At 63.7% G+C, this 57,010-nt stretch carries 51 protein-coding genes, 2 tRNA genes and 2 pseudogenes (1 of these 55 cut by a window edge); 35 read left to right on the top strand and 20 right to left on the bottom strand.

Translation table 11 applies throughout. The features are described 5' to 3' along the window. Positions 1 to 416, bottom strand: a pseudogene (locus AC6LJW_RS18670) (phospholipase A); the annotation flags it as partial. A gap of 192 nt (positions 417 to 608) precedes the next feature. Continuing rightward, on the bottom strand, positions 609 to 2,111 hold the full coding sequence (gene amaB, locus AC6LJW_RS18675; protein ID WP_498087957.1) for an L-piperidine-6-carboxylate dehydrogenase: 1,503 nt from the start codon (positions 2,109 to 2,111) through the stop codon (positions 609 to 611). 145 nt (positions 2,112 to 2,256) lie between these two features. On the opposite strand from amaB, the gene AC6LJW_RS18680 reads away from it, so the two are divergent. From AC6LJW_RS18680 to AC6LJW_RS18710, 7 genes are all read left to right on the top strand, one after another. Beyond that, positions 2,257 to 3,006: an amino acid ABC transporter ATP-binding protein gene (locus AC6LJW_RS18680; RefSeq protein WP_056563861.1), complete on the top strand. Its 750-nt coding sequence runs from the start codon at positions 2,257 to 2,259 to the stop codon at positions 3,004 to 3,006. Between the two features lie 86 nt (positions 3,007 to 3,092). Next, positions 3,093 to 3,884: an ABC transporter substrate-binding protein gene (locus tag AC6LJW_RS18685; protein WP_056563859.1), complete on the top strand. Its 792-nt coding sequence runs from the start codon at positions 3,093 to 3,095 to the stop codon at positions 3,882 to 3,884. An 18-nt stretch (positions 3,885 to 3,902) separates the two neighbouring features. After that, positions 3,903 to 4,595, top strand: coding sequence for an amino acid ABC transporter permease (locus AC6LJW_RS18690; RefSeq protein ID WP_056563856.1), 693 nt, complete (start codon positions 3,903 to 3,905; stop codon positions 4,593 to 4,595). Positions 4,596 to 4,597: 2 nt separating this feature from the next. Further along, the gene (locus AC6LJW_RS18695) at positions 4,598 to 5,287 is read left to right on the top strand and encodes an amino acid ABC transporter permease (RefSeq protein WP_056563852.1); all 690 of its coding nucleotides are present in this window, start codon (positions 4,598 to 4,600) and stop codon (positions 5,285 to 5,287) included. Positions 5,288 to 5,296: 9 nt separating this feature from the next. After that, positions 5,297 to 6,589 carry an NAD(P)/FAD-dependent oxidoreductase gene (locus AC6LJW_RS18700; RefSeq protein WP_498087958.1) on the top strand — a complete coding sequence of 431 codons (1,293 nt, stop codon included), beginning with the start codon at positions 5,297 to 5,299 and terminating at the stop codon, positions 6,587 to 6,589. A gap of 27 nt (positions 6,590 to 6,616) precedes the next feature. Next, positions 6,617 to 7,201, top strand: coding sequence for a helix-turn-helix domain-containing protein (locus AC6LJW_RS18705; protein ID WP_105239901.1), 585 nt, complete (start codon positions 6,617 to 6,619; stop codon positions 7,199 to 7,201). Between the two features lie 84 nt (positions 7,202 to 7,285). Further along, positions 7,286 to 7,362, top strand: a tRNA-Arg gene (locus AC6LJW_RS18710). Positions 7,363 to 7,567: 205 nt separating this feature from the next. Here the strand turns inward: AC6LJW_RS18710 and AC6LJW_RS18715 are convergent. Then, positions 7,568 to 7,729: a hypothetical protein gene (locus AC6LJW_RS18715; protein ID WP_200949386.1), complete on the bottom strand. Its 162-nt coding sequence runs from the start codon at positions 7,727 to 7,729 to the stop codon at positions 7,568 to 7,570. A gap of 148 nt (positions 7,730 to 7,877) precedes the next feature. On the opposite strand from AC6LJW_RS18715, the gene AC6LJW_RS18720 reads away from it, so the two are divergent. From AC6LJW_RS18720 to AC6LJW_RS18750, 7 genes are all read left to right on the top strand, one after another. Next, entirely contained in the window at positions 7,878 to 8,153 is a 276-nt protein-coding gene (locus AC6LJW_RS18720; RefSeq protein WP_082578876.1) for a hypothetical protein, read from the top strand. Between the two features lie 1,769 nt (positions 8,154 to 9,922). Continuing rightward, positions 9,923 to 10,213 carry a hypothetical protein gene (locus AC6LJW_RS18725; RefSeq protein ID WP_056563843.1) on the top strand — a complete coding sequence of 97 codons (291 nt, stop codon included), beginning with the start codon at positions 9,923 to 9,925 and terminating at the stop codon, positions 10,211 to 10,213. A gap of 257 nt (positions 10,214 to 10,470) precedes the next feature. Continuing rightward, the gene (locus AC6LJW_RS18730; RefSeq protein ID WP_498087959.1) at positions 10,471 to 12,981 is read left to right on the top strand and encodes a type VI secretion system Vgr family protein; all 2,511 of its coding nucleotides are present in this window, start codon (positions 10,471 to 10,473) and stop codon (positions 12,979 to 12,981) included. 145 nt (positions 12,982 to 13,126) lie between these two features. Then, positions 13,127 to 13,471, top strand: a complete 345-nt coding sequence (locus tag AC6LJW_RS18735) for a T6SS amidase immunity protein Tai4 family protein (protein ID WP_498087960.1) — start codon at positions 13,127 to 13,129, stop codon at positions 13,469 to 13,471. Between the two features lie 73 nt (positions 13,472 to 13,544). Beyond that, on the top strand, positions 13,545 to 15,872 hold the full coding sequence (locus AC6LJW_RS18740) for a T6SS effector phospholipase Tle3 domain-containing protein (protein WP_498087961.1): 2,328 nt from the start codon (positions 13,545 to 13,547) through the stop codon (positions 15,870 to 15,872). Beyond that, the gene (locus AC6LJW_RS18745) at positions 15,869 to 17,518 is read left to right on the top strand and encodes a type VI lipase adapter Tla3 domain-containing protein (protein ID WP_498087962.1); all 1,650 of its coding nucleotides are present in this window, start codon (positions 15,869 to 15,871) and stop codon (positions 17,516 to 17,518) included. The genes AC6LJW_RS18740 and AC6LJW_RS18745 overlap by 4 nt, the downstream gene beginning before the upstream one ends. A 23-nt stretch (positions 17,519 to 17,541) precedes the next feature. Then, complete coding sequence (locus tag AC6LJW_RS18750) at positions 17,542 to 17,805, top strand: PAAR domain-containing protein (protein WP_498087963.1); 264 nt, start codon at positions 17,542 to 17,544, stop codon at positions 17,803 to 17,805. 84 nt (positions 17,806 to 17,889) lie between these two features. Here AC6LJW_RS18750 and hutI read toward each other — a convergent pair whose 3' ends face one another. The 6 genes from hutI to AC6LJW_RS18780 form a co-directional block, all read right to left on the bottom strand. Beyond that, the gene (gene hutI / locus AC6LJW_RS18755) at positions 17,890 to 19,104 is read right to left on the bottom strand and encodes an imidazolonepropionase (protein ID WP_498087964.1); all 1,215 of its coding nucleotides are present in this window, start codon (positions 19,102 to 19,104) and stop codon (positions 17,890 to 17,892) included. 60 nt (positions 19,105 to 19,164) lie between these two features. Beyond that, positions 19,165 to 20,595, bottom strand: coding sequence for an amino acid permease (locus AC6LJW_RS18760; RefSeq protein ID WP_498087965.1), 1,431 nt, complete (start codon positions 20,593 to 20,595; stop codon positions 19,165 to 19,167). Positions 20,596 to 20,713: 118 nt separating this feature from the next. Then, positions 20,714 to 22,243, bottom strand: a complete 1,530-nt coding sequence (hutH, locus tag AC6LJW_RS18765) for a histidine ammonia-lyase (RefSeq protein ID WP_498087966.1) — start codon at positions 22,241 to 22,243, stop codon at positions 20,714 to 20,716. Between the two features lie 96 nt (positions 22,244 to 22,339). Next, positions 22,340 to 24,019, bottom strand: coding sequence for a urocanate hydratase (gene hutU / locus AC6LJW_RS18770; RefSeq protein ID WP_156395134.1), 1,680 nt, complete (start codon positions 24,017 to 24,019; stop codon positions 22,340 to 22,342). 254 nt (positions 24,020 to 24,273) lie between these two features. Next, positions 24,274 to 25,017: a histidine utilization transcriptional repressor HutC gene (gene hutC / locus AC6LJW_RS18775; protein ID WP_255357176.1), complete on the bottom strand. Its 744-nt coding sequence runs from the start codon at positions 25,015 to 25,017 to the stop codon at positions 24,274 to 24,276. 88 nt (positions 25,018 to 25,105) lie between these two features. Next, the gene (locus tag AC6LJW_RS18780; protein WP_498087967.1) at positions 25,106 to 26,071 is read right to left on the bottom strand and encodes an XdhC family protein; all 966 of its coding nucleotides are present in this window, start codon (positions 26,069 to 26,071) and stop codon (positions 25,106 to 25,108) included. 369 nt (positions 26,072 to 26,440) lie between these two features. Between AC6LJW_RS18780 and AC6LJW_RS18785 the strand changes: the two genes are divergently transcribed. From AC6LJW_RS18785 to AC6LJW_RS18820, 8 genes are all read left to right on the top strand, one after another. Next, a complete protein-coding gene (locus tag AC6LJW_RS18785; protein WP_498087968.1) occupies positions 26,441 to 28,816 on the top strand; it encodes a molybdopterin-containing oxidoreductase family protein in 2,376 nt (791 codons plus the stop codon). A gap of 2 nt (positions 28,817 to 28,818) precedes the next feature. Continuing rightward, positions 28,819 to 29,367 carry a 4Fe-4S dicluster domain-containing protein gene (locus tag AC6LJW_RS18790; protein WP_156395133.1) on the top strand — a complete coding sequence of 183 codons (549 nt, stop codon included), beginning with the start codon at positions 28,819 to 28,821 and terminating at the stop codon, positions 29,365 to 29,367. 2 nt (positions 29,368 to 29,369) lie between these two features. Continuing rightward, entirely contained in the window at positions 29,370 to 30,194 is an 825-nt protein-coding gene (locus AC6LJW_RS18795; RefSeq protein WP_498087969.1) for a dimethyl sulfoxide reductase anchor subunit family protein, read from the top strand. A 24-nt stretch (positions 30,195 to 30,218) separates the two neighbouring features. After that, positions 30,219 to 30,485, top strand: coding sequence for a hypothetical protein (locus AC6LJW_RS18800; RefSeq protein ID WP_056563819.1), 267 nt, complete (start codon positions 30,219 to 30,221; stop codon positions 30,483 to 30,485). A gap of 125 nt (positions 30,486 to 30,610) precedes the next feature. Next, entirely contained in the window at positions 30,611 to 31,483 is an 873-nt protein-coding gene (locus AC6LJW_RS18805; RefSeq protein ID WP_498087970.1) for a hypothetical protein, read from the top strand. 63 nt (positions 31,484 to 31,546) lie between these two features. Beyond that, positions 31,547 to 31,816 carry a hypothetical protein gene (locus AC6LJW_RS18810; RefSeq protein ID WP_056563814.1) on the top strand — a complete coding sequence of 90 codons (270 nt, stop codon included), beginning with the start codon at positions 31,547 to 31,549 and terminating at the stop codon, positions 31,814 to 31,816. Positions 31,817 to 31,850: 34 nt separating this feature from the next. Further along, complete coding sequence (locus AC6LJW_RS18815; protein WP_498087971.1) at positions 31,851 to 32,579, top strand: glutamine amidotransferase; 729 nt, start codon at positions 31,851 to 31,853, stop codon at positions 32,577 to 32,579. A gap of 259 nt (positions 32,580 to 32,838) precedes the next feature. Continuing rightward, a complete protein-coding gene (locus tag AC6LJW_RS18820; RefSeq protein WP_056563812.1) occupies positions 32,839 to 33,945 on the top strand; it encodes a porin in 1,107 nt (368 codons plus the stop codon). A gap of 312 nt (positions 33,946 to 34,257) precedes the next feature. Here the strand turns inward: AC6LJW_RS18820 and AC6LJW_RS18825 are convergent, their stop codons facing one another. Then, positions 34,258 to 34,566, bottom strand: a complete 309-nt coding sequence (locus AC6LJW_RS18825) for a hypothetical protein (RefSeq protein WP_498087972.1) — start codon at positions 34,564 to 34,566, stop codon at positions 34,258 to 34,260. A 17-nt stretch (positions 34,567 to 34,583) separates the two neighbouring features. On the opposite strand from AC6LJW_RS18825, the gene AC6LJW_RS18830 reads away from it, so the two are divergent. Then, on the top strand, positions 34,584 to 35,183 hold the full coding sequence (locus tag AC6LJW_RS18830) for a DcrB/PsbP domain-containing protein (protein ID WP_162253537.1): 600 nt from the start codon (positions 34,584 to 34,586) through the stop codon (positions 35,181 to 35,183). A gap of 82 nt (positions 35,184 to 35,265) precedes the next feature. Here AC6LJW_RS18830 and AC6LJW_RS18835 read toward each other — a convergent pair whose 3' ends face one another. The 4 genes from AC6LJW_RS18835 to AC6LJW_RS18850 form a co-directional block, all read right to left on the bottom strand. Beyond that, a complete protein-coding gene (locus AC6LJW_RS18835; protein WP_498087973.1) occupies positions 35,266 to 35,814 on the bottom strand; it encodes a DUF3455 domain-containing protein in 549 nt (182 codons plus the stop codon). A gap of 125 nt (positions 35,815 to 35,939) precedes the next feature. Then, on the bottom strand, positions 35,940 to 37,343 hold the full coding sequence (locus AC6LJW_RS18840) for a trypsin-like peptidase domain-containing protein (protein WP_498087974.1): 1,404 nt from the start codon (positions 37,341 to 37,343) through the stop codon (positions 35,940 to 35,942). Between the two features lie 161 nt (positions 37,344 to 37,504). After that, positions 37,505 to 39,100, bottom strand: coding sequence for a gamma-glutamyltransferase (ggt, locus tag AC6LJW_RS18845; RefSeq protein WP_498087975.1), 1,596 nt, complete (start codon positions 39,098 to 39,100; stop codon positions 37,505 to 37,507). A gap of 24 nt (positions 39,101 to 39,124) precedes the next feature. Next, a complete protein-coding gene (locus tag AC6LJW_RS18850; protein ID WP_056563799.1) occupies positions 39,125 to 40,099 on the bottom strand; it encodes a Bug family tripartite tricarboxylate transporter substrate binding protein in 975 nt (324 codons plus the stop codon). Positions 40,100 to 40,313: 214 nt separating this feature from the next. Here AC6LJW_RS18850 and AC6LJW_RS18855 point away from each other — a divergent pair, with 214 nt between their 5' ends. Together AC6LJW_RS18855 and AC6LJW_RS18860 are read left to right on the top strand one after the other, a co-directional pair. Then, positions 40,314 to 40,970: a GntR family transcriptional regulator gene (locus tag AC6LJW_RS18855; protein WP_056563797.1), complete on the top strand. Its 657-nt coding sequence runs from the start codon at positions 40,314 to 40,316 to the stop codon at positions 40,968 to 40,970. Positions 40,971 to 41,404: 434 nt separating this feature from the next. Beyond that, complete coding sequence (locus AC6LJW_RS18860) at positions 41,405 to 42,676, top strand: MFS transporter (RefSeq protein ID WP_056563794.1); 1,272 nt, start codon at positions 41,405 to 41,407, stop codon at positions 42,674 to 42,676. Positions 42,677 to 42,732: 56 nt separating this feature from the next. Here the strand turns inward: AC6LJW_RS18860 and AC6LJW_RS18865 are convergent, their stop codons facing one another. Further along, positions 42,733 to 43,605, bottom strand: a complete 873-nt coding sequence (locus AC6LJW_RS18865; RefSeq protein ID WP_056563791.1) for an NAD(P)-dependent oxidoreductase — start codon at positions 43,603 to 43,605, stop codon at positions 42,733 to 42,735. A 218-nt stretch (positions 43,606 to 43,823) separates the two neighbouring features. Here AC6LJW_RS18865 and AC6LJW_RS18870 point away from each other — a divergent pair, with 218 nt between their 5' ends. Beyond that, a complete protein-coding gene (locus AC6LJW_RS18870) occupies positions 43,824 to 44,252 on the top strand; it encodes a PaaI family thioesterase (protein WP_056563788.1) in 429 nt (142 codons plus the stop codon). 83 nt (positions 44,253 to 44,335) lie between these two features. On the opposite strand, the gene AC6LJW_RS18875 is transcribed toward AC6LJW_RS18870, so the two are convergent. After that, entirely contained in the window at positions 44,336 to 45,793 is a 1,458-nt protein-coding gene (locus AC6LJW_RS18875; protein WP_498087988.1) for a phospholipase D-like domain-containing protein, read from the bottom strand. A gap of 231 nt (positions 45,794 to 46,024) precedes the next feature. On the opposite strand from AC6LJW_RS18875, the gene AC6LJW_RS18880 reads away from it, so the two are divergent. Further along, positions 46,025 to 46,100: transfer RNA gene (locus AC6LJW_RS18880), tRNA-His, on the top strand. Between the two features lie 215 nt (positions 46,101 to 46,315). Here AC6LJW_RS18880 and AC6LJW_RS18885 read toward each other — a convergent pair. After that, positions 46,316 to 46,552, bottom strand: a pseudogene (locus AC6LJW_RS18885) (integrase core domain-containing protein); the annotation flags it as partial. A 527-nt stretch (positions 46,553 to 47,079) separates the two neighbouring features. Here AC6LJW_RS18885 and AC6LJW_RS18890 point away from each other — a divergent pair. The 7 genes from AC6LJW_RS18890 (at position 47,080) to AC6LJW_RS18920 (ending at position 54,392) form a co-directional block, all read left to right on the top strand. After that, positions 47,080 to 47,868 carry a response regulator transcription factor gene (locus AC6LJW_RS18890; protein ID WP_498087977.1) on the top strand — a complete coding sequence of 263 codons (789 nt, stop codon included), beginning with the start codon at positions 47,080 to 47,082 and terminating at the stop codon, positions 47,866 to 47,868. A gap of 265 nt (positions 47,869 to 48,133) precedes the next feature. Continuing rightward, the gene (locus AC6LJW_RS18895; RefSeq protein WP_498087978.1) at positions 48,134 to 49,228 is read left to right on the top strand and encodes an Ig domain-containing protein; all 1,095 of its coding nucleotides are present in this window, start codon (positions 48,134 to 48,136) and stop codon (positions 49,226 to 49,228) included. A gap of 281 nt (positions 49,229 to 49,509) precedes the next feature. Then, positions 49,510 to 51,033, top strand: a complete 1,524-nt coding sequence (locus tag AC6LJW_RS18900) for an ATPase domain-containing protein (RefSeq protein WP_498087979.1) — start codon at positions 49,510 to 49,512, stop codon at positions 51,031 to 51,033. Between the two features lie 16 nt (positions 51,034 to 51,049). After that, complete coding sequence (locus AC6LJW_RS18905) at positions 51,050 to 52,708, top strand: response regulator (protein ID WP_498087981.1); 1,659 nt, start codon at positions 51,050 to 51,052, stop codon at positions 52,706 to 52,708. 66 nt (positions 52,709 to 52,774) lie between these two features. Then, entirely contained in the window at positions 52,775 to 53,161 is a 387-nt protein-coding gene (locus AC6LJW_RS18910) for a phage holin family protein (RefSeq protein WP_056563770.1), read from the top strand. Continuing rightward, positions 53,142 to 53,690, top strand: coding sequence for an ATP synthase subunit epsilon domain-containing protein (locus AC6LJW_RS18915; RefSeq protein WP_498087982.1), 549 nt, complete (start codon positions 53,142 to 53,144; stop codon positions 53,688 to 53,690). The genes AC6LJW_RS18910 and AC6LJW_RS18915 overlap by 20 nt, the downstream gene beginning before the upstream one ends. 114 nt (positions 53,691 to 53,804) lie before the next feature. Then, positions 53,805 to 54,392, top strand: coding sequence for a TetR/AcrR family transcriptional regulator (locus tag AC6LJW_RS18920; protein ID WP_498087989.1), 588 nt, complete (start codon positions 53,805 to 53,807; stop codon positions 54,390 to 54,392). 102 nt (positions 54,393 to 54,494) lie between these two features. Here the strand turns inward: AC6LJW_RS18920 and AC6LJW_RS18925 are convergent, their stop codons facing one another. Further along, positions 54,495 to 54,965: a low affinity iron permease family protein gene (locus AC6LJW_RS18925; RefSeq protein ID WP_082578871.1), complete on the bottom strand. Its 471-nt coding sequence runs from the start codon at positions 54,963 to 54,965 to the stop codon at positions 54,495 to 54,497. 120 nt (positions 54,966 to 55,085) lie between these two features. On the opposite strand from AC6LJW_RS18925, the gene AC6LJW_RS18930 reads away from it, so the two are divergent. Continuing rightward, the gene (locus tag AC6LJW_RS18930; RefSeq protein WP_056563761.1) at positions 55,086 to 56,171 is read left to right on the top strand and encodes a calcium:cation antiporter; all 1,086 of its coding nucleotides are present in this window, start codon (positions 55,086 to 55,088) and stop codon (positions 56,169 to 56,171) included. Positions 56,172 to 56,223: 52 nt separating this feature from the next. Here the strand turns inward: AC6LJW_RS18930 and hdeA are convergent, their stop codons facing one another. Continuing rightward, positions 56,224 to 56,523 carry an acid-activated periplasmic chaperone HdeA gene (gene hdeA, locus AC6LJW_RS18935; protein WP_056563757.1) on the bottom strand — a complete coding sequence of 100 codons (300 nt, stop codon included), beginning with the start codon at positions 56,521 to 56,523 and terminating at the stop codon, positions 56,224 to 56,226. Between the two features lie 193 nt (positions 56,524 to 56,716). Then, positions 56,717 to 57,010, bottom strand: partial view of a ZIP family metal transporter gene (locus AC6LJW_RS18940; RefSeq protein WP_498087990.1) — the 3' portion only. It continues 564 nt past the right edge of the window; the window shows 294 of its 858 coding nt (coding positions 565–858); its start codon lies off the right edge, out of view; it ends in the stop codon at positions 56,717 to 56,719.

Here is a 57,010-nt window from a genome sequence, read left to right on the forward strand (position 1 = left end):
CCGCTGTCGCGGCCGGTGGCATCGAGCGCCATCATGGACGGTTGGCCTTCAATGGAAACAGCTTGCAGGCCGCGCGCGGTGGCAGGCACTTCGGCGGACCAGGACATGCGCGCGAAGTTGTTGACGGGCACGCTGTAGTTGTCGCGGCCGCTTTTCAGTTTGGCGAGGCTGCGGACGATCTGGCCGTCGGGGCTGCGCCATTGAAGGACGAGTTCAGGCGGGGCCTGCCAGTCGACGCGCGATCCGCCTTCGTTGAAGAACACGGCCTCGATGGTGACGGTCTCGCCGGGCGCGGCAGACGGGCGGTCCAGCCGGTAAGACACGCCTGCCGCGGCGGAGCCGGCCGCGCCGAGGGCCAGGATGGCCGCAAGGAGGCGGGGGGCGGAAGAGCGGTGAAAAGGACGGCTGGAGGTCATTGAGGACGTGTCTGGTTTTTGTGATCAGGCAATGTAGCACCGTCCCCGGCAACAGTTTGTAAGTCAGGCTAATCGTATGTATGGGCTGTAAGAAATGCAAAAACCCCGCGCGTTGTCGACAATGCGCGGGGCTTTTTTTGGAGGGTATGCGGGCGCGGGGATGGAGCTCGTGCTGGGCCCGCGCCGTGGCTGTCACTCCCCGAACTTGATCCCCTGCGCCAGCGGCAGATTCCGCGAGTAGTTGATGGTGTTGGTCGCGCGCCGCATGTAGTTGCGCCACGCATCCGAACCCGACTCGCGGCCGCCGCCAGTTTCCTTCTCACCACCAAAAGCCCCGCCGATCTCGGCGCCGGAGGTGCCGATGTTGACGTTGGCAATGCCGCAGTCGGAGCCGGCGGCGGACAGGAAGGTTTCGGCTTCGCGCAGGTCGTTGGTGAAGATGGCGGACGACAGGCCCTGCGGGACGCCGTTCTGCATGGCGAGCGCGTCGCCGAAGTCCTTGTAGCGCATCACGTACAGGATGGGCGCGAAGGTTTCGTGGCAGACGACGTCGGTCTGGCTGGGCATCTCGGCGATGGCGGGGCGCACGTACCAGGCGTCGGGATATTGGTCGGCAAGGACGCGTTCGCCGCCCGCAACCTTGCCGCCTTGCTCGCGCGCGGCCGTCAGGGCGGCTTGCATGGCATCGAAGGAGGCGCGGTCGATCAGGGGGCCGACGAGGTTGCCGCTATCGAGCGGGTTGCCGATGGGGGCACTGGCATAGGCCTTGTGCAGGCGCTGGACCAGTTCGTCGGCGACGCTTTCGTGGACGATCAGGCGGCGGGTGGTGGTGCAGCGCTGGCCGGCGGTGCCGATGGCGCCGAAGACGATGCCACGGGCGGCCATGTCGAGGTCGGCGGTCGGGCCGACGATGATGGCGTTGTTGCCGCCCAGTTCAAGCAGGACGCGGCCGAAGCGTTGCGCGACGCGCGGGCCGACCTGGCGGCCCATGCGGGTGGAGCCGGTGGCGGACACCAGCGCCACCGTGTGCGAGTCGACCAGGGCCTCGCCGACCTCGCGGCCGCCGATAAGGACCTCGGACAGGCCGGCGGGCGCGTCGCCGAAGCGTTGGACGGCCTGCGCGAAGAGCGCCTGGCAGGCGAGGGCGGTGAGGGGAGTCTTTTCCGACGGCTTCCAGACGACGGCATTACCGCACACCAGCGCCAGCGCAGCGTTCCAGGACCAGACGGCGACGGGGAAGTTGAAGGCGCTGATGACGCCGACGACGCCCAGCGGATGCCACGTTTCCATCATGCGGTGGCCGGGGCGTTCGGACGCGATGGTCAGGCCGTAGAGCTGGCGCGACAGGCCGACGGCGAAATCGCAGATGTCGATCATTTCCTGCACTTCGCCTTCGCCTTCGGCGACGATCTTGCCGGCTTCCAGGCTGACGAGGCGGCCGAGCGCTTGCTTGTGCTGGCGCAGGGTTTCGCCGAACAGCCGGATCAGTTCGCCGCGGCGCGGGGCGGGGACGTCACGCCATGCCAGGCTGGCTTGCCGTGCGCGGGTAATGGCGGCGTGGGCCTGGGCCACCGTGTGCTCATGCACCTGCGCCAGCTCGGCGCCGTCGATCGGGCTGCGGGCGATCAGGGTGCCGCCGGTGAGCGCACTGGAATTGAGTCCGAGATTGCGCAGGATGTCTTGAGGAGTGTCCATGCCGGTTCCTTCGATGCCTCGCGAAGTCAGCGTCTTCGCTTAAGGGTTATGCCTAAGTGGCGATTCTGGAAAAAAATTTACTATACGAAACTATGACGTGAAATGCGAAATATTTTTGAGGCGCACTGCACCTGAAGGTGGATTCGTGGCGGAACCGTTGCTCGTTGTTCAGGCAGTCAAGAAGACCTATCAGCGCGACGGGCATCCCCCGCATCTGGCGCTGGACGGCATCGATTGCCAGCTCGAACGCGGCGAGGTGATGGTCGTGGTCGGCCCGTCCGGCTCGGGCAAGAGCACCTTGCTTCGCACCCTGAACGGCCTGGAAAGCATCGACAGCGGCACGATCCGCGTCAATGGCGTGTCGCTCACGGATCCGGCCACCGACGTCAACCGCTGGCGCACCGACGTCGGCATGGTGTTCCAGCACTTCAACCTGTTCCAGCACCGTACTGCGCTCGACAACGTGGCGCTACCCCAGCGCGTGGTGCGCGGGCGCAGCCGTGCCGACGCCGAACGCTACGCCCGCGACCTCCTGGGCCGCGTCGGCATGGCGGAATTCGGCGACCGATACCCCAGCCAGTTGTCCGGCGGCCAGCAGCAGCGCGTGGCGATCGCGCGCGCGCTGGCGATGGACCCGCAGCTCATGCTGTTCGACGAGGCCACGTCGGCGCTCGATCCTGAAACGGTGGGCGGCATTCTTGAATTGATGCGCGCCCTGGCTCGCGACGGCATGACGATGGCCGTGGTGACGCACGAAATGGGCTTTGCTCGCGACGTGGGGGACCGCGCGCTCTTCATGGACGCCGGCCGCATCGTGGAGATGGGCACACCCGACGAAGTGTTCGGCCACCCCAAAGAAGCGCGCACCCGCGCCTTCCTGGAAAAGATTCTGTAGTCCCGCCGGTCCGGCTTATCCGGGCGCTGCCGGCGCGATGTGCCTTGCCCGGAACGATATGGGTCCAATCACCAAAGGGGTTAGCAATGCTGAAAATCAAACAATGGCTGGGCGTGGCCAGCGTCGCCCTGGCGGCCGCCACCGTGGCCCTGCCGGCACAGGCGGACGAACTTTCCGACATCATCAAGCGCGGTGAATTGCGCGTAGCGGTGCAGACCTCCGGGCCGCTGATGAGCTTCATGGATAAGACGGGCAAGCGTACGGGGCTGGCCGTGGAAGTCGCCAAGCGCATGGCCGACGATCTGGGGGTGAAGCTGGTGCTGCAGGATTATGAATGGAAGGGCCTCTTGCCCGCGCTGCTGTCGGGCAAGGCCGACATGGTGGCCGCCGACATGACCCCGACGCCGCAGCGCGCCGCGCAGGTGCTGTTCTCGCTGCCCATGTTCTACGCCGACACCGTCGCCGTGGTGCCCAAGGATTCGCCGTACAAGAACTACGCCGAACTGAACAAGTCGGGCGTCACCGTCGGCGCGCTGGGCGCCAGCACCTACGCCGAAGTCGGCAAGAAGATGCTGCCCACGGCCACGCTCAAGGAGTTCTCGGGCGGCAGCGCCCCGGTCGGCCAGGCGCTGTCGAGCGGCCGGCTGGACGCCGGCATCATGTCGCTGTCCACCGCCAACCAGTTCCTCGTCGACTTCGGCAATCTGCGGGTGCTGGAAGGCGTGATGGTGCGCGAGCCCCTGGCGTTCGCCGTCGGCCCCAACGCGTTCCGCCTGAAGTTCTGGCTGGACAACTGGCAGACACTCAAGACCGCCGACAACACGTTGCCGGAACTGGTGCAGTACTGGTACTCCACCGATTGGAAGAAAGACCACTGATCGGAGACGGGACCGCCCATGGACTGGTTGATCGATTTCTATAACTGGCGCATCGTCAGCCAGTACACGGGCCAGTTCGCCGAAGGCCTGGCCAATACCCTGATTGCAGCGGGCGCAAGCCTGGTGCTGTCGGTGCTGGCCGGGGTTCCGCTGGCGCTTGCCCATATGTCGTCCCGCGCCCTGGTGTGGCGTCCGGTGGCGGCGTATGTGCAATTCGTGCGCTCCACGCCGCTGCTCGTGCAGATCTACCTGGTCTATTACGCGGTGCCTTATCTTGTGCCCGGCGCCAAGGGCTGGAGCGAGATGGTGCTGGGCATCCTCGCCATGACCGTGCATCACGCGGCCTACATGAGCGAAATCATCCGCGTCGGCATCGAGTCCGTGCCGCGCGGCCAGATCGAAGGCGCCAAGGCCTGCGGCATGAACTACCACCAGCGCCTGCGCTATGTGGTGCTGCCGCAGGCCTTCGCCAACACGCTGCCGCCGCTGTTGGGCCAGACCGCCGTACTGATCAAGGACACCTCGCTGCTGTCCCTGATCACGGTGTTTGAACTGGTTGCCGCGGGCGTGCAGATGAACAGCGAACGCATCGTGCCCAACGAAGCCTTCCTGACCATCGCGGCAGGCTATCTGCTGATCTACTGCGTCATGCTGCTGCTGTCCAAGGGCGTAAGCCTGTGGCTGGCCGGCCCGGCCTGGAACGCGAGGTAATCATGCTGGACTCCTATCTTTCCACCGCCGGCGTCGTGCTGCCCTTTCTGCTCAAGGGCTTCTGGGAGACGCTGAAGATTTCCTTCGTGGCCATCATTGCCGGCTCGCTGCTGGGCTTTGTGATCGGCGTGATCCGCAGCTACCGCATTCGCGGCGTGCATCAGATCCTGGGGCTGTACATCCATATTCTGCGCGGCACGCCGTTCCTGGTGCAGCTCTACATCTTCTACTTCGTGCTGCCCAGCTCCGGCATCGAACTGCTGCACTGGGATTCCGGCACGGCAGCCTTCGTGGCGCTGTCGGTCTATACGTCCTGCTACGTGGCGGAAATCGTCATGGGCGCCATCCAGGCCGTGCCGCGGGGCCAGACCGAAGGCGCGATGACCCTGGGCCTGCGTCCGCTCCAGATCCTGTGGCTGGTCATTCTGCCGCAGGCCATGCGCCTGATCGTGCAGCCCATGAGCGGCGTCTACGTCATGCTGATCAAAAGCACCGCCATCCTGTCCGTGGTCGGCATCACCGAACTCACGCGCCAGGGCGAAGTGTTCATCATCACCTTTCCGGCCAAATCGCTGTTCATCTACGGCATGATCGCCGCCATCTATTTCATCTACTGCTACCCGCTCCTGCGCCTGGCCAACTGGCTGGAAAGGCGCCTGACCGGGGGCCTGCAAGGCGCGGGCCTGCACTGAGCCGACATCATGGTCTCCGAGTACATCGACACCTACTACAAGCGCACGCTCGCCGACGGCGACACCTACTATCCGCCGCTGGCAGGCGCGGCCAGCGCCGACGTCTGCGTGATCGGCGCGGGGCTGGCGGGCCTGTCCACCGCGCTGGAACTGGCCCGGCGAGGCCGTAACGTGACGCTGCTTGAGGCGAAACGCATCGCGTGGGGCGCCTCGGGTCGCAACGGCGGCTCGGTGTCGCCAGCGTTCTCCGCGGGCGCCGACGCCATCCGCAAGCACGTCGACGAAGACCACTATCGCCAGCTTTACCGTCTGTCGATGGAGGGAGTCGAAATCATCCGCGACAACATCCGCGACCTGCGCATCGCCGACGCCCACAAGGTCGACGGACGCCTGCGCGTCGTGCGCTACGAGGCCACCAATGCGCTGCGCCAGTGGTGCGACAGCCAGCAGCGCGACTTCGGCCGCGATGTGCGGCTGCTCTCGCGCAGCCAGGTTCGCGAGCGGCTGGTGTCCGACGTCTACCACCAGGGCATCGAAGACCCCTCATCCTTTCACTTCCATCCGCTGAACTACGCGCGCGCGCTGGCCCGCGAGTGCGTGAGGCTTGGCGTGCGCATCCATGAGGATTCACCCGTCGTGCAGGCCACGCTGGACGGCCCGGTCAAGCATCTGAAGACCGAGCAGGGCCAGATCGACGCTGCCACCGTGGTGCTGGCGACCGGCGGCTACACCGGCGGCGTCGTGCCCGCCTTGCGCCGCGCGATGCTGCCCATCGCTACCTACATCATGCTGACCGAACCGCTGGGCGACCGCGTGCGGGAAGCCATCCGCAGCACCGCCGCCATCGGCGACGACCGGCGCGCCGGCAACTATTACCGCGTCCTGGATGGCGGCCGCATCGGCTGGGGCAGTAGAATCACCACCCGTGTCGACGACCCGCCCGATCTGGCCGAGTCCCTGCGCCGCGAACTGCTCAGCGTCTACCCCCAATTGCAAGGGGTACGCGTGGAGGCAGCGTGGTCGGGACGCATGGCCTACGCGCGGCACCTGATGCCGCAGATCGGCCTGCTGGGTCCGGGCGTCTGGTATTGCACCGCGTTCGGCGGACACGGCATGAACACCACGTCCATTGGCGGACGCGTTGTGGCCGAGGCGATCACCGGCGACACGCAGCGCTACAAGCTCTTCGAACCTTTCGGGTTGGCCTGGAACGGCGGGAGCCTGGGCACGGCGGCGGTTCAACTGACTTATTGGTCTTACCAGGCGCGCGACTGGTGGCGTGAGCGTCAATCGCGGGCATGACTATCGCGGGCATGACAGGGTATACAGATGCAAGGCAACAAACAGAGCGCATTGGCACAACGGCTGCGAGCCTTGCGCCAGGCGCGTGCGTGGACCCTGAAGCAGGCGGCCGAGGCCACCGGCGTGGCCGCGTCCACCCTGTCAAAAATCGAGAACAGCCTGCTGTCCCCCACCTATGACAACCTGATCAAGATCGCCGCCGGCCTGGACCTGGACGTCGCCGAACTGTTCACCGCGTCCGACGCCCACATGGGCACCGGCCGCCGCAGCCTGAGCCGCCAAGGCGAAGGCCGGCAGTACGAAACCCCGTATTACGATCACCGCCTGCTGTGCACCGCGCTATCCCACAAGCGCATGATGCCCTTTCACACCCGCGTCAAGGCGCGGGCCTTTGACGAGTTCCAGGACTGGAGCCGTCATGGGGGGGAGGAGTTTGTGTATGTGCTGGAGGGGGAGGTGCAGCTCTATACCGAGTTCTATGAACCGGCCCGGCTGAAAGCGGGGGAGAGCTTCTATATAGATAGCCGGATGGGGCACCGGGTGATCAGTCTGAGCCCGGAGGATGCGATCGTGTTGTGGGTGTCCACGCATACGGACATTGGCGAGGAGTAGGGACGCCCGCTCGGGGACGACCCACTTTTTCTGCAACAGGGTAAAATGCGCGGCCCGGACGGGTTCCGGGCGTCACCACACCGCGCGGCAGTAGCTCAGCTGGATAGAGCACGGGCCTTCTAAGCCCGGGGTCGGGGGTTCGAGCCCCTCCTGCCGCGCCAGAATAGCTAGGAAGATCAAGCTATTGCATCATTCTAGCGTTGATTAACAAGGCAATCATTAGAATAAAAATGCCTGCGTTAGAACGTTACTCCGTCGCATTCGCCAGCTCTCGCGTCCATGCGATGAGCCAGCGCTTATAGACTTGCTCTGGATGCTAAGCACAGGTGCCGAGGCTAATTACACAAGAGCGACTGATGCCCAAGGCTACTGCGGCGTGCGCTGCTTGGTGGGATCACCCTGAGCCTGTTCGCGCGCGGCTTCTTCTTTTTGTTCCTGGGTTTGCTGCTCTTGCTGTTTGATCGGCTGTCCGTCCTGACCCGGTTGCGAAGGAGGACCGGCGGCGCCGAAGCGAGTAGGGAATGTCATGCTGTCTACCTCTTGAGTTGTCGTGACGTATGTCACTTATTCACGGTACGCCCAATGGCATGTATGTCCTAAGACCCAATTGAAACAAGCGTAAGGCTCTGACTGTCCCTGGCCTACACTAAGTTCAGGCAACCGACGGGAGGATGCCATGACACAGTCAACGGGTGTAAACGCACATGAGCGTTGGGACAATGAAGGGGGGTCGCAGCTCGCTTCGCTCGCCAAATCATTTGCTATCGAGGAGTATGAGGAGTCTGAGCGTCGAATTCTCGCCTTCCTTGGAGCGTCAATTTTGAGCCTTTGGGATGAGCTTCCGCTTGACGCGCGCCAACAGGTGCTAAATCGTCAAAGTGCTCAAGCAGCGTTTACTAAGTCTGCGTTAAAGGCGAAGATTGCGCGCCTCGCAACGGGTGATCTTTTTTAGGATTCACCATTGGCACGATCATCAAGATGACCATGAGATTGAGCGCTGGCTAAACGAGGGTGGCGTGCAACTGCTTACGTTTGTCGAGATGCTGGACCCTGGGGTTCTTGACGAGCATGAGCGACGCGTCATTGCTTGCCTGGGAGCTGCGGTCGTGAGCGTTTGGCACCGACGGCAGACCACCTTCGGTTCCAGATGTGTGCGCCGGGAGTTCGTCATTCCGTGCAGGCAATTTTTACACTTGAAGCGCTGCTGCGGCGGCTCAGGCGGAGGTGCCATTCGCCTGAGGACCCGAAGGATGTGCCCACCGCCGCAGCGCCTTGGGGCTCGCAAGTACGGTGCTCAGGTGCTGACTGATTGAGATGTTAGGAAGGTGGTGTGGCCGTTCGGCAAGCGCTGCCGATTCTCGGAGAGCCAAGTCGCTATTGCATCCACCACTCCCGGGAGTAGCGCCGCCCGCTAATTGTGGATCGACGCGGACTATTTCTTCCAGTCGGTGTGTGCGCGCGGACCGTGCCCGCGGCCATTTTTCACCGCGTTGGAACCTTCCTCTTTTGTAGGACGTTCCTGGCCGGGCGCCACATGGCTCTCTGTCTTATTCTGCCTTTGGGTTTGCGTTTCGGGCGAAGAGTGGGATGGAGGTGAACGTTTCCCACCAACATCGCATGCGCTGCTTTGATGTTGAGTGTTCAATCGCATAGGCTGACCATCGACGTCAAAGTCTGAACTGCTTAAGTTCTTCATGAGGAACTCCCATTCTAGTAGGCATGTCTGCCGATTAATTGCCGTAAACCACGCTACTCAGAGGAGGGCGAGCCTTTGCCAGACGGACTGTCCAGCACACTGTCACGATCCTTCGAGTTAAGGATTCTTGTCGACGTTGGACTCCTTTTTTTCGCTCGCTGCGATCTCTTGCGTGGCGTCTTCCTGTTGTTGCCGAGGTTGCTCCGCTAGGTGTTTGCCAGGCAAGTCTTTCTCGTTGAGTCTGCCTGATTGGTCACCAGGCGAATTCATGCGAACGGTCAAACTCATATATGTACCCTTTGGTCTATTGCGGCGAAATGCCATCTCTTCACGGTACGACCTTCCGAAGCCTTTCCCTACCGCTCATTTGAAACAAGCAATATTTAGGCGAGGTGAAGGTGGCAAGGCGCTGCTCGACACCATTTTCCGACCGACCGGTCCCCGGAGCAGACGCGTATGAGGCGGGCGCGCGAGTTGCCGCCGATTCCATATCAGCTGCTCGGCGTCCTTTAGCGTTTGCTAGTGGCTGCACATATCCGACTCGGTTAATACTTCAGCCGGCTAGACAAATAAGCTTCCAGCGCGCGTCCGGTGCAAACATCATGCCCGGCCCCGAACCACCCTTCGGCTGGCACTTCGCATCGATCGGCATTCTGACCGTTGCGCACAGCCCAAGCTCGGGCAATATTTCGCGCCTCATTGACCTTCGTAACTTCTGCGTCCTGGTCCATTGTTGTCCCTCGGTAGAGGAAGGTAAGTCACAAGCTCGACAAGCATTCAAAGTCAATGGATACAGGCCCAGCACCCTCCGGGATGCTCGATAGGGGGATGAAGTAGGACATGCCGCGTTAGAACGAGGGGCAGCAAAGCCGCATATAATCGGGGCCCCTAACCGGGATTTGTTCTAACGCAGATCACAAATACCCGAGTAAAATCAAGGCGTTAGGTGGGTTTCCCACGGGCCTTCCAAGCCCGGGGTGGGGGTTCGAGCCCCTCCTGCCGCGCCAGCTCCACTGGCTTTTCTTATGAACCTTGATCGACTGCGTCGCGAATTTCCCCGCTACGACATAACCACCCTTCCGACGCTGCCCGAAGGCTACTTAGACGCGTCCGAGCGCATCGACGCAGCCCCGTCTTTCGTGAACGAGGAGCGCGGCTTGAAGGTGTATGTCGACTACGCCAACTACGCTGACCGCGAATCCGGCAGAAGCCAGCGCTACTGCGTCTCGCGTTGGGACGAGGAAGAAGGCGACTACGAAGATGTGGCGTTGTCCACGAATGATTGGGCGGAAGTCGTACGGTTCCTGACTGCCTGAGTTTGCTTGCAGGGGGCTGCGCCGATCTTCGGTGGCGGCCTCTCGGGCTTGCGCATTCTCTCTTTGCCTATTCTCGCGGCTTGCAATCCCTCGACGCGCAAAGCGGGGCAGCGAGCATGATGCCGATCACAAGAGCACAGGTCTCTCGCGAAAATAATATTGATCTGATTTACGGGCCATAGGTGTGGCTTCTAAAAGGGCAGTGCTGCCTGGCGCCAAGAGCGACCAGCGTGGCATGACCCAAACGGAAGCTCGCCATGCCCACCCAATCCGATCTGCGCTTCACATTCGCCATCGGCGATGAGTCCTTCGAGGTAGTTGAATTTACGTTGCAGGAAGGGTTGTCCGAGACCTTCCTGCTTGAAGTTGACTTGTCCAGCGCCAGCGCTGCCATCGACTTCGGCACAGTGCTGGACCGTGCCGCATTGCTCACCATCTGGCACGGCGATACGCCGGTTCGCTACGTGCACGGCGCCGTCTCCGCCTTCGTTCAGGGCGACACAGGCTTCCGCCGAACCCGCTACTCCGCGATCGTCGAGCCGCGTCTTGCGCGCTTGAAACTCAGTTCCGACTGGCGCATCTTCCAGTCCCTCACGGTCCCGCAAATTGCCGAGACCGTGCTCAAGGCGCATGGCCTTACCCAGGATTACGAGCAGCGCAACACCACTGAGCATCTGACCCGCGAATACTGCGTCCAGGCTGGCGACACCGACTACCAGTTCGTCGAGCGCATCATGCGCGAGGAAGGATTTTTCTACTCCTTTCGCCACACCGCCGAGGGCCATCAGCTGGTTCATAGCGATCGCCTCTTCATCCACGGCCGCGCTGGCGACGATCCCGTGCAGTATCACCCAACGCCGGGCGGGGACCAGCCGCAGCCCGCACTGCGCCGCTTTTCGTACATCGAGAACGTGCGCACCGCGCGCCAGACACAGCGCGACTACACCTTTCACAACCCGCGCTACACCCATCAGCACAGCAGCGACGGCCAAGACCTGAACCATCAAGGGCGCCGCTACGAGCGTTACGACTACCCCGCACGCGCCAAGTTCGACGAGGCCGGCAGGCCGTTCGCCGTGAGCCGCCTGCGCGGTCGACGCCATGATGCCTGCATTGCCCGGGTCGAAGGCGACGACCCCCGTCTGCAGCCAGGCATTTCATTCATCCTGGCCGGCCACCCGCGCGAAGACATGAATCGCGGCTGGCGTCCGGTCCGCATCGTCCACCGCGGTACGCAACACACCAGTCAGGCAGAGGAAAGCGCCCAGGCGCAATTGGGCACGCATTACCGCTACGAGGCCGATCTCGTCCCGGACGACGCCGAGTGGCGCGCCGAACCGTTGTCCCCGCCACGCATTGATGGCCCCCAGAACGCCGTCGTGGTTGGTCCCCCCAACGAGGAAATCTATACCGACGAGTACGGACGGGTGAAGGTCCAGTTCCCGTGGGATCGGCTGGGCAAGCAGGACGATCACAGCTCCTGCTGGATCCGCGTGTCGCAGAACATCGCCGGCGCCACCTGGGGCCACATGGCCATCCCGCGCATCGGCCAGGAGGTCATCGTCCAGTTCCTGGATGGGGATACCGATCAGCCAATCATTACGGGCAGGGCCTACAACCGCCTGCAATTGCCGCCGTACGAACTGCCCAAATTCAAGGAACTGGCAACAGTCAAAAGCAAGGAACACAAAGGCAACCGCGCCAGTGAATTGCGGCTGGACGACACCACCTCTCAGATCAGCGCCGCGCTGATGAACGACCATGGCGCAACTCATCTGCACCTTGGCTACTTGACGCACCCTCGGCCCCGCGGCGGTAACCCCCGCGGTGAAGGCTTTGAGCTGCGTACCGACCTGCACGGTGCCCTGCGCGCCGCACAGGGCCTGCTGCTTACCACTGATGAACAACCGAACGCCCAAGGCGGACACCTTGCGCGCACCCAGTTGGTCCAATGCCTGGAAAATGCGCTTGAACTAGCGAAAAACCTGGGCGAGTACGCCGAACAGCATCAGAATCTGCCGCACGACGCCGGTCCGCAGGCAACCTTGTCGAACGCCGTCCGCGACTTGGGGCATGGAGCAAACGACGAGAGCGGCGAAAACGGCGGGCAGCCCCTTATCGGCCTCAGCAGTCCCGCCGGCATTGCCGCAGCCACGCCGCGTTCCATCACGCTCGCTGCGGGCCAGCATCTGGATACGGTCGCTGAGCAAAACCAGCATGTCACGGCGGGCCAATCCATCGTCATGAACGCCGGGCAAGGCATCAGTCAATTCACCCATGCCGGTGATCTGCGCCATATCGCGCATCAAGGGCAGGTGCGGGTCCAGGCTCAACAAGCATCGATCCACCTTCAGGCAGACAAGAGCGTTGTGGTCAGCGCCAGTAAGGAACATGTTCTGGTGACCGCCGATAAGCACATCACGCTGCTATGCCAGGGTGCCTACATCAAGATGGAAAGGGGCAACATCGAGTACGGCTGCCCCGGTGCCATGACCTTCAAAGCGGGCAGCTACGACTGGGTGGGTGCGGCGAGCGAATCCGGGACGTTACCTCAGTTTGATGTCGGCTCGACTCAGAGACGCTTTGTGCTGACGTTGCCCGATGGCGAAAGACCGGCCGCCCGACATCCGTACAGAATCACGCTCAGTAATGGCGATGTAGTGGAGGGTGAAACCGATGCGGAGGGCGCCACCGGCCTTGTTGAGATGGGGGCGATGCACATTGCCTCGCTAACGTTGCTTCCTCGAAATGGCTCTGGGGCATCGTGATTGAAGTTTCAGGTTGGCGTAACGCAACCGGACACGTCACTTTGTGGAACGGGATGGATTGTGGTGACAGTTGTAATCACACGCACGCAACGCCGGCTGAAAAAACTACTGCTGTGCACTACTGGGAATTGAAATGAGGATCCGAGTGCTACTCGCATTGCTTCTGCCGATGGCTTTCGCGATGGCCGGCGAACGGGACGATATGCGGCTGCTGCTCAAGAAGTGGGGGATGGCGTATTGCCTGGGTACTTATCAGCAGCAGGGACCTGATGACCAGGCAGGTACTGCGAGAGGGGGGTACTTTCAACTAGGGAGTCACGAGGAAGAGGCCTACGCGCACGTAAGGGAGTACTTCAAGCGCGTAGTGCCCGCAGATACGAAGGTCCTACAAGAGACGGGCAAGACCAACAATCTGATGCGTTGCCTGGATGCGTATGAGAGCTCGGCGTATTCCGGGCTGATTCTGGATCAGGACCATTGGCTGTATTGAAACGAAATGCGCTGGCTTTTGAAGCACACCGACGCGCCAGCGCTCCGCCCGAAAGCAGAAGGGAGTTAAAGGGATGTACTCACCCCCTATCACCGGAAGGACCCGCGCCATCGTCGCGCCCAACGCAACAGACGCTTATGTCCAAAAGCAGCAGCCTAAGCCCTGCATCGTGATCCTGATTCACGGCGTCAATGATCTGGCTGGTGTTTACGACGATCTGGAGACAGGCATCTGCACCGGGTTGAACGAACGTCTGGACCATTTGTTTACCAAGCGGGGCGAGCGCAGCCCCGCCGCGCTCAATCCGGCCCGGTACACATCGCCCAAGGACGATGACGGTAAAGCGCCAAATCCCGATGCGGTGTACTACCGCCGCCGAGCGACAGCCGGCAAGCATGGCGGGAGATCGCGCAGTGTGGTGATTCCCTTCTATTGGGGCTTTCGTGAAGAGGAAGGCCGAATTCAGAAGCAGACCCCTCATGGCGAATGGCTGGACCGCTTCGGCAATCGGCTGGACAAGGCTGGGACAAAGGAAGGGGGCCCTTTCGCCAATGCCACCACGACCGTGCCAGATATGTTTGGCCAAGGATTCTCCGGCAACGTGGCGGGGCTGCCTGCCAATCTGTTGTTTGGGTCTCCCGACCATCCGCTGTTTCCGGCGCCTTCGCGGCGATACATGGTCTTGGCGGCGCAGCGGCTGGCCATGCTGGTCAGGATCATCCGCGCCTATCGGCACCCCGATGGCCGTTCGGGCGAAGACGACACCATCAACGTGGTCGGGCATAGCCAGGGCAATCTCATCACGCTGCTGGCCAATGCCATGCTCCACGATGAGGGCTTGCGGCCCATCGATGGTTTTGTCCTGATGAGCCCCCCCTACAGCCTGGAAGAGACATTCTTCGAGAACAGCGAGTTGGGCGAAGCCCAGCAGACGACACCCGCGCGGGTGAAGACGCTCAGCAACATCGTCAACTTCATCGGTGAGAACCCTAATCAAACGCCGTCTTTGGCAGACATGGCCGATGCCAGCAAAGACAGTTGCATTGGTGGCCTTCGCTGGACGGGGCAGCAGTGTGAAACCTCGATCGATGGCAACACGATCACATTCGCAGAGCGAGACAATCGCGGCGGCGTGTTTCTGTACTTTTCGCCGCAGGATCAAACGGTGGGGATGGCCAACGTTCAGGGGATAGGCTGGCAGGGGGTGGGTCGAAACGCGAGCTATAACGTCTTCGTCCAGGAACCGTCCACGACAAGGCCTAGCAACCCCGCCTATCAGACGAGCGCGGATGATATCGATTACCGCAAGATCCTTGTTCCCGCGCTGTCGGCGCTCGGCAATCGCTTCTTCCAGCGAGTTTTCACAACACGCGAGCGCGATGGTAAAGGTGAGGAGATAGGGAGACCTCCGTCCTATGCATACACGCTCCTGGGACAAGGGGCAGCAGGGAAGGACGAGCGCACCTGGGAAGGCACCGAGCTCGGTTCAGGACGCGCGACGGTCGCGAACGCCAACTTCTCAATCGGACAGACTGTCACCATTCAGGCGCCCGCCGTACCGGTTCCGTTCCTTCCGGACTTCATTGCCGGCGGCACGACGCTGGATCGCCAAGGGTCCGGAGGCATCAAGCCTGTATGGACGTCCACCGACCCCATCGACGCGTCGATCTCCATTACGAACGGCGGCATTGATGTCCACACCACGCGGGTGATGACGCTGCCGACGGATAGCCTGCGTGGGCCGGCGCTGCGTCGGGCGCTGGAGGAAAAGGCGTCCGACCTGAATGACCTGAGCCGCAATCCTTACCTGGAACCGGAGAACAGCGAGTGGGCGGCCGACTGGCACCGTGTTGCGCATGTGAAGCCGTTAGGGCAAGGGCGTTATGACACAGTGTTCGAAGAGACACCGAACCAGGCGCGCAGGCGGATGATGAATGCGCCGGCAGGCAGCAACGAAGCCATTTCGTTTCACTCGGCGATTCCGATGAGCGCCATCCATAGCCGGCGCGCGGTGGCATACGACTTGGCCATTGGGCAAGCCTGCAGCATCGATGATGAAGTGTTCTATGTCTACCTGTGCAGGGTGGCGGATTGGCGGCTGAATTGGAAAAGAGAAGATGGAACCTGGGGCGGTTCTCAGGACATGGCAACAAGCGACGAGGCGGATGAACCCGTGTTGCAGTGCTATGAGAATGAGTCAGAGGCGAACAGGCAATTGATTGCCGACACATCTCTTTATCAAAGTAACAAGATGCCGCCGCCCGAGGGGCCTTTAGAAGGCGGGGGATTCCTGCCGAAGATCACCCTCAATGCGGACTATCCAAGCCTCGTCGCCTGTCAGCGAGTGGAAGATAGGGACCAAGGCCGCGGACTAAGGTTCGGCCCAGGGAGGAACTCATGAACCCGATCTCGCTCGTGGCCGCGTCATTGCTGTTGCGTTGGTGGGCGGTTGCCCCGGAGGCCCCGCCGCTGCCCGAGCCCGATACCGCACCGCTGGCCGCAATGGCATGTCAGTTGCCATCCGCTGAAGCCCTTCGCGCGAAGGCGGCGTCACCGAATACTCCCTCTACCTCCAAAGGTGCTCCCATGTTGCAACCTCGTCTGGAAACCCTGGATATTGTCCGTGTGGGACTGAGCCTGGATGTTTATCGTCAAGGCCAGGCTTGGGCGCAATTGCAGGAGCAAAGTGCCTCGCAACCGAATGCGCTGCTGGTGGGCAGCGCCCTGCCCAGGGACCCGCGTGACTACCCCATTGACGGTACGCTTAAGGACATGGCCTGGGGTCAGCGAAAATCCAACGCGCTGGAATTGGCGCTGACGAGCTTTCCGGAACGCTGGCCTGTGCCGACCGTGCTGGTCGTGCGGGACTACGATCCGCGAATGGAAAGGCCACGCGTGCCGCCCAAGAGAATGGATGTAGCGCTTACGGAGATGGTAAGTCTGGAACTCGGCGATGCGGGCCTGCATTGGCACGAGGTTAGACAGTTGGACAATGGCGTCGTCTGCAATACCGATCCGGAAATGGCTATCGAATCCATCTTTCAGATGTTCGAGAGCAATCCCGAAATGCCAGCTTTGCTGGTGTATGCGCTGGATAGCTTCAACTTGAGGGCAGCGTTGTCCAGCACAATGATTAGGCTGAACGACATCTCGCCACCTGGCGAACGGACACCGAAGACACCGACCGACGCCGTGGTTGCGATGGTTGTCGCCAGACCCGAGCGGTTGGCCCGGATGCGCGAGTTCGCCAGGTACACCAAGGCCAAACCCGATTCCATCGACCCGGCCTTCGTTGGTTGGGAACGAATGCCGCCCCGCGGCTTCCGGCCCAGCACCTTCTTTCCCACCCCGATCACGCAACGTGGCTTCCAGCAGTGGGATCGGGTGAGGGCCCTGGCGCGGTTGCACCGTCCGGTGACGGTTTCCCTGCATCAGCAGGACAATGCTTCCATCCCGCTCAAGGGCGCTGCACGTGACAAAGCGCTCGCAAGTGGTTGGAACCAGGCGGCCACGGCGCTGGGCGCAGCGCCTGCGCGGGCATTCTTTGACACGGGCAAGTTGTCGGGAAATCTCGCCATGCTGGCTCCCGCGCTGCAAGAGGCACAGCACGCGGTGGATCTGCTGGACTCGAACCAGAACTACGACCTGACTCAGCGTATGGGAGACACGGGTGCGGCATCGCCATTCGTGAACCTGGCACTGGCCACGATGGCAAGCTACCTCAATGCGGATAGCAGCATGGTGGTGCCGCTGCGACGTACCGATCGCGCGACTTTCATCGGCATCAGCCCGCCGGCGCCCGGCAAAAAGCCAGAGGACGACCCGTTTGGCGTGAAACTGCGGCCCCAGCACACATTGGTAACCGATGAGCCATCCCCCGAGTTCAAGGCCTGGCACGGTCAACGGATCATTGATTATCAGCGTGAGCAGCAGCGCAATGCGCCGCGTTATCGAGACCCCGCGGTTGTTGCGCGAGAGCAGCGCATGCTTGATGAATTTATTGCGGGGCTTCCCAACAACGGCCCGTTGGATCCGAACAAGAACTAGGGCAATCAGAAGGAGAGATAGCGATGCCGAACATTGTTCGCAAGGGCGACAAGACCAACCATGGCGGCGTGGTGCTGGAAGGTTTTGAACACACAAATTTCAACGGGAGGCCGTTGGCCGGCGTGGGTCACAAGGTGTCTTGCCCCAGGTGTAAGGGCGTCTTCGCCATTGCCGAGGGAAATGCCGCCTACAAGATAGGCGGCATCCCTGTGGCGCAGGAGGGAATGAAGACCACGTGCGGAGCAAGCCTGATCGCGAGCACGTCGACCGGCAGAATCAGTTGCTGACACGCCGGCTTGTGGTCTTCTCGTTGGAGCGGAGGACGCCATGGCGAAGGGCGGCCCTAGCCTTCGATGGCGATCTCCAAGATGCTAAAGCGCCGAAACATCGAGCAATGCCCCATGTCTGATCACACGCTTCGGCACATCCCCACCCACCCAATACGCCAGCTCCGCCGGATGCGCGATATCCCACGCCACAAAATCCGCCAACTTGCCCACTTCGAGCGTGCCATGCGTCTTTGACAACCCCAACGCCCGCGCCCCGTTTACCGTCACCCCGGCCAGCGCTTCTTCCGGCGTCATCCGGAACAACGTACACGCCATGCTCAGCATCAACCGCAACGACAGCACCGGCGACGTCCCCGGATTCAGATCCGTTGATATCGCGATCGGGACGCCGTGCTGCCGCAGCAGATCCACCGGCGGCAATTGCGTTTCCCGCAGCGCATAGAACGCCCCAGGCAACAGCACCGCCACCGTTCCGGCCTTTGCCATCGCCAATACGTCGGATTCGGTCAGATACTCCAGATGATCCGCAGACAGCGCCCCATAACGCGCCGCCAGACTCGCCCCGTGCAGGGACGACAGTTGTTCCGCATGCAGCTTCACGGGCAGGTTCAGCCGCATCGCCGCCTGGAACACCCGCTCCACCTGCTCCGGCGTAAATGCCAGGTGTTCGCAAAAGGCATCCACGGCATCGACCAGCCCCTCGGCCGCCAACGCCGGCAGCATGTGCTGCACAACTTCGTCGATGTATTCATCTGGGCGGCCGTGATACTTGCGCGGCAGCGCGTGCGCGGCCAGGCAGGTTGCCTGCACGGTCAGCGGCAGCGTCTGGCCCAGCCGCCGCGCCACGCTCAGCATCTTGCGTTCATTATCCAAGTCCAGCCCGTAGCCGGACTTCACCTCCAGCGTCGTGACGCCGTCACGCAGCAGATGCAGCGCACGGCGATGGGCGCTGGCGTACAGCTCGTCTTCGGTCGCCGCGCGCGTGGCGCGGACGGTGCTGGCGATGCCGCCGCCCTGCGCGGCGATGGTGGCGTAGTCGACGCCTTGCAGGCGCTGTTCGAACTCCCGGCTGCGGTCGCCGCCGAACACCAAGTGGGTGTGGCAATCGACGAGGCCCGGCGTGACCCAGGCGCCGCCTAAGTCATGGACATGCGCGGCATCCACGGCGGGGAGTTCTGAATCGGGGCCGATCCATTCGATGCGATCGGCGCGGGTCACGATGGCCGCGTTCTCGATCATGGAATACGTGCCGCCCGCCATCGTGGCGGCGTGGCAATGTCGCCAGACTTGTCTCATGCATGTCTCCTTGCAGCAGGGGCCGGCAGGCGCAAACCACGCCGGCTGGCGCCGCGTCGATCAATCGGAACCCTGGGCTGCGGGAACCGGCTCGCGTTCGGGAAGGCGTCTGGGATATACCCAGAAGCGATAGGCGAGGCAAAGCAGCGCGATCCAGACGACGCCCACGCCCAGGGCCTTCTGCGTGCCGGGGAAATAGCCCAGCACCGCGATCACGAAGACCATGAAGGCAATGGCGAGCAAGGGGCCCAGCGGCCAGAGCGGAACCGGGAATTTCAGTTGCGAGACCTGCTTCGGGGTCATCTTGCGCCGCATCGCCACTTGCGACAGCAGGATCATCAGCCACACCCAGACCGTGGCGAACGTGGCAATGGAGGCGATCAGGACGAAGACGTTCTTTGGGATCAGATAGTTCAGCAATACGCCCAAGAGCAGCGCCACGGACATCACCACCACCGTCATCCACGGCACGCCGTTGGCCGATACGGCGGCAAAGCCGCGAGGCGCCTGGCCTTGCTGGGCCATGCCGAACAGCATGCGGCCCGCGCCGAAGATATCGCTGTTGATGGCCGATACCGCCGCCGAGATCACGACGATGTTCAGGACGGTGGCCGCTGAGCTGATGCCGAGGCTGTCGAAGATCTGCACGAACGGACTGCTTTTGCTGTCGATCTGCGTCCACGGGAAGATGGACATCAGCACGAACAGCGTCAGCACGTAGAACAGCAGGATGCGCATCGGGACCGCGTTGATGGCGCGTGGAATGGTGCGGCCGGGGTCCTTGGCTTCGCCGGCGGTGATGCCGATGATCTCGATCCCGCCGAAGGCGAACACCACCACGGCAAACGATGCAATCAGCCCGCCCACGCCGTTGGGCATGAAGCCGCCGTGTTCCCACAGGTTGTGCATGCCGGTTGCGGCGCTATCCGCGCCCATTCCCATGCCGAACAGCATGATGCCCAGGCCGCCGGCGATCATCGCGATGATGGCGCCGACCTTCAGCAGCGACAGCCAGAACTCCAGTTCGCCGAATACCTTGACGGAAAGCAGGTTGATGGCGCCGATGAAGAAGACGATGGACAAGACCCAGATCCATCGGGGCACGTCGGGATACCAGAATCCCATGTACACCCCGAACGCGGTGATGTCGGCCAGACAGACGATGATCATCTCGAATGCGTAGGTCCAGCCCGTCAGAAAGCCCGCCAGCGGGCCCAGGTATTGGGTGGCGTAGTGGCCGAACGAGCCAGACACCGGGTTGCGCACCGACATTTCGCCCAGGGCGCGCATGACCATGTAGACGGCGGCGCCGGCGACCATGTAGGCCAGCAGCACCGAAGGGCCCGCCGCCTGGATCGCCTCGGCAGATCCATAGAAAAGGCCCGTGCCAATGGCCGAGCCCAATGCCATGAAGCGGATGTGCCGGGCGTTCAAGCCCCGTTTGAGTGTCTGCGCTTCTGCCCGTGTGTCTGACTGCGAGGATGCTTGCATCGTTGTCTCTCTCGGTTCCTTGGTCGGTCTCGCGTGAAGCGCCGCGCAGTCGCCTTCTGATGGGCCCGTGCGCGCGGCGTGGCAATGGCGGCCGGATGCGTCCGGCCGGGGGGCAGCGTCAGAGGCTGGGAAGCAGCCCCGCCGGCATCAGGCCGTTCATGACTTGCGCGGCGATCAGCCCGCTGGCCGCTGCGATGTCCGGGGCGAAGAAGCGGTCTTCTTCGTAGTGGGGCACCTTCTCGCGCAAGGCGCGGCGGGCGGCTTCCAGTTGCGGGGACGTCTTGAGCCCTTCGCGGAAGTCCAGCCCCTGGCACGCGCCCAGCCATTCGATGGCCAGAATGTCGCGCACGTTGTCGGCCATGGCCCACAACCGCTTGCCCGCGTTGGGCGCCATCGACACGTGGTCTTCCTGGTTGGCCGACGTGGGCATGCTGTCCACGCTGGCCGGATGCGCCAATGCCTTGTTGTCGCTTGCCAGTGCCGCCGCGGTCACCTGGGCAATCATGAAGCCCGAGTTGACGCCGCCCTTGCGCACCAGGAACGGCGGCAACTGCGACATGTGCTTGTCCATCATCAGCGCGATGCGCCGTTCCGCCAGCGCGCCGATCTCGGCCAGCGCCAGCGCCAGGTTGTCGGCGACCAGCGCCACCGGTTCCGCGTGGAAGTTGCCGCCCGAGATGACGTCGCCTTGTTCGACGAACACCAGGGGGTTGTCGGACACGGCGTTCGATTCGATTTCCAGGACCTGCGCCGCATGGCGGATCTGGGTGAGGCAGGCGCCCATCACCTGGGGCTGGCAGCGCAGGGAGTAGGGGTCTTGCACCTTGCCGCAATCGGCGTGGGAATGGCCGACCTCGCTGTCGTCGCCCAAGAGGCTGCGGTAGACGGCGGCCACGTCGATTTGCCCAGGCTGGCCACGCGCGGCGTGGATGCGGGCATCGAACGGCGCGCGCGATCCCAGCATGGCCTCGACGCTGAGGCTGCCGCACACCAGGCCGGCAGCCATCATGTCTTCGGCTTCGAACAAGCCGCGCAGCGCGAACGCGGTGGAAACCTGGGTGCCGTTCAAAAGGGCCAGCCCTTCCTTGGCGGCCAGCGTCAGCGGCTCCAGGCCGGCGCGCGCCAGCGCCTCGCGCGCGGGCAGCCATTTGCCTTGATAGCGTGCCTGGCTCTCGCCCAGCAGCACGATCGACATATGAGCAAGCGGGGCCAGGTCGCCCGACGCGCCCACCGAACCCTTCAGCGGAATGTGTGGGTAGACGCCGGCGTTGACCAGCGCGATCAGGCTGTCGATGATGTGGCGGCGCACTCCGGAGTAACCGCGCGCCAGGCTGTTGATCTTGAGCACCATGATGAGACGCACCATGGCGTCGTCCAGGGCTTCGCCCACGCCCGCCGCGTGGGAACGAACCAGCGAAGTCTGCAACGCCTGCAGGTCTTCGCGCGCGATCTTGGTGGAGGCCAGCAGGCCAAAACCGGTATTGATGCCGTAGACGATACGGCCTTCGGCGATGATGCGTTCAACCGTGGCCACGCTGGCGTCGATGGCCTGCGCGGCGCCGGGATCCAGCGTCAGGCGCACTGGCTGCCGATAGGCGCCCCGCAGGTCGGCCAGCGTCAGTTGGCCCGGTTTCACATGCAATTCCATTCCTCTTCTCCTACGCCGGTGGTCCGGCTGCTTGCAATCGTTGTTAAGCGATCTGTTGCGCCGGCCGGTCCGTCGGGAGGCAGCGCCGCGCGGGTGTCAGCGCTTGCCGGTCACCATGGGCAGGTTCAAACCCTGTTCGTGTGCGCAGTCGATGGCGATCTGGTAGCCGGCGTCCGCGTGCCGCATCACGCCCGTGGCCGGGTCGTTGGTCAGCACGCGGGCGATGCGCTCGGCGGCGGCGTCGGTGCCGTCGCACACGATGACCATGCCGGAATGCTGCGAAAAACCCATGCCCACGCCGCCGCCGTGATGCAGCGACACCCACGTCGCACCGCTGGCGGTGTTCAGCAGGGCATTGAGCAACGGCCAATCGGACACGGCGTCCGAGCCGTCGCGCATGGATTCGGTTTCGCGGTTGGGGCTGGCGACCGAGCCGGAATCGAGGTGATCGCGGCCGATGACGATGGGCGCCGACAGTTCGCCTGACCGCACCATTTCGTTGAAAGCCAGGCCCAGTTTGGCGCGCTCGCCCAGGCCGACCCAGCAGATGCGCGCGGGCAGGCCCTGGAAGCTGATGCGCTCGCGGGCCATGCTGAGCCAGTGGTGCAAGTGCGCGTCGTCGGGAATCAGTTCCTTGACCTTGGCGTCGGTCTTGTAGATGTCCTGCGGATCGCCGGACAGCGCCGCCCAACGGAAGGGACCCACGCCCCGGCAGAAGAGCGGACGGATGTAGGCCGGCACGAAGCCGGGAAAGTCGAACGCGTCGGCAACGCCTTCTTCCTTGGCCATTTGGCGGATGTTGTTGCCGTAGTCGAAGGTTGGGATGCCCTGGCGCTGGAACGCCAGCATGGCCTGAACGTGCACGGCCATGGATTGCTTGGCGGCCTTGATGACCGCCGCCGGCTCGCGCTGTGCGCGGTCGCGGTATTCCGGCCAGGACCAGCCGGCGGGCAGGTAGCCGTTCAAGGGGTCGTGCGCGCTGGTCTGATCGGTGACCATGTCGGGCTTGACGCCGCGGCGCACGAGTTCGGGCAGGATCTCGGCGGCGTTGCCGCACAGCGCGATGGACACCGCGCGGCCGGCCTGCGTGTGTTTGGCGATGCGGGCCAGCGCGTCGTCCAGGTTGGCCGCCTGTTCGTCCACGTAGCGGGTGCGCAGACGGAAGTCGATGCGGCTCTGCTGGCATTCGATATTCAGAGAGCACGCGCCCGCCAGCGTGGCTGCCAACGGCTGCGCGCCGCCCATGCCGCCCAGGCCGGCCGTCAGCACCCAGCGTCCGGCAAGGTTGCCGCCGTAATGCTGGCGGCCGGCTTCGACAAAGGTTTCGTACGTGCCCTGCACGATGCCCTGGCTGCCGATGTAGATCCAGCTGCCGGCGGTCATCTGGCCGTACATGGCCAAGCCCTTGGCGTCGAGTTCGTTGAAGTGTTCCCACGTGGCCCAGTGCGGGACAAGGTTGGAGTTGGCGATCAGGACACGCGGCGCGTTGGCGTGCGTCTTGAACACACCCACCGGCTTGCCAGATTGCACGAGCAGGGTTTCGTCGTCGTTCAGGGCCTTGAGCGATTCAACGATCTTGTCGTAGCAGTCCCAATCGCGGGCCGCGCGGCCGATGCCGCCGTAGACGACGAGTTCGTTCGGGTTCTCGGCCACATCGGGGTCGAGGTTGTTCATCAGCATGCGCAAGGGCGCTTCGGTCAGCCAGCTCTTGGTGTTCAGTTGGTTGCCGCGCGGGGCACGGACGACGGCGTCGCGGAATCGGGGGGAAGGGTTCAAATCAGTCTCCTGGATCGGGTCGAGGCGCGCGGTGATCCAGCGCCAAGGTCGACAAATCTTAGAATGACTATGGTTGTATATACAATAGTAGATGACTGATTTTTGACTGAGGGATTACCCCAATGAAAAATGCCGAAACCTGTGAGGTTTCGGCATGGGAAGCAGCGTGCGGGAGGGCGCCGTGATGGCGCGTTGCAGTTCAGCCGGGAAAGACCCGCGCAGTCACTCGCAAACGTGGCGGAAAGCGGCGGAGGTCACGTCGTGAACTTGCCTTCCAGCCGGTGGCGCGAACCCGGGTGGATCAGACGGGCCAGCGTCACCGCGCGGTCGCCGGACCAGGTGCGGCGGCGGATGAGCAGGCAGGGTTCTTCGCGGTCGATCTGCAGCAACTGGCACTCGCGCGGCTTGGCCAGAATCGCTTCGACCACGTGCTCGCCGGCGCTCAAGGGCGCCACGCGTGTCAGGTATTCGTACGGCGTGCTTTGTGTGAAATCCTGCTGCAAGTAGTCGGGTGCAAAGCGGACATTGACGTAGCGGTCTTCAAGCTGGATCGGCACGTCGTCTTCGTAGTGGACGATGAGAGAATGAAAGACCGGCTGCCCGGCGCGGATGTCCAATGCTTGCGCTTGCTCGGCGCCAGCAGGTTCTTCGACCAGACGAACGACGCGGCTGTGGTGGCGGTGATTGCGCGCCGCTATTTCGTCGGCAATGTTGTTCACGGCGAACAGGGCCGAGCGCGCCTTGGGCTGCGCGACGAACGTGCCGACCCCCTGCATCCGCACCAGCAGGCCTTCGGCGGTCAGTTCGCGCAGCGCACGGTTGATCGTCATGCGGCTGAATCCCAGTTCATCGACCAGCTCGGCCTCGGACGGCACGCGGTAATGCGCGGGCCAGGCGCCGCTGCGAATCTGCTGCGCGATCATCTGTTTGACTTGCGCGTACAGCGGGGCGGGCAGGGCATTGGCCTGGACGGGCAATCGGGGAGGAGAAGCGGCCACGTGGGATCCTGGATGTGCGACGCGTCGGCGCGTGGAGATGTGGGCTCTAGTATAGACAGGTACACATCGCTTGCGAACGGCCGCGCCGCTATCCCCCCATCACGCCATTCTTCACTGCCAGAATGTGCGCCATCACGCTGACCGCGATCTCTGCCGGCGTCTTGCTGCCGATGTGCAGGCCGACCGGCGAATGCAGCCGCTGCATCGATGCTTCCGTTTCGTCCAGATGCTCGATGAACCGCTGCCGGCGGCTGGCGGCATTGCGGCGCGAGCCGATGGCGCCGACGTAGAAGGCTGCGCTGTGCAGCGCTTCCAGCAGGGCCATGTCATCAAGCTTCGGATCATGGCTGAGCGCCACGATACAGGTGCGGGAATCGGGATTCAGCGCGCGCACCGCATCGTCGGGCATCTCGGTGGTGAACGCCACGCCGTCGACCGACCAGGTGCCCAGGTGCTCGATCCGCGGATCGCACACGGTGACCGCAAAGTCATTGAACAGCGCCATGGTCGCAAGGTATTCGGCCAACGATCCGGCGCCGATCAGCAGCAGGCGATACTGGGGCCCAAGCGTGCTGGACAGGGTGACGCCATCGAAATGCAGGGCCTCGGGCACCGAAGCGCCGCTCAGCGTGACCGCGCCGCTGGCGCAATCGACTGTCCGTTGCACGAGCTGTCCCGCTTCCAGTCGGTGGACCAGGGCATCCAGCGTCACCGCGTCCGGCGCAAACTCAAGCAGCAATTCCAGCGTGCCACCGCAGGGCAGTCCGAACCGGTACGCCTCGTCGGCCGTGACACCGTAGCGGACGAGCTCGGGCGCCGACTGCGGTATGGCCCCGTCGCCGTAGGCGCGGGTGTAGCGGTGGATCAGGTCGTCCTCGATGCAGCCGCCGGACACCGAGCCGATGCAGCGGCCGTCCTCGCGCAGCACCATCATTGAACCCACGGGCCGCGGCGACGACCCCCACGTTTTGACGACGGTGGCCAGCATTAGCCGATGCCCGGCTACCTGCCAGTCGCGCGCGGCGCGAAGTACGCGCACGTCAACGCTTTCCATCGGCGTGCTCCTTGCGAATGTTTGGGGCATGCCTGTCGCGCGTGGTCCGGCCGCGGGTTCGCCGTTGCGTCATCGGAGGTCCTGGTATGAAGGCATGACAAGCTTGCCTCGGTCCGGGGGGCCGGATCAAGGCCCTTCACGTCCGAAATCTTGCCCAAACATTACCGGATGCGTTGATCCCCTTGATAAAGCCGTCGCCTCGGGGCTTTAGATGTCTATCGTTCCAGTTTGAAAACGCTTTGGCGTTGCTTGACCTGAGTCAATCCACAAGAAGCACTAGACCGTGTGATGTAGTCAATGAGGTCTACCATGAATAAAACCACATTAGCAGTGTGGTTTTGCCTTCTGGACTGATCGTTGGAGTCAAGCATGTTTGATATCGGCAAGGTCAAATTCAAGCGTCGGACCGTCGTCAAGGGCCTGGGCGGCGCAGGTCTGGTCGCGGCATCGCCCGCTGTGCTGCATATGCCGGAAGGAAAGGCCGACCCTGCCTCTCCGACGCCGCAGACCAAGGGCGTGTGGGTGCCGCCCGGCAAGCCTCGGTACAAGTACTCCGAACTGGAGTCGTTTCATTCGACCTGTGCGATGGAGTGCCTGCACTGCAACCTGACGGCTTATACGTACAAGGGAAAACTGGTCAAAGTCGAGGCGCAGAACACACAAGGGCTTGGGCACATCAATGGCTGTCTGCGCGGCATCAGCCGCACCAAATGGGTCCAGCACAAGGATCGCGTCACCACGCCGCTGCTGCGCGTCGGCGAAAAGGGCGAGGGCAAGTTCAAGCCCATCTCCTGGGACGAGGCCTTCGACCTGATCGAAAAGAACATCCGCGCCACGATCAAGCAGCACGGCAACGCGGGCATGCTGCTGTCGACTCACGCAGGCAACATGGACAACATCAAGAACGCCATGGGCCACGCGTTCTTCGACTATCTGGGCGGGGCGACCAAGCAGCTCGGCAGCCTGTGCTGTGTCGCCGTGACGGCAGCCATGATGCCGATGCTGGGCCTGCGTTATGCCGACACGCGCGACACGATCGCGGACAGCCGGTATCTCCTGTGCTGGGGCAACAACCCCGCGGTCACGATGCAGGCGTACTGGACCCATTACAACGAGGCCCGCAAGAACGGCGCCCGCCTGGTGGTGATCGACCCGCGCTACAGCGAAACCGCCGCCAAGGCCGACGAATGGATTCCCATCATCCCCGGCACGGACACCGCATTGGCGTTGGGGATGATGAAGATCATCATCGAGGAAGGGCGGATCGACGACGCCTTTCTCCGGGCCCGCACCGGCGCGGTCTATCTGGTGGATGCCAAGCAGCAACTGATGCGTCAAAGCGCAACCGACCCGGACAGCTACCTGGTCTACGACCTGGCCAGCGGCAAACTGGCCCGCCATGACGCCCCGGGCGTGCGGCCGGCGCTGTTCCGGTCGGAACTGCCCGACGGCGCGGATTACGCCACGGTCTTCGATCATGTGTATGCCGAGGCCAAGCCCTGGACCCTGGACGAGGTCAGCCGGGAAACGGATGTGCCCGTGCAGACCATCCTGCGTCTGGCGCGCGATTATTCCACCACGATGCCTGCCATGATCATCCAGAACATGAGCGGCGCCCAGCGGACCGAACACGGCACGTATGTGGCGGCCAGCCAGTTCTATCTGGCGCTGCTCACGGGCAACATCGGCAAGCCGGGCGCGGGCGTCTGCGATGCCGGCGGCGCCAAGCAATTGGCGCGGTTCAATCCGCCCATTCCGCCGTCGCCCAATCTGAAGAAGATTCCGCCGATTCCCATTCCGAAGGTGGGCGAATGGGTGCTAAACGACAAGCCCGGTCCGATCGGCTTCTGGTGGATCATGACCATGGGCATGCTGACGCAGATGCCCAACACGAACGTGGTCAAGGCGGCCATGAAGAAGGTGCCGTTTGTTGTGGTGGCCGACAACCTCATGACCTCGTCCACGCTGTACGCGGACCTGGTCCTACCCGTCACGACGATCTTCGAGGATGTATCGCTGATGGCCGCGGACCGCAGCCATCAGGTGCAACTGATGGAGAAGGCGGTCGAGCCGCCCGGCGAGGCCAAGCCCGATTACTGGATCTTCGCGCGTCTGGCCGAACGCTTCGGCTTTGGCGAGGTGTTCAACCAGCCGATCGAGCATTACATCGACACGGTGCTGGCGGGCACGGGCATCACGCGCGAGATGCTCAAGAAGGGGCCGATCAAGCCCCATGAGGGCGACGTCATTCCCTGGAAGGACGGCAAGTTCAGGACGTCGACGACCAAAGCGAACTTCTTCGTCGAGGATTGGCAGAAGAAGGGCTATTCCCCGGTGCTTGCCTATTACCCCGTCAAGGAATCGCCGAAGGGGGCGCCCGACCTGGCGCAGAAGTATCCGCTGATGGCCGTGCAACGCAAGCTGGCTCGCAGCATCCACTCCAGCCACGGCGCCAACGAATGGATTCTGGAAGTCCAGCGCAACAAGCCGCAGGTCATGATCCATCGCGACGATGCGATCGAACGCAACATCCGCCATGGTGAATGGGTGACGGTCTACAACGACCGGGGCGAGTGGCGGGCGATCGCGGATGTCAGCACGCGAATCAAGAAGGGCGTTGTCTCCATCGAGAACGGCTGGTGGGAACAACAGGGCGGCAGCAGCAGCCACGTCACGAATGACGCTTACGAGCCGTTAAGTGCTGGTCACTGCTGCAACAGCACCTTGGTGAATGTGAGGGCGTAATCATGGCCAAGCAATATGGTTTCTATATCAACATGGAAGACTGCAACGGCTGTCGCACATGCATGATGGCGTGCAAGTCCGAAAACCGGACGCCGTCCGGCGTGTTGTGGCGCAAGGTACGGGAGTTCAACGAAGACCTTCCCAATGCGCAGTCCTTCATCACGATGTCGTGCAATCACTGCGCCGACCCCCAGTGCATGCGGGTGTGCCCCGCAGGCACCTACTCCAAGCGCGACGACGGCATCGTCATCCAGAACCATGACGACTGCATCGGATGCCAGATGTGCATCATGGCCTGTCCTTACCACGCGCCGGTGTTCGATCCCGTCGAGGGAAAGACCAGCAAGTGCAATATGTGCGCGGACCGCATCGATCAGGGCCTGATGCCGCGCTGCGTGGAATCCTGTCCTGCGGCGGCGCTGCAATTTGGCGACATCGAGGAACTGCGCAAGCGGCACGCCACCGGCTGGGTCGAATTGGAAGCGCTGTACGGCATGCCCGACCCCACCATCAGCGGGCCCAGCATCGTCGTTGTCAGCAGGGAGAAGTGATCATGTCCAACCACTATGAGTTCCCCTTGGTGTTCTTCACGACATTTTCCCAATGGGGCATTGGCGGCATTCTGGCGCTGACCTGCCATCAGGCCTTTGCCGGCGCGGAGAACGTGTTGCAGGGCAAGTCGCTGCGGATCGCGGCGGTGCTGGTGTGGATCGCCCTGTGCTTCGGCACCTTGGCGTCCGTGGCTCATATCGGGTCGCCATTCTGGTTCTATCGCGGGTTCAACAACCCCGGTAGTTCCTGGCTGACGCGAGAGGCCCTGTTGTTCATGGTGACGAACGGCGTGGCGGTTCTCTGGCTGCTGTCGTGCTGGGTGACTCCCACGGCCTCGCGGCGCAATCTGCTGCTGGGCTGGCTCGCTGCCGCATGTGGCCTCGTCACGCTGGCCGCGATGACGATGATCTACTACCAGCTCAAGATCCATCCGCTGTGGCGCACCCCCGCAACCTGGCTGGGCTTCTACGGCACGACCTTGCTGATGGGCTTTGCAACGGTCCTGCTGATCCTGGGCGCCCTCAAGAAGACGCCTGCGGGCATCCTGAAATGGGGCTTGGGACTCGGTTGGCTGCTCGTCAGCGCCGCGCTGATCATCCGGTTCCAGATTCCCGGTGCGGACGCCACCAGCTATCTGTTGTGGTGGCAGATCCTGGCCACGCTGGCCGGCGCCGGCATCCTTCTCGCGCTGCATGTCGGACGGCGATTGGGCAGCAACTGGGGTGTCGCGGCTTCCGTGGGTTACATGGCCGTGCTGTTCAGCGGCGAGTTCGCCGGGCGCATGCTGTATTACGGCAACGTGATGTCGCGCGCGCCGTGGTTCTGATGGCCATTGTTGCGAGAAACTGTCATGGGAAACTGCAGCAACGTGTTCCGGCTGGCTGGCGCGGCACTCTTCACCTTCATGCTGGCGTCGTGCAATGCCGACGACGGCGGCCCTCCCGCCAAGGCCGCGTTGCCCAATGTGGAATCGCCGGCCGGCCGCGCGCCGAACCGGTCGCTTGCCGCGGATGCGGCGGGCAGGTCACCGACAGCCTCACCTGCCATGCGCCGGCCGGCATCCCAACTGGAGCTGGACTTCGAGACATTCGCCGCCAGTTCGCTTTGCCACAATTGAACTGATGGACGCGCTGATGGCCCATTTGCTTTTCCGTGCGCGGGCCTTGCATCGATACAGAGAGGGTCACCGTGCTTGCGTCACGTAGGGCCTTCCTGACCGGCCGCCCGATGCCCCATGCAGACGTGCAGGCGCTTCTGAGGCTGACGCAGTCGATGCCCGGCGCTCGTTTCGACCCGGGCGATGGCGCGGTGGCGCCGGTGGCTTGGGTCAGCCCCGCCGATGCCAACCAGGTGCGAATGCTGTTCCAGTGGTGTGCCCAATTCAAGCTGCAACTGGTCCCCGCCGGGGTTAGCGGGGGTCTGGACGATGCGCTCGAACACGACTCTCCGCGGGACCTGATCTCCCGGGTGGATCCGGCCACGCCGACGATATGCGTGGACGTGCGCCGTCATCTGGCAGATTTAACGTCCAGCGAAAACGGCCGGCTGTGGCGGGCCGGACCCGGCTGCACGATAGGCGGTCTGCCCGCGGCGATTGCCGATGAGCTGCTTTCCCATCCGCACGCGCATCCCGGTCAGACCCTGGCGGCCTGGTTTGCGCGCAGCGGCCGCAGCCGGCATCTGCAGTCGGTGGATGTCATGCTGTCGGACGGATCGCGGGAACGGTTCGGGCAAATGGGGGCGGGGGGCGTGCCATGTGTGCACAGCCCCATGGCAAAGCGCTTGATCCCCGTGCTGTTCCAGATGTTGTGCGAGCCGCTGATGCAGTCCTGGTGCGCGTCCGACGTCTGGCCGGCGCGCTATCGGCTGGATGCGCTGCGCGTCGATCATCGGCGGGCGCCGGATATGGCCCGTTTGCTGGCGGGCAGCCGGGGAACGCTGGCCTGGGTGGAGCAGTTCACCTTCGACGTCACCCCTCCCGGGCAGGCCGCCGCGGCGGAAATGCAGTCCGGCGGTGATTCCCGGGCTGTCGCGCTCGAGCAGCGCATCAAGGCATTGTTTGATCCTTCTAGCGTCTTTCCCCACCTGCCCGCGCGCATTTCTGCTACGACTTAACACGTCTTTCCCCGCCCGGCTTTGCTATAAAAGTGGCTATAGCGTTTCTGTAGGGCCGGAAAAATGTCGATCCTCTCGATCAGCCGCTGCGGCGCGGCGTTGTTCTTTGTCGCGCTGGTGGCGGGATGCTCGTCCAGCAAGCCGACGCCAGCGGAGAAGGCCAGCATGTCGGAAGCCACGCCGGCCCGGGCCAGTAATGAGTGCAAGGCCAACCGCAAGAAATGCCTGCACGAAGGCTCCTACGATGTCGGCGAGCGGGATTACGCCGAAGACGAAGCCAAGCGCCTGAACCTTGCCGAGTCCCAGCGCCTGCGGCGCCTGTTCGGAAAGTAAACTCCGACATCCCCCCTCCGCAGAATCGTTGTCCATGACCCGAAAACCGCTCGCCATCATTCAGATGGGCCGCCCGCCCGAAGACCTGCGGCAGGCGCAGGGCGAACAATCCGACTGGATGCTGGCCGCGCTGGACGCCCCGGACCTGCCGGTGCGGGTCGTAAAGCCCCACGACGATGAAGCCTTGCCCGCGTGGGACGACGTGTCCGGTGCGGTGCTGACGGGATCGTGGTCCATGGTGACGGACCGCGAACCCTGGAGCGAGCGCACGGCCGAATGGCTGCGCGGCGCGCATGACGCGCGGCTGCCGCTCTTGGGCATCTGCTACGGCCATCAACTGATGGCGCACGCGCTCGGCGGCGTCGTCGACTTTCATCCGCAGGGCCGCGAGATCGGCCAGCATGCCATCGACTTCTGCACGGACGTGGGCGACGATGCGCTGCTTGGCGCGCTGCCGCGGCGCTTTCTGGCCAATCTGACGCACGAGCAAAGCGTGCTGACGCCGCCGCCGGGCGCCGAAGTCCTGGCGCGTTCGCGGCATGATCCGCACCAGGTCCTGCGATATGGCCCGAAAGCGTGGTCGGTGCAATTTCATCCCGAGTTCTCGCCGGCGCTGATGTCGGCGTGCCTGTCACGCCGCGCGCCGGTGTTCGAGGCAGAGGGGCACGACGTGACCGCGATGGTGGCCGGCCTTGTTCCCACGCACGATGCGCGCCAACTGCTGCGCACCTTTGCGCGCAGCGTTACGTCCGCAAGCCGCTAAGCGCGCAACCCGCATCCTGTCTTCATAACACACGCGCATGACACGCCTTCTGGCGTGGCAAACACGCGCGCCGCTGTCGGCCTCGCGCCACAGAAAAGCGATTATTTCCATTTCTTTCCGCGAAATCGCTTGTGTCCCCAGAACTGACATATTGCGTCCCTAGAATCCGTTCCTGCCATGCGCCGTGTGCATCACTGTGCCGCCTGCAATGCGGGTCTGGCTACATGCGCATGTCTGTTCACATCAATGGGAATCTGTAATGAAAAAGACTCTGTTCGCCACCGCCATCTTCGCCGCGCTGTCCGGCATGGCGCAGGCGGAAACCTCGGTGACGCTGTACGGCTTGATCGATACGGGCGTGGGCTATCAGCGGATCAAGGGCGATGGCTTCCATGAATCCAAGGTCGGCATGAGCAACGGCGTTTCGAGCGGCTCGCGCTGGGGCCTGCGCGGTTCCGAAGACCTGGGCGACGGCCTCTCCGCCGTGTTCACGCTGGAAAGCGGCTTCAACTCGGCCAACGGCCAATCGGGCCAGAGCGGCCGCCTGTTCGGCCGTCAAGCTACCATCGGCCTGAAGAGCTCGTCGTGGGGCCTGCTGGAATTCGGCCGCCAGACCAACATCGCCTCCAAGTACCTGGGCTCGATCGATCCGTTCGGCGCCAGCTATGGCCAGGCCAACATCGGCAACGCGTTCAGCGCGGCCAACACCGTCCGCTACGACAACATGGTCCAGTACTCGACCCCGTCGTTCGGCGGCTTCCAGGCTGGCATCGGCTACTCGTTCAACATCGCCGACACGACCGCTGCCCAGACCGGCTTCCGCACCGCTGACAACACCCGCGCCATCACCGCCGGCGTGCGTTACGTGAACGGTCCGCTGAACGTCGCCCTGACGTACGACCAGCTGAACCCCGCCAACCAGCTCGGCAACGACGCCACGCCCAAGGCGTGGAGCATCGCCGGTTCGTACGACTTTGAAGTCGTGAAGCTGGCAGCCGCCTTCGGCCAGACGCGTGACGGCTGGTTCACCGGCCAAAGCATCAACGCCTTCGGCAGCACTGAAACCATCGCCGATGGTTTCCGCTCGAACGTTGGCGTCGAAGACTTCAAGGCCAATTCGTACATGGTCGGCGTGACCGTTCCGCTGGGCGCCAGCTCCATCCTGGCTTCGTGGCAACGTGCCGATCCGGACAGCGATCTGCTGACCGGTGGCGATTCGGCCATGAACGTGTACAGCATCGGCTACACGTACAACCTGTCCAAGCGTACGAACCTGTACGCGCTGGGCTCCTACGCCACGGACTTCGCGTTCATCGACGGCGTGAAGAGCACGGTGGGTATGGTCGGTGTCCGTCACCGCTTCTAAGCGGCAGACGTGATGAGCGGCGCGCGCCCGGCGCGCGCCGCTTGCGCCCTGCACCGCGGTTGCACTGAGCGGATTGGGCGTCTTACCCGGCCACAGACGCGAAAAAAGCGGCCACCTCCCTAGCTCCACTCCCAGTCCGCTCACCCGAACTCCGATCACGGCAATCTGAAAGCCCGCGCATGCTTCGCGCGGGCTTTGCCATTTGCGGATGCCGGATTGCGTAGCATTTTGGATCACCCTGACGGACCGTCATCGCGTTAGGGCAGAGGAGTGTCGTTGTAGTATTGAACGCTCAGCCTAATCATCGGATAGCTATGCACACGCACAACGCACGGCTCGCGGAAACGACATTGGCGTTGGCGCTGGCCATGGGCGTAGGCGCATCGGCGCAGGCCCAGAATGTTCAGTCGGCGGATGCGGCGGCAGCAGCGGCACCGGCGCCTGCTGCGGCGGCGCCTGCAGCGCCAGCACCAGCGGCCCCCGCAGCGCCAGCGCCAGCAGCGTCGGCGCCTGCGCCCGCAGCACCAGCGCCGGCGTCGCCAGCGCCTGCGACGCCGGCACCCGCGGCGCCAACTCCTGCATCGCCGGCACCGGCAGCACCGGCTCCAACAGCGCCGGCACCAACAGCGCCCGCAGCGGTGCCTCCCCCCTCCGGATCGCCGGCCGCGGGTTCGCCCGCCGCCGGATCGCCCGCAGCAGGATCGCCGGCCGCCCAACAGGACCCTAACGGTGCGGCGGTCGATGCCGCCTCCGCTCCCCCGCCGCAGCCGCAGACGCTGCAGGTGCTTGACGGCAAGCTCAAGGTCCTCATCCCCGCTGGCTTCACCGAAACCGAATTTCCGGCGGACCCGGCAACGCCCGAGGTCTCCGGCAAGATCTATCTGAACCGCGCCACCATGCAGGCCATCATCGTGATCGATGTGCCGGTCGAATTGGCCGTCGGCGACGACGACGCGTTCACGTTGGGCGCGATGGCGGCGGGCTTCCAGTCGCAGCAGAAGGAAGCGGTGCCAACGTTCAAGAAGACGGGCGACGGCGCGTTCAAGGTCGGCAACATCGGCGTTTTTCAGCTGGACGCGACCAGCAAGCTATCGGGCCGTCCGGCCGAGCTGACGGCGCTGTTTGCCGCTTCAGGCAAGAAGGTGGTGACGTTTTCCGCCTACACACTCACGCAAGAAAAAGCCCGGCATCCCGGGCTGGTCAATGCGTTGAAGCAGGGCATGTCGGTGGCGCCGTGACACCCTGTGTTTGCCCGATGACGGAGCACGGACGGCGGGCGCAAGTGCCTGCGCCGCCGTGCGTCCGCTCACCGATCCGACATCAGTTCGGTTTCCAGAACACGTAATCGGCCTGGTATTTGACCTGCTCGCGTTGGCCCTTGTTGGCCGCCGAGCAGGGCGAATGCGGCACGCCGCCGCCCGCGCGCACGAAGCGCTGGATGTAGGTCACGCCGGTCAACAGACCCACGCCCGACGACGGATTGGCCAGGACGAGCTGGTCGTACAGACGGTCAGGCCCGGCATTGGCGCGCACGGTTTCCATGCCGGTCAAGGTCGACCCGTCGGCCGCCCGCCAGGTTTCCGGCGGACTCTTGTAGGTGCCGGTCTGGCCGGACTGGCCCGCACCCAGCGTGGCGGCCGCGCCCGCGATGACCCACGCGTAGCGCGCGCCGTCGGTTTGCGTCAACCGGCATTCGTACGTGATGGCGCCTTCTGCCGGCGCCTGCCAGATGATGCGGTTGTCGGCGGGCACCTGCATGATCTGCGGCGCCTTGTCCTGTGCGGCCGCGCCGGTCGCGATAACCGCGAGGCCTGCCGTCAGCAGCAGGCGGGTCAGCTTCAGGCGCGTTTGAGTCGGAATGCAGTTCATCCATGCTCCTTGTGGCAGGCCGGGCGCGCCCGCGATGGCATTGGTATGTCGTGATGGCTTGCCCGAGGACCGGCGCTGAGCGCCGGGTCGGGCCATTCTGCCACGATTCCCGGGCAGCGCATCGCTCAATTCACCTGCAGTGTGTAGGCGGTTCGGCCGCGCAATAGTGTCAGCACCAGTGGCTGCGCGCCTGCGCCGGCCAGCAGGTTGCGCAGGTCGGCAAGCGTGCTGACCGGCCGCTGGTTCACGCCGATGACGATATCCCCGCGCTGCAGCCGCGCGGCCACGGGGCCGCGATCGGGAAAAGTGGCGCTGACCGCGGCGCCGTCGTTGCCCTGCACGCGTTGCGCGCGTCCCACCTCGGAAAACTCCACGCCCATCATCCGGGCGTCCAGCGATCCGGCATGCAGGCGCTCGTTCTGTTCGGGCTCGATGCGAAGCAGGACCTCGGTCTTTGCACCGGCGCGGGATAAACCCAGACGCACTTGGCGGCCCACCGGCAACAGGCCTTCAGCGTTGCGCAGTTGGGCACTGGAGCCGATCGTCTTGCCGTCCATGGACAGGATCTGGTCGCGGGCCTGGACGCCCGCCTTTTGCGCGGGCGAGCCATCGGCGACCCGCGCCACGACGACCCCGGTCGATCCCGGCGCCAGTCCAAGCTGGCGGGAATTGCGCGGCGTGATGTCCAGCGTGTCCACGCCTAGTCCGCCGCGCTGCACCTGCCCGTGCTGCAGCAGTTGCTGCATGACTTCGCCCGCCAGATTCGACGGGATGGCAAAGCCGATGCCCACGTTGCCGCCCGAGGGCGTATAGATCATGGTGTTGATGCCGACCAGGTCGCCGTTCAGGTTGACCAGCGCGCCGCCAGAGTTGCCGGGATTGATGGACGCGTCGGTCTGAATGAAGTTCTGGTAGCCCGCGGCGCGCAGGCTGGACCGGTCCAGCGCCGACACGATGCCGGACGACGCGGACTGTCCGAGGCCGTAGGGATCGCCGATCGCCACCACGAAATCGCCCACGCGCAGGTCGCTGGAGTCGGACAGCGTCAGCGCTTGCAGGTTCTGCGCGGCGATGCGCAACACGGCCAGGTCGGTATCCGGGTCGCTACCCACCACGGTGGCGTTGTACGTGCGCCCGTCCTGAAGCGACACGCGGATGGCGGACGCGCCGCGCACCACGTGATGGTTAGTCAGGATGTTGCCTTGGCTGGCGTCCACGATGACGCCCGAGCCCACGTTCTGCCGCAGGCTGCCGGGCGCTGCGGAGCGGCCACCGCTCGATGCCGCAGCGTCGCTGGAGGCTGAAATGTTGACGACAGCCGGCGTGACGCGTTCGAGCATCGGCGCCAGCGAGGGCAGAGGTTGGCCGCCGACGGCCACAGGCAGCGCGGCGCGTCCGGGCAGGGGCGCCGACGCCAATACAAGCAGGCTGACGGCGGCCAGCGTGGCGGGAAGGCGTTGCAGGATCAGGAGCGCGCGCCGCGTGGCGTGCGCGCGTTTAAGGCGGGGCGGTGAATCCGGGTGGGGCATTTCGGTCCTTCATACAGCGACGCGGGAGTATCGGACGGCGCTGCTGCAGGGATGTGACGGCGCGCGAGGGCGGCTGGCTGCCAGCGCGCGGGCGCGCGCCGGCAGGTCACGGATTGTCGCCGAACTTCCACCAGGAAAAGTCCGGCGTGCCCCGCAATGCGTCAGAAGCCGACCGCTTGCCCGTCGCGGCGCGAGTCCGACGCCGCCACGTAGCCGCCTTGCGGCAGGCGGCAGATGAGCTGTGCCGAGCCGAACTCCAGGCTGTCCACCGGGGCCACCGCGACGTTGTGGCCGCGCGCGCGCAGCGTATCGACCACGTCGGCCGGCAGATGCGATTCCACGTTCACGACCGGGCCCTTCTCGACGCGGAAGCGCGGCGCGTCGCTCATGGCCTGCGGGTTCTGGCCAAAGGCCGCCAGGCGCGTGACCATCTGCAGATGGCCTTGCGCCTGCATCGAGCCACCCATCACGCCAAACGACATGACCGGCTGGCCGTCGCGCGTCACGAACGCGGGGATGATGGTGTGCATCGGCTTCTTGCGAGGCGCGACCTGGTTGACGTGGCCGGGCGTCAGCACGAAGTTCAGGCCGCGGTTGTGCAGGCTGATGCCGGTGCCCGGCACAACCACGCCCGAGCCGAAGCCGTGATAGTTGGACTGGATGAACGACACCATCGTGCCGCTGGCGTCCGCCGCGGTCAGGTAGACGGTGCCGCCGGTGGCAGGCGTGCCTGCGGTGGGTACGCTGGCGCGGTCCATCGAGATCAGGCGGGCGCGCTCGGCGAGATAGGCGCGGTCAAGCAGGGCGCGCGCGTCGGTGCGCATGTGGCGCGGATCGGCGACGTGATGGTGCAGGTCGGCAAACGCCAGCTTCATGGCTTCGATGCTGACGTGATAATAGTCGGCGCTGTCCCGGCCCATGCTTTCCAGGTCGAATTGTTCCAGCATGCCCAGCGCCATCAGCGCCGAAATGCCCTGGCCGCTGGGCGGGATCTCGTGCAGCTCGTAGTCGCGGAACGACTGCGAAATAGGCTTGACCCATTCGGCCTGATGTTCGGCCAGGTCTACGGCGCTGAGCGCGCCGCCCGTCTTGCTGGCGTAGTCCGCGATTTTGCGGGCCAGTTCGCCTCGGTAGAAGCTCTCGCCGCCGGTTTCGGCGATGTCGCGCAGGGTCTTGGCCTGGTCCGGAAAGCGCCACCATTCGCCCGCCTGCGGCGCGCGGCCCTGCGGCAGGAAGGCCTCGGCAAAGCCGGGCTCGGCCGCGAGCTTGGGCGCCTGGTTGGCCCATTGGCGCGCAATGGTGGGCGACACCGCAAAGCCTTCCTCGGCGTACGCGATGGCGGGTTCGAAGAGCTTGGCGAAAGGCAGCTTGCCGAAGCGGTCGGACAGCGCCTTCCAGCCGGCAATCTGGCCCGGCACGGTGACCGTGCCCCAGCCGGTGCCCGGCATGGCGTCGCGTCCCTTGAAGTAGTCGGGCGTCCACGCGGCCGGCGCACAGCCGCTGGAGTTCAGACCGTGGAGCTGGCCGTCATGCCAGACCAGGGCAAACATATCGCCGCCGATCCCGTTCATCACGGGTTCGACGACGGTCAGGGCGATCGCGGTGGCAATGGCGCTGTCAACGGCATTGCCACCGGCCAGCAGCATGCGTAGTCCCGCCTGCGCAGCCAGCGGCTGGCTGGTCGCGACCGCGTTGGCGGCCAGGACCGGCATTTTTCGGGAAGCGTACGGAAAAGACCAATCGAAGGGGGAGGACATGGATGCTGGAACTCGTTAGAAAAATTACTGCGGTGTGATGCCGGCCTGGTCGATCAGCTGCTTGGTGCGCGGAATCTCGGCCTTGATGAAGGCGGCGAATTCCTCGCGGCTGCCGCCACGCGGCTCGGCGCCGGCTTCGGCGAGCTTACCGCGCAATGCGGGATCGGCGAGCACTTTGTTGACGGCCTGGTTCAGCTTGTCGAGGATCGGCGCAGGCGTGCCCTGCGGCGCGACAAGGCCGTACCACGGCGCGATGTCGTAGCCCGAGAAACCTTGCTCGGCGATCGTGGGGATGTCCGGCGCCAGCGCCGAGCGCTGCGAATTGGACATGCCCAGCGCCAGCAGCGAGCCGCTCTTGGCTTGGGGCAGGCCGGTCATGATGGTATCGAAGTACATCGACACCTGACCGCTCAGCAGGGCGGGGATGGCTTCGCCGGCGCCCTTGTAGGGCACGTGCAGAATGTCGATGCCAGCGACGGACTTGAGCATCTCGCCCGCCATGTGCGAGGTCGTGCCCGTGCCGAACGAGGCGTACGTCAGCTTGCCGGGATTGGCGCGCGCGTAGGCCACCATTTCGGGCAGCGTCTTGAACGGCTGCGACGGATTGGCCAGCAGGATGTTGGGCGTGTAGGCCACCATCGACACCAGCTCGAAGGCATCGGGGTCGTAAGCCAGGCGCTTTTGCAGGAAGCGGTTGGTGACGACGGCCGCCGGGCCGCCCATCAGCAACGTGTAGCCGTCCGCCGCCGACCGCGCGACCGACGCGCTGCCGATCGCGGCGGCAGCGCCCGGGCGGGCCTCGATGACGAAAGGCTGGCCCAGTTCGGCGGACAGCGCCGCGCCAAGCTGGCGCGAGATCAGGTCCGTGGCCGAGCCGGCCTGGAAGGGCACGACGATGCGCACGGGATGCTGCGGCCAGTCCGTGGCTTGCGCGGCCGCTTGCGCCCCGAAGGCCATCGCGGCGGCGCCTGCCAGCGCCCGGATGAGACGAAATTTCATGGATTCCCCTTGATCGCGTTATGGAAAGCGTGTGGGCCGGGCGGATCTCTTGCCCGTTCCGGCCGCGCAGGCGCGGTCTGCCGCGTCCTGGCCTGAATTAAACGCAAGGAGCGAACCCCCGGCCATTAGTGTTTGCATCCATGGATCATTGGATCCAATTTGTGTTATTTTCGCCCTTATCTATCATGGCGGCTTTTCCAGCCCGGGGACGTCAGTGCTGCAATTCCAGAAGACAGCCATCAGCGCCGAAGACGAGGCGTACCTGCATCTACAACGCGAAATCCGCCTGGGTCGCTATGCACCCGGCCAGCGCCTCGTGCCTGACGTGGTGGCCGCCGAAATCGGCACCAGCCGCATGCCGGTGCGCGGCGCGCTGCGTCGCCTGGCCTCGGAAGGCCTGGTCGAAATCCGCGCCAACCGCGGCGCCGTGGTGCGCGGCCTGAATCAGCAGGAGATGCTCGAGGTCTTCGAAATGCGCTCGGTCCTCGAAGGCTTGGCCACACGCAATGCCGTGGCCAACATGGGACCCGAACACATCCGCCGCCTGACCAACATGCTTGAGCAGCTGGACCAGGGCGCAAACGAAGACCTCGACTGGACCGCCGCCCACCGCGAATTCCACGAATACCTGTGCAGCTTCTGTAAACAACCGCGCCTGCTGAACCAGATCTCGGAACTGCACTCGGTCGTCGAACCCTACATGCGCCTATGGGCCGCCCAACCCGGCCGCGTGCTGCGCGTCCGCGAATCGCACCAGGAACTCATCGACGCGCTACAAACCCGCGACGCGGCCCGGTGCGAAGCCGCCATGCGCCAGCACGTGCTGAATACCGTGCCCGCATTGCAGGCCTTTCTGGAGCAGGCGGGCTGATCCACGTGCCGCCGCGATAACCCGCCGCCGTGCCCTGGGTGTCAGACACCCACCAAAGGCCACCGGCGCCAGGCGTCTGACACCGCCCAATAGCAATCAACCATCAAGCGCGTCACACCTTCTTCAACGCCGCCTATTACAACGGGGAAGACGTCCGACTGCGGTTCGTGCGCAACGTGCTGCGTTAGGGCAGAGCGGGGCGAAGCAGGCCTGGCCGCTCACCGGACAGCATTTGCGGATCTCCGTCGCATTCACATATAGCCGGGAGTAATATGACGCGTCCGGCGGAGTCAGTCCGCCGGCGCGAGCAAGCCGATTTACGCCTGGTCCTTCCCACCCCCTGTCGACAGCGGAGCGTCCCTCCGTGCCTGCCCTCGGTGTCTGCAAGTCCTGGCGCGCAAGCGGCCATAAAAAAGACATCGAGGAGAAGAGGATTGGACAAGCAAGAGTCGGGCGGCTGGTATTTCGGCTGGAACATCGTCGGCGCCGCCACGGTACTCACCCTGTTTACGGTCGGCTTGCGCATGGGCATCGGACCGTTCTTCCTGCCCATGGCCGAGGGGCTGGGTTTTTCGCGCAGCCTGCTCTCCAGCATCGTCGCCATCGGCATGCTGTGCTATGGCCTGGGCATGCCGCTCGCCGGCTATCTGGTCAGCGTGCGCGGCACGCGCTTCGTGCTGCTGACCGGCACGGCCATCGTTGTACTGGCCTCGATCTGGACCGTCTTCGCGCGCGGCCCACTCGAATTCCTGCTGGCCTTCGGCGTCGCGCTGTCCATCGGTCTGGCCTTCACCAGCCCGGTCGCGCTGACGCCCGTGATCAGCCGCTGGTTCACGCGCCAGCGCGGCATGGCGCTCTTCTTCCTGTCCACGGGGTCGATGGCCGGCATTGCGCTGATGACCCCGACGCTCACCTACGCCATCTCGGCCGTGGGCTGGCAGGAAACGCTGCTGGGCTTTGCGGTGCTGTTTGCGCTGCTGACCGTGCCGGTTGCGCTCTTTGTGATGCGCGACGAGGCGCCCGAGCACACCGACCTGCTGCCCCACCAGATCATCGAAGAGACCGGCGCGGCCAGGCCGGCAGCCAAGGCGGCCGCGCCAAGGCTGGGTGATGCCCTGCGAACGTTGCCGTTCTGGCAGGTTGCGTTGGGCCTGTTCGCCTGTGGTTTCAGCATGAACCTGCTGGGCACGCATGGCATGCCCATGCTGATGGACCACGGCTTTGACGCCACCACCAGCTCGCTGGGCATCGGCCTGATCGGCCTGGTCGCCATTTTCAGCACCCTGGTGCTCGGCCGCATGTCGGATCAGGTCGAACGCCGCAACATCCTTGCCGCGATTTATCTGGTGCGGGGCCTGGGTTTCTTCGCGCTGGTCATGGTGGGCGCGCATTGGGAACTGTACTTGGCCGCCACCATCGGCGGCATCGTCTGGGCCGGCAGCATCGCGCTGTCCTCGGCCATCCTGGCCGACGTGTATGGCATACGCCTGGTCGGCATGCTCTACGGCCTGACGTACTTGGGCCACCAGATCGGCGGCATGATCAGCTCATGGCTGGGCGGCTGGGCGTTCGAGACATTTGGCACGCACTGGGTGGCGTTCGGGGCGGCCGGCACGCTGCTGTTCCTGGCCGCGTTCATCTCGATGCGCCTGCCGCCGCGCGGGGTCATGCGCGCGCCAAGCGCGGTGCCTGCCGCGGGACGCTGAATCGCCCGCGTGGCGGCGGTATGCCGGGGGTGCGCCGCACCCCCGGCCCGCAGGCGTTAACGGTCTTTCAGCAACGACACCAGCTCGGGCACATAACGCTCGCCGCCGCCTTGCGCGACCGCCTGATCGAACGTTTGCTGCACGGCGGCGCCGATCTCGCGGACCGCGCCGGATTCGGCAGCCATGGTGTTGTAGTACGAAAGATCCTTCTGCGCGTTCGACATGAAAAAGCGCAGCGACGAGGGGTCCTGTTCCAGCAGATACGGCTTGATGCGCTCCAGCGCCACGCCACCGCCGCCGCCCTTGGCCAGCACTTCGGCAAAGACAGCCGGGTCGATATCCGAGCGCAGCGCGCACGCCGCGGCTTCGGACAGCAGCGCCACCACGCCCAGCGACACATAATTGTGCAGCAGCTTCATGCGGTGGCCTGCGCCCACCGGGCCGGCATGCGTGATGTTCTCGGCAAAGCAGGCGAGCAGCGGCTTGCATTCCTCGAACAGCGCCGCGTCACCGCCCACCAGCAGATTCAGTCGGCCCTCGGCGGCCTCCTTCGGGGTGCGCGTCATGGGCGCGTCCAGAAAGCGTCCGCCGCTTTCGGTGACGGCCTGCGCAACCTTCACGGTCGACGACGGGATGGCCGTCGAGCAGTCGATGATGACGGTGCCGGGACGCAGTCCTTCGAGCACGCCGGCCGGCGACAGCAGCACGGCTTCGACTTGCGGACTGCCCGTGACACACAGGATGATCACATCCGACTGTGCAGCGAGCTCGGCGCCGCTGGCCACGCTGACCGCGCCGGCCGCCTTGAGCGCGTCCAGCGGCTGGTTACCCGGGTGTTCCAGCACGGTCAGCGCGTGACCATGCTTGACCAGATTGCTTGCAATGCCGTGGCCCATGAGGCCGATACCAACCATGCCGACTTTCGCCATCTTCAAATGCTCCTGCCATGTAGGGTGATCGTTGTGCCGTAAATCTTACCCTCAGAAGGTGCGGGCGGGGCCGGGAGGGCGCGGCGACTGTCCGCCTCCATGGGGGCGCGTGTTGAGAATTCCGCATGCGTCCGCGCGCCGATCACCGCGCTATGCCTGCGCCCGCGCGTCTGGAATACTTTCGGGGATCGTCCTTCGGGACTCTTGCATCGCCAGCCATGACAGACTCTCTTCCCGCCGGTTTCACGCCCTGGTATCCCAGCAGCCAGTTCATGCGCCACCTGAACGACCTCGGCCCGTTCTACCGCCGCAAGGCCGACAACGTGCTGGCGCTGCGTGTCACCACGGCGCACGGCAACATGCACGGCATGGCGCACGGGGGATTTCTGGCCACGTTCGCCGACAGCGCGCTCGGCCTCGTCATTTCCGAAGATGCCCACGTGTCTGTGGTCACGGCGCAGATGTCCGTTGAATTCCTGAATGCCGTCAATCCAGGCGACTGGCTCGAGGCCCACGTGCAGATCGACAAGCAGGGCAAGCGTCTCATCTACGCGACCTGCCGCCTGCAGGTGGAAGGCCGCGTCATGCTCAAGGCCAGCGCCGTGTTCGCGGTGCGGCATGCAGCGGTGCCTGCTTCGGACGGCTAACCGGCGAAGCCGGCATGGCCGGCAGCACAGGTTTGCGGGTTGGGAATACGCCGATCACCGGGCATTCCGTACCGTGCACCGCGCTACAGATAAGGTGTGGCCAGCCAGATCACCTTGTTGCGAAGGCGCTTCGTAAAGGGCGCCTGCAGCAGATCCTCCAGCGTCACGCGGTGCGCATTGGCGATCAACGCATCAACGCGCGCGCCGATCCAGCGCGCCACCTCGGGATCGTAGATCTCGGTGTCCAGCTCGAAATTCAATCGCAGGCTGCGCGGGTCCAGGTTTGAGGACCCGGCGTAAGTCCAGGCGCCGTCCACCGTCATCAACTTGGAGTGATCGAACGCGCCGCTTGATCGCCACACGCGGCAGCCCGTGCGCACCACCTGGTCCAGCTGCGCCGTCATCGCATAGTCCACCAGGCGCAGATTGTTCTTGCCCGGGATCACGATGTCCACCACGATCCCCCGGCGCGCCGCCGTGGCTAGCGCCCCGATCAGCGTCTGATCCGGCAGAAAGTAGGGCGACTGAATCCGCACGTGATGCCGCGCCACCGCCAAGGCGCCCAGCAGCATGTTGTGCGTGCTGCCCAGCGCGCGGTCCGGACCGGACGGCACGCAGCGGATCGGCACGCGGCCCGACGGCGGCAGGTAATCAGGATCGAACCACGGTTTGGCGGACAGCGATTCGTGCGTCGTGAAGTTCCAGTCATGCGCAAACACCGACATGAGCTGCGTCACGATCGGTCCTTCCACGCGGAAATGCGTATCGTGGTTGGTGGCATCCCCTGCCAGCGCGCTAACAAAGGCCGCGCGCACGTTCATGCCGCCCGTGAAGCCCACGCGTCCGTCGACCACCAGCACCTTGCGGTGGCTGCGCAGATTCGCGTAGGGCATGCGCAGCACACCCATCGGATTGGTCATGAACCGCGCCACGGGAACGCCCGCCTGCGCCAGCATGCGCACGATCGGCGGCCGGGAATACTTCGAACCCACCGCATCGATCAGCACCCGCACCTGCACGCCGCGCGCCTGCGCTTCGATCAGCGCCTCGGCCACCTCGCGCCCGATCGGATCGTTATCGAAGATGTAGCTCTGCATTGCCACCGAGTGCCGCGCCTCGCGGATGGCCTGCAACATCGCGGGATACGTCTCGTCGCCACCCGACAGCGGCCGCACTTCGTTGCCGCCCAGAAGCTCGAACCGGCTCACGCGGTCGCCCAGTACCTTCAACGACGCGAACTGCTCGCCCGAGATCGGCACCACATCCACCGGCGCCGTCGCGACCTGTCCGGCATCCTCCAGCATCGCGTCGTCCCGCTGCTGCGACACCCGCGTCTTGCGGATACGGTTGATCCCCGCCACAAAATAGAAGAGCGCCCCAAGGATCGGCGAGAACATCGCCACCCCCACCCAGCCAATGGCCGCCCGCACATCCTGCTTGGTCATCGCGGCATGCACCGCCGCGCCCGTACCCGCCACGATGCTGATGGCAAAGGCAACATGAGGCCAGTATTCGATCAAAAATGCGTGTATGCGATCCATGGCGATGGCTTGAGACACGGCCTCCAGTGTTTAACCAAGCGCAAGAATAGCAAGGCTGCCGCCCGTGGCAAGACTACTTTTCGAAGGCGATTTCACATCCTTCAAAAAATCGTGCTAGAATTCGGCCTCTTCGTTGTTGAGCATCTTTCGAACCAGATTTCAAAGACGCACGGCGATGAAGGTAGTGAAGTCAAGCACTGAGGGAAACTGAAGTGCAAAGCAGTACCAGAGGTGGCTGTAGCTCAGTTGGTAGAGTCCCGGATTGTGATTCCGGTTGTCGTGGGTTCGAGCCCCATCAGCCACCCCAAGAATTCTTGTGAAATCAGGCACTTACGCGAAGGCGAAGTGCCTTTTTTCTTTTCACAATGCGATTCTTTGAACGGGTTTTTGTCCATCAAATCCCACCGGACGCCGAAATGGCAGATGGTCGCCATTTGAGAGATCTCTTTGTTCGCACGGGCTGGCGCGCCGCCCTCGGCGCGCGCTTGCAGAAACTGATATCTGACCCCGCAAGCAACTCTGTCAAGTAGACATTGGCCGATAGCCGATCGGAGCAAGGGTTAATCGAGGCATGCATTGCACCGGCGGTAGGCCACCCAGCGATTCGTGTGGGCGGTACTCGTTGTAATCGACCAGCCATCGGTCGGTAATTGCTTGAACCTGCTGACGGTTGGCGAACAGATGTGCATCAAGAGCTTCAGTGCGATAAGTGCGATTGAACCGCTCGATAAAGGCGTTTTGATTCGGCTGTCCCGGTTGGCTTCGTCGATCACGTTCAGCGTTCTGAATCGTCGGCCGCAATAGCGCGCGTCATGCATGAAGTCCAGCGCCAACAGCAGTTGGGCTCCGTGGCCAAGTCCAGCCTCGCTCTCACGGCAAGAGGCGGCGAGGCGAGTCTTCGCGAGAATCCTAAGCTGATAGCTGGGGATTGATCCTGCCTCGGGACCATACCCTTGGTGACGACATGCCAACCACTTGGCTGTCACGCGGTCCCGGTCGCGACGTATCTCTCCAAAATTAGAAATCCTCTGATGGGAACGCGGCCCGCCTCGTTCCTATACTTCGTCACTCGTGTGCAGGCCGATGCAGATTTCCGGATGCGCTTCACCGCTATCGCCGTGCCAGGCCGATACAGCGTAAGTATCCCGGTGCCTACACCTTTGATCGCGCAAGTCCATTGCGGCCTGCATGCCACGCGATCAAGCGAGGTGGCCGCAAGGTAATCGTCAGTGCGGTCTGCAACGGCTTGCCGCCATGTCGGACGCTTTGCATTCTTGCCATTACTGATGATGCCGTATTTCGAACAGTCGCTGAGGTGGGGGCAGTATCGCCCGCGTTTTTTCCAAGATGCCCGCCTCGCGCCGCGGGTCATAGCAGCATCCCCGGCCGATTCCAATCCCACCCCCACTGCCAACCCTGCTGGCGCCAAGGCATATATCGTTGACGAGGACGAATCGTCGGCATGGGCGGTCCGGCGGATTCTTGGGGATTTTTCCATTGAGGTCGTGCAGAGCCGAACGGTCCGCGATTTCTTGTCCATTTATTCGGCGGGCGAGTGCGACTGCCTGATCATGGATTTCGGAAAGCAGGCGGCCGACACAGCCTTGCAGCGCGACATGGTGCAGGCGAACGCGGCCTTGCCAACTATCTTCATCAAGTCCGAACCTGAGTTCGGGGATGCGGTTGAAGCGATGCGGCGCGGCGCGGTCGACTTCTTTGCAAAGCCTTTGAATTCAAGCCGGCTCTGCCAATCCATTCACTTTGCGCTGCGCTTGAGTCGTGGCGCTTACCTGAATCGGGTCCGGGCGAACGAGGAAGAAGCGCGGAAAGCGATGCTCACGCCGCGCGAACTGGTGATCGTTCAGGGCGTGATCGCCGGAAACTCCAGCAAGGAGATCGCAGAGCATCTCCATATATCGGTCCGAACCGTCGACAACCACAAGGCGCGGGTTTATTCGAAGCTGAACATCAACACCTCGCTCGCGTTGGCACGCCTTTTCATTGGTCTGATAAAGCCCGGCAACGACTGGCGTTTCGTTGAGGAAGACCCGGATTACGTGCCTGCAAAAGGGTAGTTTTACTCTGCATTCCGGTCTGTCGATCTTGAAATAATGTGACGCCCAGTTTTCAGATTCATTGACGCTGAACGTGGCCTGCAGCCTTGCACGACATCCGTGATGTCAATGCAAAGCGCCAAAACGGAGCATCAAGGTCTGCCTGAAGGACACGAGGTGATTGGGGTCTCGAAGAGTGGGCGCCGCTGCGCCCCGCTTGTCGAGAAATGTATAACGCGCACAGCGCATCGTTGATTAAGTCACAAGGACCGTTATGAACAAGAAAATGATCTCCCGATTCGCGTGCTTGGGAGTCGCTGTTGGACTGATCGCAGTCAAGCCAGGCCAAGTCATCGCCGCCGAAGACTTCAAACCGCCCGTGGGAAAGATCACGCAACGTGCAGCGCCCGCCAAAGGGGCACCGGCAGCTTCCACGAGCGCCCCGGCAGCGTCCGGCGCGACCACAGGGGGTCAGGACATCGCCCGTGCCCGTACGGCGGCCGCAGCGCCGGACAAGGGCCTTTCCATCACCTCGGGTGCAACACTCAATTCCCAACTGATCCGGGTGCGCACGTCGGGCGGCACAGGATCGTTGAATTTCCGGTTGCTCGACACCAGCGGCAAACCTGCGGAGCTGCCTGCCGGCCTGGTGTTTGGATCCGATGGGTCGCTGTCCGGCGCGGCGCCCTCTGTCGCCAGCCCCAAGACGTTGACGTATCTCATCCAGGTCGAAGACAGCGGTGGCGGCAAGGCCAGCCGTACGGTGCAATTGACCATCAATCCGCCCTTGAACGTCGAGGGCGGTTCTATTCAAGCCACGGCGGGTGGACGAATCAAGAGCCCGGTAAAGTTCATCAACGTCAGCGGCGGTACGGGCAACTACGCCGTTTCCTATTCGAACCCCGACGGCAGTGCCATGCGCATGCCTTCTGGTCTGGTGCTTGACGGTAGCGGCCGTGTCAGCGGCGCCGTGCCCAAGTCCTCGGAAAAAATGGTGGGGCTCACGGCCACCATCAGCGACGAGGGCGGTGCCCGAGTCTCCATTCCCGTGGATTTCAACCTGGCGCCGGCGCTGGAAATCTCGACCCATCCGATTGAATTGACCGCGGGCGCCACGATGCCGGCGGCGCTGCCTGTGGTGAACGCCAATGGCGGGAGCGGCGCCGTGCGCTACGCGCTGTTCGACAAGGACGGCACGACGCCCGCCCGGCTTCCGGAAGGCCTGAAGTTTGACGAGGCCACCGGAACGCTGCGCGGTTTGGTGCCACCAACGCCGCAGGAAGGCCGGTACGTGGTGCTGGCCCAAGACGCCGGCGGCGGCGAAGCCAGCGCCCGATTCGAATGGAAGATCAATCCCCAGCTTCAGATTTCGTTCGAATAACCTGAGCTGATTTACAAGACGCCCGCCTTCTGCATGCCGTATGCAGAAGGCGGGCGTTTCAGTTTTGTGCGGGTTGCCAACGCCTCCCATCGTGAGACGGGAGGCGCCCCGCGACTTTGGTTTGCCGTTGACGTCCGGTCATGACGCCCTTCCAGGGGGGGCGACCGCGATATCGTCCCTCAGACGGGCGATTCAGTACGTAACATATCTTTCCGGCTGGATGCCATTCGCGGTTGGCGTTGGCGATATGCTTGTTCTCTGACTCGTACTACGGGAAAGCCATGAGCGCAATGACTGAAGAACAGACTGCGGCTTTCAAGCCTGACGCAAAGATTTCGACCGGAAACACCGGCATTGATGACATCCTTGGCGGCGGCTTGGACCCCAACAAAATGTATCTCTGCGAAGGCAGGCCGGGCACAGGCAAGACGACCATGGGAATGCAATTCCTGTTGGAAGGCGTGCGCCAAGGCGAGCGCGCGCTTTATGTCGCGCTATCCGAGAGCCCAGCGGAACTGAGACTGGTCGCGCACCGCCACGGATGGTCATTGGACGGTGTCGAGATCCTTGAGCTGGTTTCCGAAGAGGTTCTGGACCCCGATCGGGAACTCACCGTGTTGCATCCCGCCGAGATGGAGCTTACCGAGACTACGCGCCTGATTCTGGACAAGGTCGAATCGCTTGATCCGGCGCGGGTCGTCATTGACAGCCTGTCGGAACTGCGTCTGCTGGCGCAGGGTTCGCTGCGCTATCGCCGCCAGATCCTGGCGATGAAGCACTTTTTCGCGAATCGCTCGTGCACAGTAATCTTGCTGGACGACCAGGCGGCCAAAGAGGACGACCTGCAATTGCACTCCATCTCGCACGGCGTCATCGCACTCGAGCAGATTGCGGTCGACTACGGCGCCCAGCGGCGGCGGCTGCGCATATTGAAAATGCGCGGCATGGATTTTCGCGGCGGCTACCACGACTTCACAATCAAGCGGGGTGGGCTGGAGGTCTATCCGCGGCTCGTCGCGGCGGAGCATCACAAAGAGTTTGCCCCGATTCCCACGCCCAGCGGCAATGCCGAACTGGATAGCTTGTTGGGCGGAGGGCTGGATCGCGGCACGAATGTTCTGCTGATTGGCGCCGCGGGGGTGGGAAAGTCTTCGCTTGCGGCGACCTATGCGCTAGCGGCGACGCAGCGCGGCGAGCATGCGGCCATCTTCGCGTTCGACGAGTCGCGCGCTACGTTTTTTGCGCGCGCCCGCGCGTTGGGATTGCCGATGGAATCCGCGCGGGAAGTGGGTCTTCTGACCTTCAAGCAAATCGATCCCGCGGAAATGGCGCCAGGCGAATTCACGGCGCTGGTTCGCCGCGCGGTCGAGGAGGACGGGGCGCGGGTGGTGGTGTTTGACAGCCTGAACGGCTATTTGAACGCAATGCCTGACGGCCGCTTCTTGATTCTGCAGATGCACGAACTGTTGAGCTACCTTGGGCAGCAGGGCGTGACAACGGTGATGATCCTGGCGCAGCACGGTATGGTGGGACCGATGGAAACGCCCATGGACATCAGCTATCTCAGTGATACGGTGATCATGCTGCGGTACTTCGAGTTTGAGGGACGCGTCCGACGCGCCATTTCCGTCGTCAAGAAGCGCAGTGGCGCACACGAGCATGCCATCCGCGAGTTCAGCATGTCGGGAGAAGGGTTGGTCGTCGGCCCGCCATTGACCTCCTTTCAGGGAATATTCTCCGGACAGCCGCAATACACGGGCGACGACCTGCGCCTTCTGCTGAATAATCCCGATGCGCCGACCTGAGGATGCCGAAGCGCGTGTGCTGGTCTATGCGCCGATCGGCCGCGACGGGGAAGCCGCCGCGCGGTTGCTGCAGCGTGCGGGCTTCGACACGCTCGTTTGCCGGGATATCGAGGACCTGCTGACGCAGGCCGAGACCGGCGTCCTGACCGTCTGCCTGACCGAGGAAGGCCTGTTCGGCAAAAGCCTGGAGCGGGTAGCCGAGTGGTTGAAGGCCCAGCCGGCGTGGTCCGGGCTGCCGTTTGTCGTGTTGACGGGCAAGACGCAGACTGGCCCGGTTGTGCGGTGGCGGGAGCGAATGATCGAACTGCTGGGCAACGTTTCGCTGCTGGAGCGGCCAGTTCATAGCCTTGCATTGACCACCATGGTTCAAACGGCGGCGCGGGCCCGGACGCGGCAATATGAAATCCGCTCGCTGCTTCAGGCTGAGAAGCAGGCTGCCCAGGTGCTTGAGTCGGTCGTCGCAAGCCGAACGCGCGAACTGGAAGTGGCCAATGCCGAACTTCAGCAGCAGATGCGCGAACGCAGCAAGATCGAAGAATCGCTTCGTCAGGCGCAAAAGCTCGAAGCGCTGGGTCAGCTGACGGGCGGGGTGGCTCACGATTTCAATAACCTGCTGATGGTCATTTCAGGCGGGCTGCAAATGTTGCAGCGACCGATCGACGACGCGCGGCGCACCCGCTTGTATTCCTCGATGAGACAGGCGGTGGATCGGGGCGCGTCGTTGTCGCGTCAACTGCTGACGTTTGCACGTCGCCAGGCCTTGCGTCCGCAGGTTCTGGACCTGAACGTGGTCGTTCGAAACATGCTCGAGATGCTGGAGCGCAGCCTGCGCGGCGACATCGTCATTGCGCTGGCGCTGGCTGACGATCTCTGGCCGGTCGAAGTGGACCCCGGCGAGCTGGAACTCGTCATCTTGAATCTGGCGGTCAATGCGCGCGACGCCATGCCGGACGGCGGCGTGATCGAAATCCGGACGGAGAACGTGGCGGCATCCGGAAAGGGTGAATTGACCGTCGACCACATCGCATTGCGGGTGTCAGACACCGGAACGGGCATGAGCGCGGCGGTAGCTGAACGCGTGTTTGAGCCGTTTTTCACCACCAAGGACGTCGGCAAGGGGTCGGGGCTGGGCCTGGCGCAGGCGTACGGCTTTGCCAAACAGTCGGGTGGCGCCATCGAGCTCTCCACGGAGATGGACGTTGGCACCATCGTCTCGGTCTGCCTGCCGCGGTCAAAAAGGCGGCTGGCTGCGCAGGGCAAGTCGGCTGAGGCCGGCACGGTCCAGGAGCGGCCTGCGGCGTTGAACGTGCTGCTGGTCGAAGACGACGCTGCCGTTGCGACCTTGACCGCCAGCATGCTGGAAGAACTGGGTTATGTGGTGACGCCCGCCGCCAGTGCAGCCGAAGCGTTGGAAGTGTTGAGCAACAACGCCGTCATCGATGTGATGCTGACGGATGCCATGATGCCCGGCGGCAAGAGCGGTATTCAACTGGCTCGGGAAGTCCGCGCCCAACGGCCGGATCTTCCGGTCGCATTGATGACCGGCTTTCTGGGCGAGGAAGTGAAAAGGGCGGGGCAAGAGGGTATTCCGCTGTTGTCAAAGCCTTACCGGCTGGAGCAGCTGGCGGGGCTGTTGCTCCGATTGACCGGGCGACGCGCGGCCGGGCGGGCATAAGAGACCGCGCAGAATGCCGCCGGAATGCAATTTGCTGACAGGGACGGTCAAGCCCAAGGAGACGCCATGATTTCGGAACGATTACGCAGATTGCGCCGCATCGCGGCCTTTGCCGCCGAACGCTCGGGGGACTATGTCGAGTTGGTGGGTATTGAATTGTCCCTATACCGGGCCGCGCTGGTCGCCACGGTCATCAGCAGTGTGGCCCTGGTTTTCTGCGGCCTGGGCACGTTGGGGTTCGTGTCCGTCGCCGCCATCGTGAGCTTCTGGGATACCGAGCATCGCAAGCTGGCGGCGTGGCTTGTTGCCGGCGCGTGGTTGCTCATCACGCTCATTTCGCTCGCCATTTCGACACGTAGCGCGCCGAAGGGATCACCCTTTGCGGAACTGAGCCATCAGGTGCGCCTCGATACCGCTGCTGCACGGAGCCATTATGACAACCACGCTGGCTGACAAGGTGGCCCTTCTGGCCAAGATGGAGCGCGACCGCCAGGCGCTCGCCGTTCCCATGCGGCGCAGCTCGCCCCGCAGCACGGTGGGCGCGGCCTGGGCCCGGACGGCGGCGCTTGCCGCGGGGGCGACGCTGGGATGGCCGCGATTTTTGCGCCAGCCCTTGCGCGCCATGGCTGCGGTGGCGATGCGCGACCGCGTCTCCGAATTGATGGGCCGCATGCAGGTGCGGCGCGTCAGCAATCCGATGCCTGATCCCGACATGGCGCGTCTGGAGAAGATGGTCGAAGCGGTGCGCGCGGCGGCCGAGCGTTCGGCCGATGACGCGGAGATCGAGCGTCTGCGGGCACAGCTTGACGATCAGGTGAGGCGGCTGCGGACGGCGCGGGCGTTGCTGGCGGCGCAGACCTCGCGTCCGATGCGGCCTTCGGATCCGTCTCGTCAGCCGGCTCCCGCACGTCCGCCGGATCTCTCGTTGCCCTCGGGCAGCCTCGCGGCGCCCACGGGGCGGGACGTGTCGGCGATTCCGTAGTTGGAGACGGTCCGGGAGGCGGCGAGGCCGTCTTGACACGCTACCGACCAACTAGTAGATTGGCGGCCATTCATATCGACGTGCGCCATCCCGCCAATCGGAGTCATTTTGGCCATAGCCCTGGAACTTTCTGCCCGTGCCGCCGAGATCGTCGCGCACACGAAACTGCTGCTCGCCGAAGGCGGTTATCACGGGTTCAGCTACGCGGACGTGTCCGAGCGCGTGCGCATCGGCAAACCCAGCATTCACCATCACTTTCCGACGAAGGCCGAGCTCGTCCTGACGGTCGTCATGCGTCATCGCGAAGAGGCCCTTGCCGGGCTGGCGGCGCTGGATCAGCACGTGGCGGATCCGGTGGGGCGTCTGACTGCCTACACGGATTACTGGGCCAAGTGCATCCGCGAAGGCAGCGCCTCGATGTGCATCTGCGCGATGCTGGCGGCGGAGTCGCCGATGATTCCGCCGGAAGTGGCGGCCGAGGTGCGGGCTTATTTCAAGGACCTGACCGCGTGGATCGCGTCAGTGCTTGAAGACGGGGCGAAGGCGGGGCGGTTTCATTTGCGCGATAGCGCTCAGGTCGAGGCGCAGGCCTTCATGTCCACCGTGCATGGCGCAATGCTGACGGCGCGCGCGTTCAACGATCCGAAGGCGTTTGCAGCGATCATGCAGGCCGCTATCCGGCAGATCGCGGCGTCGGCCTGATCCTGGAAGGGCGCGTGCGAAGGCGCGCACCATTTTTTGCACGGGCCATCTGGCTGCGCACCCACCGTCGCGGTGTGCGCGCCTGACGGCCCGGGCAACCTGTCAGCGTTGCCGGCGGCTGCGCGCCCGTTGACGATGCTGCTTCCGGGCGCGGGCCGTCAATGCGGACGCCAAGGCAAGAAGCTTGTCTTCGTCCAGACGCTCGGCGTCGACCAGTTGCTCGTCGGCGCCTTTGACCGCAATCAGCAGCTCGTCCAGCTTCAGGTGAAGCGCCTCGCTATCCTTGTTCTGGCTCTGCTGAATCAGGAAAACCATCAGGAACGTGATGATGGTCGTGCCAGTGTTGATGACCAACTGCCAGGTCTCGGAGAAGCCGAACACAGGCCCTGAAGTCGCCCACAGGGCGACCGCGATCAACGCGATGCCGAAGGCGACGGGCGAGCCCGCCCACTTGGTCACGAGGGTTGCGAACCGGTCAAAAAAATGGGAGACCGGATTGCGTTTGCCGGTCTTCCCGGGTCGTGATCGCGACCTGGATCCGGACGGCCGCTTTACTGCGTTCCTGGTCGGCATGGCGCTCCATCCATACATGCACGGGCTCTGAACACAGCAAGCCGTGTGCCCACGCGCTGGCACCGCCGCTGGCGGAACGGCGCGTGCTAGGCTCTCGGTGTTCCAGCCCGTCAGGTTGCGATGAAATCCCTACTGCAATCCGAAATGTTCCTGCTGCTGGCCTGCTTGCTCGCGGTCGCGGGGTTCGTGGTCGACCCGCAACTGGAGGGGCTTGGGCAAGCTGCAAGCCTGGCGGAGACCGCCGTGTTGATCGCGGCGATTCTTGCCGCATCGCTGAGCGTTGCGCGCCACGCGGAACGCATCGCACAGAGGCTGGGTGACCCTTACGGCAGCATGATCCTGACGTTGTCGGCGGTGCTGGTCGAAGTGATTGTGCTGGTGATCGTGGCGTCCAAGGCGGGATCGCCGACGCTGGTTCGCGACAGCATCTATTCTGCGGTGATGCTGGATATCAACGGCATCTTGGGCGTGGCGGCCTTGATCGGCGGGTTCAAGCACGGCGAGCAGGCCTACAACGATGATTCGGCGCGCACGTATAGCGTGATGATCCTGACTGCCGTCACGGTGTCGATGATCATCCCCGAGTTCGTGCCGCAGCCCAGTTGGCGGGCCTACAGCGCCTTCACCGTCGTGTCGATGTTGCTGATGTACGGTGTGTTTGTGCGGATGCAGACCGGGCCTCACAGCTATTTCTTCAGCTATAGCTATCCCGAGAAAAAGACACGCACGCCCGTGCCGCCCGGCGGTGGTCCCGGCTGGCGCCATTCGGCTGCGGTAATGGCTGTCGGCATCATTGCGGTGGGCGCGCTGGCCGAATTGATGTCGCATGCGCTGAACCGCGGTCTGGAAGGCATGGACGTGCCGGTTGGGTTGATCGCGCTGGTGGTGGCGGGCATTTCGGCCGCGCCCGAGATGTTGACGGCGTTCCGGGCGGCGCTGGCCAACCGCATGCAGTCGGTGGTCAACATCGCGCTCGGCGCGTCGTTGTCGACGGTGATCCTGACCGTGCCCGCGATGGAAGCCTTGGCTCTCTTTACCGGCCAGCGGATCGACATGGCGATGACGCCGCTGCAGACGTTGATGATGCTGGTGACGTTGATCGTCGCGGCCATCAACCTGAACGACGGCCAGACCAACGCGATCGAAGGCCTGACGCACTTCGTGCTGTTTGGCGCTTTCCTGATGCTGCTTACGTTGGGGTTATAACTGCGAGCACACGATTCCCCCGGAGCGCGAGGCCCCAGGGGAGTGGGAACGATTATTTCTTCAGACCCGCCAGGGCGTCGCGAAGCATCTGCTTAGGGTTTTCGTTGCACTGCTTGACCAGCATCGGCGTGCGGGTGCTGATGCCCTCGACGTCGAGCACGGCCTCTTCGGGCTTGCCCTTGTTGTTAAGCGCTTCTGCATAGCTGACGACGACGGGGCGATAGGTCTCTTGAACGCCTAGGAAATCCTGGCATTGCCACAGCGCAAGAGGCTTCTTTGCATCAGCTGCTTGGCCAGTGACCGCGAAGGTCATTGAGCCAATAAGACCAATCATCAGTAGGTGCTTCTTCATATTCGAGCTCCTGGGGTTGGCTTGCAGACGAAACGGCTTAATGAGAAATAGACAAAAACGGCATATACAAAAAACGTGAGCGCAGGCTCACCGTCCTAAATTACTGAAAACGGATGAGCGTCGTCAACGCAACTGTGCACCGAAGGGTGGAGTGAGGCTTTTATACCGGTTACGCCGTATCGTCAGGCGGTCGTCATTGCAATGCGGTGTCCAGCACCGTCATCAGCACAAAGCCCAGCATCAGGCCGCAGGTGGCGGGCACTTCGTGCCCTTTCCGGTGGGTCTCGGGAATGATTTCGTGGCTGATGACGAAGAGCATCGCGCCCGCAGCAAAGCCCAATCCCCAAGGCAGCAGCGACGCCGACCAGCCGACGATTGCCGCACCCAGCACCGCGCCCAGCGGTTCGACCAGGCCAGAGGCCATGCCGAAGCCCACCGCGAACGCGCGCCGGTAGCCGGCGGCCAGCAGCGCGATCGCCACCACCAA

The organism is Achromobacter sp. 1012554356 (genome assembly GCF_059760815.1).

Excerpts from the sequence above, each read along its gene's own strand:
- AC6LJW_RS18685 (WP_056563859.1), top strand. The coding sequence starts at position 3,093 with ATGCTGAAAATCAAACAATGGCTGGGCGTGGCCAGCGTCGCCCTGGCG.
- AC6LJW_RS18725 (WP_056563843.1), top strand. The coding sequence starts at position 9,923 with ATGAACCTTGATCGACTGCGTCGCGAATTTCCCCGCTACGACATAACC.
- AC6LJW_RS18895 (WP_498087978.1), top strand. The coding sequence starts at position 48,134 with ATGATCTCCCGATTCGCGTGCTTGGGAGTCGCTGTTGGACTGATCGCA.
- AC6LJW_RS18700 (WP_498087958.1), top strand. The coding sequence starts at position 5,297 with ATGGTCTCCGAGTACATCGACACCTACTACAAGCGCACGCTCGCCGAC.
- AC6LJW_RS18850 (WP_056563799.1), bottom strand. The coding sequence starts at position 40,099 with ATGAAATTTCGTCTCATCCGGGCGCTGGCAGGCGCCGCCGCGATGGCC.
- hutH (WP_498087966.1), bottom strand. The coding sequence starts at position 22,243 with ATGGAATTGCATGTGAAACCGGGCCAACTGACGCTGGCCGACCTGCGG.
- AC6LJW_RS18760 (WP_498087965.1), bottom strand. The coding sequence starts at position 20,595 with ATGCAAGCATCCTCGCAGTCAGACACACGGGCAGAAGCGCAGACACTC.
- AC6LJW_RS18915 (WP_498087982.1), top strand. The coding sequence starts at position 53,142 with ATGACAACCACGCTGGCTGACAAGGTGGCCCTTCTGGCCAAGATGGAG.
- amaB (WP_498087957.1), bottom strand. The coding sequence starts at position 2,111 with ATGGACACTCCTCAAGACATCCTGCGCAATCTCGGACTCAATTCCAGT.
- AC6LJW_RS18690 (WP_056563856.1), top strand. The coding sequence starts at position 3,903 with ATGGACTGGTTGATCGATTTCTATAACTGGCGCATCGTCAGCCAGTAC.
- AC6LJW_RS18815 (WP_498087971.1), top strand. The coding sequence starts at position 31,851 with ATGACCCGAAAACCGCTCGCCATCATTCAGATGGGCCGCCCGCCCGAA.
- AC6LJW_RS18795 (WP_498087969.1), top strand. The coding sequence starts at position 29,370 with ATGTCCAACCACTATGAGTTCCCCTTGGTGTTCTTCACGACATTTTCC.
- AC6LJW_RS18930 (WP_056563761.1), top strand. The coding sequence starts at position 55,086 with ATGAAATCCCTACTGCAATCCGAAATGTTCCTGCTGCTGGCCTGCTTG.
- AC6LJW_RS18890 (WP_498087977.1), top strand. The coding sequence starts at position 47,080 with ATGATGCCGTATTTCGAACAGTCGCTGAGGTGGGGGCAGTATCGCCCG.
- AC6LJW_RS18875 (WP_498087988.1), bottom strand. The coding sequence starts at position 45,793 with ATGGATCGCATACACGCATTTTTGATCGAATACTGGCCTCATGTTGCC.
- AC6LJW_RS18730 (WP_498087959.1), top strand. The coding sequence starts at position 10,471 with ATGCCCACCCAATCCGATCTGCGCTTCACATTCGCCATCGGCGATGAG.
- AC6LJW_RS18800 (WP_056563819.1), top strand. The coding sequence starts at position 30,219 with ATGGGAAACTGCAGCAACGTGTTCCGGCTGGCTGGCGCGGCACTCTTC.
- AC6LJW_RS18785 (WP_498087968.1), top strand. The coding sequence starts at position 26,441 with ATGTTTGATATCGGCAAGGTCAAATTCAAGCGTCGGACCGTCGTCAAG.
- AC6LJW_RS18900 (WP_498087979.1), top strand. The coding sequence starts at position 49,510 with ATGAGCGCAATGACTGAAGAACAGACTGCGGCTTTCAAGCCTGACGCA.
- AC6LJW_RS18780 (WP_498087967.1), bottom strand. The coding sequence starts at position 26,071 with ATGGAAAGCGTTGACGTGCGCGTACTTCGCGCCGCGCGCGACTGGCAG.
- AC6LJW_RS18910 (WP_056563770.1), top strand. The coding sequence starts at position 52,775 with ATGATTTCGGAACGATTACGCAGATTGCGCCGCATCGCGGCCTTTGCC.
- AC6LJW_RS18810 (WP_056563814.1), top strand. The coding sequence starts at position 31,547 with ATGTCGATCCTCTCGATCAGCCGCTGCGGCGCGGCGTTGTTCTTTGTC.
- AC6LJW_RS18740 (WP_498087961.1), top strand. The coding sequence starts at position 13,545 with ATGTACTCACCCCCTATCACCGGAAGGACCCGCGCCATCGTCGCGCCC.
- AC6LJW_RS18720 (WP_082578876.1), top strand. The coding sequence starts at position 7,878 with ATGACACAGTCAACGGGTGTAAACGCACATGAGCGTTGGGACAATGAA.
- hutI (WP_498087964.1), bottom strand. The coding sequence starts at position 19,104 with ATGAGACAAGTCTGGCGACATTGCCACGCCGCCACGATGGCGGGCGGC.
- AC6LJW_RS18695 (WP_056563852.1), top strand. The coding sequence starts at position 4,598 with ATGCTGGACTCCTATCTTTCCACCGCCGGCGTCGTGCTGCCCTTTCTG.
- AC6LJW_RS18705 (WP_105239901.1), top strand. The coding sequence starts at position 6,617 with ATGCAAGGCAACAAACAGAGCGCATTGGCACAACGGCTGCGAGCCTTG.
- AC6LJW_RS18750 (WP_498087963.1), top strand. The coding sequence starts at position 17,542 with ATGCCGAACATTGTTCGCAAGGGCGACAAGACCAACCATGGCGGCGTG.
- AC6LJW_RS18790 (WP_156395133.1), top strand. The coding sequence starts at position 28,819 with ATGGCCAAGCAATATGGTTTCTATATCAACATGGAAGACTGCAACGGC.
- AC6LJW_RS18865 (WP_056563791.1), bottom strand. The coding sequence starts at position 43,605 with ATGGCGAAAGTCGGCATGGTTGGTATCGGCCTCATGGGCCACGGCATT.
- AC6LJW_RS18870 (WP_056563788.1), top strand. The coding sequence starts at position 43,824 with ATGACAGACTCTCTTCCCGCCGGTTTCACGCCCTGGTATCCCAGCAGC.
- ggt (WP_498087975.1), bottom strand. The coding sequence starts at position 39,100 with ATGTCCTCCCCCTTCGATTGGTCTTTTCCGTACGCTTCCCGAAAAATG.
- AC6LJW_RS18715 (WP_200949386.1), bottom strand. The coding sequence starts at position 7,729 with ATGACATTCCCTACTCGCTTCGGCGCCGCCGGTCCTCCTTCGCAACCG.
- AC6LJW_RS18820 (WP_056563812.1), top strand. The coding sequence starts at position 32,839 with ATGAAAAAGACTCTGTTCGCCACCGCCATCTTCGCCGCGCTGTCCGGC.
- hdeA (WP_056563757.1), bottom strand. The coding sequence starts at position 56,523 with ATGAAGAAGCACCTACTGATGATTGGTCTTATTGGCTCAATGACCTTC.
- AC6LJW_RS18840 (WP_498087974.1), bottom strand. The coding sequence starts at position 37,343 with ATGCCCCACCCGGATTCACCGCCCCGCCTTAAACGCGCGCACGCCACG.
- AC6LJW_RS18745 (WP_498087962.1), top strand. The coding sequence starts at position 15,869 with ATGAACCCGATCTCGCTCGTGGCCGCGTCATTGCTGTTGCGTTGGTGG.
- AC6LJW_RS18835 (WP_498087973.1), bottom strand. The coding sequence starts at position 35,814 with ATGAACTGCATTCCGACTCAAACGCGCCTGAAGCTGACCCGCCTGCTG.
- AC6LJW_RS18925 (WP_082578871.1), bottom strand. The coding sequence starts at position 54,965 with ATGCCGACCAGGAACGCAGTAAAGCGGCCGTCCGGATCCAGGTCGCGA.